We start from the raw sequence: 54,706 nt of genomic DNA on the forward strand, positions 1-54,706 counted from the left end.
ACAATCAACAAAAACGGTATTTCTGCCGTTCTGAAGAAAGCAGTAGAGCAAGGCTTCATTATGTACTAATGGCAGCCTTCCGGCTGTGTGTACTGTTATGCTTGCTGTCTTTTACGGCAGTAGCGCAACCGCATGCAGGCTCGGGAAAGCCATCTGATACTTTAGATAAAGAGTTTCACCGGCAACGGAGAGAGGTACTGCGGCAACAGCTGCCCCCTCGCTCCGTTGCCGTTCTTTTTGCCAGTCCCGTGCGCAACCGCGCCAATGACGTGGACTACTACTATCATCCCGACCCCGATTTCTACTACCTGACCGGATACAAGGAGCCGAACGCTGTGCTGTTGCTCTTTAAGAGTCCGCAGAACGTGAACGGGAAACAGGTACAGGAAGTACTGTTTGTGCAGCCCAACGATGAGATGCATGAACTGTGGAACGGCAAACGTCAAGGCGTAGAAGGGGCGGAAAAGGAGCTAGGTATAGCCACACTGGCGAACACCGACTTTGCCTCCTTCAAGCTTGACACCTCCAATCTGCAGCAGATCCTGATCAAAAGCCTGCCGCACGATGTGCGCGACGATGCTGCTGATGAAGCTGATTTGTACAGTCTGCTTAGCCAGTTCAAGACGAAGGTAAAGTACCCGAGCAAATTCAGTGCGACACGCAGTATGCTATATGGCATCGTGCGCGAGCATGGACTGGCGCAGGCCGAGGGGGTAGTGGCGTATATTCAGGAAGCCATGCAGCAAGAGCCAAGTCTGCGACAAGATCAGGCGCTGCAAGGTTATCTGCAGGCAAAAGACATGCGTGCCCGCACCAAAGCCGTAGCCGCTATACCTAAGCAGAAGCTCGATGCTTTCACGCTAGACCAAGCGCTGGACGGCATGCGGGAAGTGAAGACAGAAGCGGAAATCAGTTTGCTTCGCAAAGCGGCAAGTATGTCGGCTATCGGGCAGATTGAGGTGATGAAGGCCATGAAGCCAGGCATGTCCGAAATGGAGGTGCAGGGTATACACGAGTTTGTGTTCAAAAAATACGGTGCGCAGCATGTAGGTTACCCCAGCATAGTGGGAGCCGGCAACAATGGCTGTGTGCTGCATTATATTTCCAGTGCCAAGCCGGCTATACCTGGCAGCGAACTCGTGCTGATGGATGTGGGGGCGGAATACCTGGGCTATACTGCCGACGTAACGCGCACTATACCTGCCAACGGCAAATTCACAAAAGAGCAGCGTGCCATTTATGAACTGGTGCTCAAAGCGCAGGAGGCAGGATTTCAGCAGTGCAAGGTAGGAAACGCTTTCAATGCACCGCACCAGGCTGCCGAAGCCGTGATAGCAGACGGACTCGTTAAACTGGGCATCATTAAAAAGCGTGAAGAAGTGCAGCGTTATTTTCCGCATGGCACTTCGCACTACCTGGGGCTCGATGTGCACGACCGTGGCAGCTACGGGCCTTTTCAGGCCAACACGGTGATTACGGTGGAGCCGGGCATTTACATTCCGGAAGGAAGCCCGTGTGACAAGAAGTGGTGGGGAATCGGCGTACGCATTGAAGATGATATCCTGATCACTGATAAAGGCTGGGAGAACCTGTCGAAGCAGGCGCCCCGCACAATAGAGGAAATTGAGAAAACAATGGCCCAGCCGAGCGCATTGGACGGTTTCAAGCTTCCAGTGCTCGATTAGAGGCATTTTGAACGATGTATAAACGTGGCAGAGAGCGCAGCTAAAAAGCTTCTGCAGAAAAATTTATACTTTGTTTGTAATTAGAGATTTAAGCTTGTATATTTGCAGTCCTAAATAAAAATTTACTGTTGAGATGGCTAAAAAAGCAAAAGGTAATAGAATCCAGGTAATTATGGAGTGCACAGAGCATAAAGCGACTGGCATGCCTGGAACTTCAAGGTACATCACTACCAAAAACAGAAAGAATACTGCTGAGCGTCTAGAGCTTAAGAAGTATAACCCTGTGTTGAAAAAAGTAACTGTACATAAAGAAATTAAATAACCATGGCTAAGAAGGTAGTTGCAACCCTAAAGACCGCTACAGGTAAAGATTGGGCAAAAGTGATCAAAGCCGTTAAGTCTCCAAAAACTGGTGCTTACAGCTTTAAAGAAGAGATGGTGCCTGTTGACAAAGTACAGGAGTTCCTTAAGAAGTAATTAAGCCTACTCTACTATACATAGATAGAATACACGAAAAAGTCCCTTTGCTGGGACTTTTTTAGTATATTACCGTATCACACCGAGATAGTCTCACCCTACAAAACACGCAAATGGGAATTTTTGACTTTTTCAGCAAAGAGCAAAAGAAAGAATCGCTCGACAAAGGTCTAGAGAAAACCAAAACCAGCTTTTTCGGGCAATTGAGTAAAGCAGTCGTTGGTAAATCCACGGTAGACGTGGAGGTGCTGGACGAACTTGAGGAAATTCTGGTGCATGCGGACGTGGGGGTAGAGACGACGGTAAAGATCATCGACCGCATCGAGAAGCGTGTCGCGCGTGACAAATATGTGAGCACAAGTGAGCTCGACAGAATCCTGCGCGAAGAGATTGCCGCCTTGCTCGAAGAGAACCGTGCCGGTGATGGCGCCAACTTCGATTTGCCGGCAGGTATAAAGCCGTACGTGATCATGGTCGTGGGCGTGAACGGCGTGGGTAAAACCACCACCATCGGTAAGCTGGCCTCGCAATTCCACAAAGCCGGTAAGAAAGTCGTGCTGGGTGCCGCCGATACCTTCCGTGCCGCCGCCGTTGATCAGCTGATTATCTGGGGTGAGCGTGTAGGCGTGCCGGTAATTTCGCACGGCATGAACACGGATCCAGCCTCTGTGGCCTATGATGCCGTAAAGAAAGGGGTGGACATTGGCGCTGACGTCGTGATCATCGATACAGCGGGCCGACTGCACAACAAAGTGGGCCTGATGAACGAGTTGTCGAAGATTAAGCGTGTGATGCAGAAGATCACAGCAGACACCCCACACGAAGTGTTGCTGGTACTCGACGGCAGTACAGGCCAGAACGCCCTGATTCAGGCGCGTGAGTTCACCAAAGCCACCGACGTAACCGCACTGGCTATCACCAAATTGGACGGTACGGCTAAAGGCGGTGTGGTGATCGGTATATCGGACGAGTTTAAGATTCCGGTGAAGTACATTGGGGTAGGCGAGAAGATAGAAGACCTGCAGTTGTTCGACAAAAACCAGTTCGTAGAGTCATTCTTCTCCCGCAAATAGATTTTTGCTGTTGCCTGTATGGGAAAATTGCTGTTGATAGGGATGTCGCTGTTGCTGACCGTTTGTAACGGTACCCAAGGTACGTCAGGGCAGGAAAGCGAAGCCCAGGAAGCGCAGCAGGAATCTAAAACGCAAACAGGCCAGCAGATGCAGATCAAGCAAGGTATACAGGGGCAGATACTCTGGGAGGCGGGCAACCAAATGCCTTCCCCGGATGCTCCAACCAGCAGCGGTCGCCGCGGTGTGGAGCGCACCGTGTACATTTACGAGCTGACCAACAGTTCACAAACCACATCCAAAGACGGTGTTTTCCACACCGCCATACAAACCAAACTTATAACCCAGGTAAAAACAGACGCCAGCGGCAACTTTGCGGTTCGTCTGGAGCCCGGCAGGTATAGCCTTTTCACAAAAGAGGATGACGGACTATTCGCCAACCTTCTTGACGGCGATATGAACATCTTTCCGGTGGAGGTTAAAGAAGGTGAAGTAACGGAAGTAGAGTTTCTGGTTAACTACAACGCCTTTTATTAACGAAGCACATCATCCAGGGCATTAGCTCGGAGTTACCACAGTTAGGATCAAATCCAGTAAAGGTATAGCTCAGCTTCTATAGCTATAAAACAAATCAGCCCGCTATACAGTGGGCCGTTCTTTTATTACCTAAACATGTTGTACTTTTGCAGTTCATTTGCCCAATCGAACTAATGCGCAGCCGCAATGGTTTTGAGTAATTGGGAATTATCGCGCTAATACATAGATAAGTGAAAGTAAGAAGTTTAAAGAAAGACAAGGTAAACGTGATCACATTGGGTTGTTCTAAAAACCTGGTGGATTCGGAAGTGCTGATGGGGCAGCTGCGGGCCAATGACATGGACGTAGCGCACGAGTCTGAGAAGGATGATTCAAATATCATCATCGTGAACACCTGCGGCTTTATCGACAATGCCAAGCAGGAGTCTATTGATACCATACTGCGCTACGCTGAGGCCAAAGAAATGGGCCAGATCGACAAGCTGTACGTAACAGGTTGTCTGTCGCAGCGCTACAAGGATTCGCTGGAAGCAGAGATCCCGCAGGTAGACGCTTACTTCGGTACGCTGGAGATGCCGCAGCTTCTCAAAAAGCTGGAGGCAGACTACAAGCACGAGCTGATCGGCGAACGACTCATCACGACGCCTTCGCACTTCGCTTACTTTAAGATAGCCGAGGGCTGTAACCGTCCTTGCTCTTTCTGTGCTATCCCTTTGATGCGCGGCAAGCACGTGGACCGTCCGATTGAAGACCTGGTAAAAGAGGCGAAACGACTTGCTAGCATGGGCACAAAAGAATTGGTGCTGATAGCGCAGGATTTAACTTATTACGGCTTACAGCATTACGGTGAGCGCAAGCTGGCTGACCTGCTCCGCAACCTGTCGGATGTAGAAGGTATAGACTGGATCCGCATGCAGTATGCTTATCCGTCACAGTTCCCAATGGAGGTGTTTGACGTGATGAACGAGCGTGAGAACATCTGCAAGTACATGGACATGCCGTTGCAGCATATTTCCGACAACATGCTCAAGACCATGCGCCGCGGTATCAGCAAGCGCCGCACCATTGAGCTGGTAGACCAGATTCGTCAGCGTGTGCCGGATATTGCCCTGCGTACGACTCTTATCGCCGGGCACCCGGGTGAAACAGACAAGGATTTCCAGGAGCTGTACGATTGGGTAGAGGAAACCCGCTTCGAGCGTCTGGGCATCTTTACCTACTCACACGAAGAAAACACCCACTCCCATACCCTGGAGGACAACGTACCGGACGAGGTAAAGCAGGAGCGTGCCGATGCTATCATGGAGCTGCAGCAAGGTATATCAGTGGAACTGAACGAAGAGAAAGTAGGCAAGACTTACAAAGTGCTCTTCGACCGCAAAGAAAGCGGTTACTTCGTGGGCCGTACGCAGTACGACTCACCGGAGGTGGACAACGAAGTGCTTGTGCCAGCCGATAGCCAGTATGTGCGTCTGGGGGACTTTGCCAACGTGAAGATCACTGATGCTTCTGACTTCGACCTATACGGTGAGGTAGTGCTGTAAATTAACTGAAAATCAAAGATTGGGCGTTAAAAACCCGATACTGCTAATAACCATAATCAAAGGAAATTCCTTGCGTGCTACGGCCCACAGGGAATTTCCTTTTTTGTTTATAGCCCGGAATTATGTATTATGGTATTCAGAAACCTAAATATAGTTCAAGGAGCAGTTTTAGACGCTGCAAAGCCTTTCCTACCTGTATGCGGCACATCAAATTACTCACTACTGATTCCCTTACACTCGAGTATAATGCGGTAGAAGATTACATTGCAGCTACCTGGCATGGGGCCTTTACCAGCGAGGTCATCAAGCAGGGATATGAGCAGATTCTGTTTTTCCTGCAGAAAGAACGCTGCCACAAACTACTTGACAACCACTACGACGTGCAGGGGCTGTGGGTAGAACTGACTGATTGGCTAGCCTTTGACTGGCACCCACGAGCCGGGCAGGCTGGTTTGCGATACCATGCCGCTGTTTATTCGCAAGATTACTTCAGTCGTCTCTCCACTGACAGAGCCATCCAGATGGTGCGGGATGGTATTGCGAATGGATTTGAAACGACCGAAAATGCGGAGGGCTGGCTCAACTCACTCTAATTTATTTCAGCACATACTTGACTCACTCTAATTTATTTCAGCACATACTTGCTTAGCACTTTGTAAGCCTCATTCACATTGTCGCCTTTGCGGAATTCCTGCTTGATAGTGGGCGATGCTTCACCTGTCAGCCAGATCTTCAGCTCGGCATCGAAGTCGAGCATGCCGGCGCTCTCTTTTGAGAACATCTTGATGCTGGCATAAGGCACACTTTGGTATTCAATTTTAGAACCCGTTATACCTTGCTTATTCACTACGATCAGCCGCTTGTTCGTGAACACCAGCATGTCACGGATCAGGCGGAAAGCCTTTTCAATTTGCTCATCATCGAGCAGGATGGGCTGAAATTCTTTTGTGAGTTTTTCAACAGGCACTGCCGAGGCATGACCCATTAATCCGTTCAATAATCCCATATCGTTTGATTTTTAGCTAAGTATACGGACTTTATACCTTTAGTTTGTCTACTAAAGCCCTCGCATTGAAAGCTTTTGGAGCGAGGGCAGTGGGTGCCTAAATTCTGATTCCGTCCGCCTATACCTGTTTTCTATCGTATCAGCTATATATCGAAAATAAAAAACACGTACTTTGTGGCGCAACATAGGTGAACGTGTTTTGTTATACCCTCCAGGTATAGCTATACAGCGTAAAGCCACAAAACAGAGCAGATGGAAGTAACTGATATGAAAATCACCAAAGTAGACTATGCCGCTACTGGCGCTTTCTCCCAGACGATAGCCGATTACCTGTCACAAAGCGAAAAGCTAAAGACGTTCTATCACCGCTTTCCGACGCTGGAGGCTTTTGGCGAACAGATCAAGGAGAAGCAGTTTTCGGAAGCCCAGCGCCACACCTTGCATCAGGCGCTGCAGGAGCAGTATGGTTCTTTATCAGATATCCACCCAGCTGTACAGCAAAACCTGGAGCTGTTGCAGCAGCCCAATACCTATACCGTGACCACAGGGCACCAGCTCAACATCTTCACGGGGCCACTCTACTTCGTGTATAAGATCGTAACGGCTATCAACACTTGTCGCCAGTTGCAGGCAGCTTACCCGGATTACAACTTTGTGCCGGTATACTGGATGGCCACCGAAGACCATGACTTCGCGGAGATCAACCACTTCAACCTATTTGGCAAGCGCTATACCTGGGAGTCGGAGCAGAAAGGTGCCGTGGGTCGATTTGCAACAACCGGACTTGACAAGGTGCTGGAAGAATTGCCGGAGGCTTTCCCGATTTTTGAGGACGCTTACCGCAACAGTAAGACACTGGCCGACGCAACCCTTGCCATCACCCATGCGCTGTTTGGCGAGTATGGTTTGGTGAGCATCGACGGCGACCACAAAGAGCTGAAGAAGGCGCTTATACCTGTAGTAGAGAAAGAGCTGACCGAGCAGCTGTCGAACAAGCTGGTAGAGGAGACGAACGCACAGTTGGAGCAGCTAGGCTACAAACCGCAGGTGTTTTCACGTGAGATCAACCTGTTTTACCTGCAGGACGGCATGCGCGAGCGCATCGTGCAGGAAGGCGACAGGTATAAGGTACTTAATACCGAGATTAGCTTTTCCCAAGAAGAAATCCTGCAGGAGGCACAGCAACACCCGGAACGTTTTAGCCCGAATGTGATACTTCGTCCGCTCTTCGAAGAGATGGTGCTGCCGAACCTGGCCTACATTGGCGGTGGAGCAGAGGTGGCATACTGGTTCCAGCTTTGTAAAGTGTTTGAAGCACACCAGGTAACCTTCCCGATCATCATGCTGCGAAACTCGGCTCTGTACATCAGCAAGCCGAACGCCAACCGCATGCATAAACTGGGGCTTGATCCGCTCGACTTGTTCCAGGATTATCAGGAGCTGAAGAAGAAGCTCTCGTCGCAGCTGCACGAAGAGGAGATTAACCTGGAAACGCAGCGTGAGGCTGTAGCCAAAGCGTTTAAACAAGTAGAAGCGCTGGCCGAGGGGATTGATCCGACCTTAGTAAGAGCAGTAGCGGCTGAACAGCAGAAAGCGCACAATTCATTGCAAATGCTCGAGAAGAAGCTGTCCAAAGCGCGTGACAGCAAGCACGAGCAAACCTTCAAACAACTTGAAAACCTGAAGGACAAACTCTTCCCGAACGGCAGCTTGCAGGAACGCCAAGACAACCTGCTCTCATACCAGACCAACCACCCGAACTTTATACCTGCACTGGTAGAGGCTTTTGACCCGCTGGAATTTAAATTCACAATACTGGAGGAAGAATAATGCACAAAGCCGAGCTGCGCAAAACCATGCTACAACGTCGCCGTGCCCTGTCCGTCGACGAGGTTGCTGTGCGGAGCCAGCGTATAGCTGACTTGTTTTTCCAGCACTTTCCTCTTCAGGCAGGGCAGATCGTACACGTATTCTTGCCGATTATCAAAAACAATGAGGTAAACACCTGGCCCATTATTGAGCGGTTGCGGCTGGAGTGTCCTGAGGTGCGCGTAGTTGTGCCCGTAACGGATGCCGAACAGCATACGCTTTCACACCATCAGCTAACGGAAGAGTCGGTGCTGGTAGAAAATGCCTGGGGTATACCTGAGCCGCAGGATGCCGAGATTGTCCACGCCCATGAAGTAGATTTAGTGCTGATCCCTTTGCTGGCTTTCGATAAGCAAGGCCATCGCGTAGGGTATGGCAAGGGCTTCTACGACCGTTTCCTGGCTGACTGCCGACCAGATGTTGTGAAGGTAGGGCTGTCGCTGGAGCCGCCTGTAGAGCGTATAGCCGACCCAAATGTATATGATGTACCACTCGACTTTGCCATAACACCCGACGGGGTGTGGCCGGAAACATTAGCGTTGCATAGTTAGTTTGCAGTGCTACCTAAGCTTGGTTGGTGTCAACTGAGATCAGGACGTTACATAAGCCTCAAACAAAAAGCCCCGCTGCATCACTGCAGCGGGGCTTTTTGTTTGAGGCTCTTAAGAGCCTTATTTCTTTTTGCCATTTACCACTTGGCGAAGCTGAGCTACAGGGCCGAATTCAGCCTGCTCAATTGTCTTGCCACCCAGGTAAATCTTGCGCAGCTGCACTTCAACAGGTGCCATGGTGCGGGTCATGTCTGAGCTCACCACTTTTGTGTAAAAATCACGGGCTTCTACTACTGCGCCGCGTTCAAACTGGTGTCTGGATTCGTTCTTGTTCACTGGCAGGCCAGGTATAACCTGGTAAGTCGTACAAACTACTTCGTACTTCGCCTGGAAAGGCTTCACCACTTTCTGTAATAATTTCTTCATTTTGCTTCCTGTTGATTTGCTTTCATTGCTCTAAGACAATGCAAAATAAGACTTAATTCCAGAAATAAAACAATTTTTGAAGTATAACAATTAAAAAAAATGGTGAGCGGTTTATGCAAGTGCTTGAATTATACTTTATTGAGATAAAACTTTGTTGTAATTCCTTAATAAGGAGACACTTGTGATAAATCAAAGTTTAAGTAAATGAGATTCTATACCTGTGCAGGCATTTAAATTTTACATTTAGGGTAGCTTGTAACTCCTTGATATGCTATTTGTTAGATTGCTCTAGCTTGTCAGGCGTTACTTCTGTTTTATTAAGCAAGCGCTCTATATCCGGTGTTATCTTCTCGGGTTTGGTGATAGGAGCATAGCGTTTCACCGGGTTTCCGTTGGCATCAATCAGAAATTTAGTGAAGTTCCATTTCACACGGCTGCCCAGCAGTCCTCCAAGCTCTGACTTCAGGTACTGGAATACCGGATGGGTATTACGACCGTTCACGTCCACTTTCTCCATCATGGGGAAGCTCACGCCATAGTTCACCAGACAACCCTGTTCAATCTCTTCTTTTCCTCCCGGCTCCTGATTGCCGAACTGGTTGCAGGGGAAGCCCACCACCACCAGGCCATCGTCCTTATACTTCCTATAAAGCTCCTCCAGACCTTCGTATTGGGGCGTAAAACCGCAGTTACTGGCAGTGTTCACCACCAGCACGACTTTGCCTTTGAAGTTCTCCATATTGACTTCTTTGCCCTGCAAAGAGGTCGCTGACAGGTTATAGAAGGGGCTATTTTGATTTGACATGCTCATCATTATTCGTTTTAAGTATTTGCTATACCTCAACCGAAAATAAGCGAAAAGGTTTTACTCCACCGGTTTGATGCCGCGTGTCATTTCACGCTTGCCCAGAGGGCCTGGGAGTGCCTCTACTTCGTAACCAGCTGCTTTCAGGCTTCGCTTAAAGGAGCCCTTTGCGCAGTAAGTAACCAACACACCACCGGGGCGGGTAGCCTGGAATAACTTATCAAACATCTTGTCAGACCAGAGTTCAGGCTGCTTCTCGGGAGCGAAGGCGTCGAAATAGATCAGGTCGTAATAAGCACGCGGTGGCACAAACTCTTCCAGCGTTTCGTGGATTTTCTGCAGCGTAAAGTAAGGGATTACGTCAACCGGCTCATTCCAGGGAGCTTTGTGAAGTTCCAGAAATGCATCGTGCAGCTCAGGATTCAGAATCACTTTGTCAAACTGCAGTTGCTCTACCACCTTCATTTCCAGCGGAAACTTCTCCAGTGTGTCGTATTGTATGAAAGCCTTCTGAGCCAGCGCGATGGGGTAAGTGAGGATGGCGTTGAGGCCGGTGCCAAAACCTACCTCCAGAATCTTGATGTCTTTGCGGAGATTGAGCACATGCTCCAGGCCGTGCTTAATGAAGACATGCTGCGACTCCTGCAAAGCGCCATGCACCGAGTGGTAGTGCTCGTTCAGTTCGGGCACGTACAAGGTGTTGGAGCCGTCTTTGGTCTGCCTGATTTCGAGATGCATGATTATTTGTTTACTTTACAAATGTAAGCAATGGCGAATGATTAATGAATAATTAATAGTGAGGAATGAATAATCATTAATGAGTAATGGATAATGAAGAGTGAATAATAATGAATGAATAATGAGTAATGGATAATGATGAATGAATAGAGAAGTTTAAACTACATCTCTTAAACTCTCAAACTTCCCAACTCTTAAACTCAAATAACTTTTTACCTTTTTAACTTTTTACCTTTTTAACTCAAAACATGCCCCGCATCAAAGTAGCTATACCTGAACATGTGTCCTTCGAGGCAACTATACCTGTGCGCATTACTGATCTCAACTATGGCGCTCATCTGGGCAACGATGCCCTGCTCTCTATCCTGCATGAGGCACGCCTGCAATTGCTCAGGCACTTCGGCTATACTGAGCTCGATATGGGTGGTGCCAGCCTGATCATGGCCGATGTTGCCATCGAGTACAAGGGCGAGGGCTTCTATGGTGATGTGCTGACGCTGCGGCTGTCCTTTGACGATGTGCACAAGTATGGCTTCGACATCACCTACCACGTGCTCAACCAAAACGGCAAGGAAGTGGCCCGCGCCAAGACCGGCATGCTCTGCTTTAACTACCAAGAACGAAAATTAATGGCACTGCCTGATGAAGTAAAAGCCCGGATTGAAACTAAAGCCTAAGTATTTTTGTAATTTTGTGGTATGAATTTGATTGCAGATATACCCGTTTTAAATAAGAAAGACATCCGTAAGCTGTCGCTCGACGACTTAAAGGCATGGCTGGTGGAGCAGGGCGAGAAAGCGTTCCGTGCCAAGCAGGTCTATGAGTGGATCTGGAAGCACTCTGCCCAGTCCTTCGAGGAGATGAACAACGTGAGCCTGGCCCTGCGCGAAAAGCTGGACCAGCACTTCGCCATTAACGCGGTGCAGGTAGCCACCAAGCAGCTCAGCAACGACGGTACCATCAAATCTGCTTTCAAACTGCATGACAGTAACATCGTGGAGGGTGTGCTTATACCGCACGAAGAGCGCAAAACCGCCTGTGTGAGTAGCCAGGTAGGGTGCTCGCTTACATGCAAGTTCTGCGCCACCGGCTACATGGACCGTGTGCGTAACCTCGATGCCGCCGAGATATACGATCAGGTAGTGCGCATCAATGAGCAGAGCATGCAACAGTATGGTCAGCCGCTTACCAACATCGTGTACATGGGTATGGGCGAGCCGATGCTCAACTATGCCAATGTGATGAAGAGCATTGAACGTATCACAGCGCACGACGGCCTGGGTATGGCTGCACGCCGCATCACGGTGAGCACGGCAGGTATAGCCAAGATGATCAAGAAAATGGCGGATGATGGTGTGAAAGCTAATCTGGCCCTGTCGCTGCACGCCGCCAACGACGAGAAGCGCAACCAAATCATGCCGATCAACGAGACCAATTCACTGGAGGCACTGACCGATGCTCTGAAGCACTTCCATGAAGTGACAGGCCGCAAGGTGACGTACGAGTACATCGTGTTCCAGAACTTCAACGACACCCTACAGGATGCCGAAGAACTGTATCGTTTCTCCAAAGTGATACCTTGCAAGATCAACCTGATCGAGTATAACCCGATTGAGAACGCCGACTACAAAAATACGGATGAAGAGCGCTGGCAGAACTTCATCTACTACCTCGCCGACCGTGGGGTGCAGGTGAACGTGCGCCGCAGCCGTGGCAAAGACATCGATGCTGCCTGCGGCCAGCTCGCCGTAAAAGAGAAACAGCCTGCTGCTTAAGTTTAGGCTAATGATAAAGCAAAATGCCCCTGCTATACCTGTAGCAGGGGCATTTTGCTTTACTTGGGTTTATGTCAGCTGGCTTTGTTGAACCTGCCTTCCGGCCTTGGTCTGCCGCTGGATATGTCGTGCGGGTTATTGGTGATCTCCTGCTCTCTGAACAGCACCGCATGCTCCTTGGGCCTTATCTCCTGGCCAAACTCAGCGGCATACTGCTGGGTGAACTCCGCCCCGAACAGCACGATCAGCGACGAGTAGTAGATCCATACTAAAATTACGATAATGGAGCCGGCAGCCCCATAGGCTGAGCCCGGGTCGCTGGTGCTGATGAACCAGCTGATCAGGAATTTGCCAATAGTGAACAGCAGTGCCGTGATCAAAGCGCCTACCCACACATCTTTCCATTTGATAAAGGCATCGGGCAGGTACTTGAAAATAAGTGAAAACAGGGCCGTTATAATGGCAACCGACAGAATAAAGTCCATGGCCTTGATGAGGAAATACAGCACATCAGGCGAGATAAATTGCAGGTAGCTGTCGAAGATCTCGCGGAGATAGTCGCTGAGGATGGAAATCACTGCACTAAGCAATAGCGACACTAGCATCAGCAGGGCGATGCTTAGCACGATGCCAAACGAGAACAGGCGCACCTTCAGCATCTTCACGATGCCGTTTGTCGGCTTCGGTTTCACGTTCCATACCCTATTCAGCGACTCCTGCAACGTAGCAAAAAACGTAGTGGATGCGAAGATCAGCGTGCCTATACCTATCCAGAACGCTATACCGCCTCCTTCGCTCAAAGCCGCATTCTGTACGATGGTCTCAATGGAATCAGCTGCACTGGGACCTATCGCCCCTGAAATCTGGCTGGAAAGTTCACCTGAAACGGCCTTCTCGCCAAGGAAGTACCCGGCGGCCTGTATGATGATGACCAGCAGGGGAGGGATTGAGAAAATGGCATTGAAGGCCAGTGCCGCAGCCAACATAAGAGAACCGTTGTCCAGAAACCCACTAAAGGTATTCTTTGCAAGAGGGAATATAATGCCTGTTAAAGATTTTGTCATATCGCGTGTCTGTATCAGAATAGCTTTTTGATACGACAGCGGGAAATGTTAGGTTGGAAATGCTAAAGCTTATCAATGGTGGCGGTAAGGCTGCCTCTGGCATTGACAACAGCTTGTATACCTGAAGGGCTCAGGTAAATATTCTCAAGCGCCAATTCGCTGACGGCCCCACGCAGCAATACCGATTCGTGCAATCGACCTGACTGGTTCAGTGTCTGCTGCAACATGTTGCGCACATCAGTTAGTTGACTTTGCACTGGTATGTTCACCTGACTTTGAATCATCTCCTTGAACTTGTTCTTGGCCAGCCAATTAGCCGTGTTCAATAGCATGTCTCTGGTGTCGAGGTCATAATCCACGTCACGCAGCCTGATAGAGGCAGTTTGGGCATCATAGTAAGGTGTGCCGCGCAGGTATAGCTTGCCGACTAGTTTCTTAGTAAAGAGGCCTGCCTTGGTTTTGCCGTCCACGTCCAGCATCAGCACAAGCTGCTCGCCACTTGGGGTGATGGCGGCGTCCTTAACAGTCAGCTGGCTTTTGCCCTCGTCGAAGGTATAGGTTTGGTTAGCCACTTGCTGCTGCATCAGGCTGCTGGCATGGGCATAAGGCACGGTAGCAGTCAGACCGATCTGGATGTCGTCGCTCATGCGGCTGTCGATGATCAGGCGAGGCAGGTTCTTGTTTACCTTTGTTTGCGGCTTGCCGTCAGTGCTCACCTGTATAAAAGAGCTGATGCCGATGCGGGTATGCAAACTGCCGTTATGAGCGTATAGAGGAGCCATACGCACCTCCTGTGGATTCACGGTGAGCCAGGCATTGAGGTTGTCGTCCAGCTTCACAGGTTGCTGCAGCTGCACCCAGGTGTCGGCCACGTACTGGCGCAGGTTCAGGCGACTCTGTATTTCTTTGTCCAGCTGGCGGGCGATGGTGTTCATCTGCTGCTTCATGGCGGGCTCTATAAAGCGGGCCAAGCCGATCTTAAGCGGACCCAGGTTGATGTAAGGCTTGGTGTCGCCCCACTCAAAATTGCCGCTCGTGATGGTATTTACTTTGTAGTCATCGGTGAGGCCAAAGCGACTCTCGGTGCGCACGACCATGTCGAAAGAAGTGGCTTCAGTCTTGCTGAATGAGGGACAGGCTTTGCAGGGTTCCCACTGCCAGCGGCCCTTGGCGTATACCTGCAATGGCACACTGAAGTAGAGCTTGTCCTTATCGGCCCGGATGGTCATGCGGCCCTTTTTGAGCACGGTGACCATCAGGTTGTCATCGTCCAGGTTGTCGTCTTTGTAAAGGGCACCCTGTATTTCCTCGTTGATCTTGTCTTCAATAGCAGCCAACGGAATGGAAACAGGTATACTGACAGAGGAGAGCTTCGGCTTATAAACAGGCGCATTTGACACGGTAGCTGCTGGGGCAGTAGTGTTCAGGCGAGCAGTACTGGAGCATGCCTGAAACGCAAGCAGGCTGCTGAGTACAAACAAAATAAAAACAAGCTGTAGGGTAGTGAGTCGGAACACGCGGTATAGCCTTCTAAATTATGGCGCAAGTTAAGGGCATTTGTCCATTGTCCGTGCTCTACCCGATGTGTTATTATCTGGTTTCCTGACTAGCTGGTTGTAAAAGCCGGGACAGCATAGCGCGAATGCCTTCTTCGGTGTCAACAATGCCGCACTCCTGAATTGTTCCTTTTAGGTAAGAAGCGAAAAATGGCGTGCCCGTGAGCTTCACTTCCTGACTGGACACTGGATTCTCGCTGGCACTCATGCGCGCAAACGTGATGTTATGGTATTGTGGTTCAGTAGAGAATTTGCGAAAAGAAGGGGAAAGCTCTTTGCATACCGGGCAGGCCGGGTCAGTGAATTTTACGATTACTCTTTCTTTCTCAAATATCAGCTGCCTTAGCTTATCGTCATTTATATCAGTTACAGTCATGGTCTAGTGTTTTGGGTCGTCGCATACCTGCCAGGTCCTGCGACTGTGCTTCTGTAACTTATAGACGTTTTGTGCAAAATATAGGTTAACTGCTGAATAAGAAAACAGCCGCCAACAAGATGCTGGCGGCTGATTGTATAAGTGTAGCTAATCTTTAATCTTTATTAAAATACAAAACCTACCCGGAGACCTCCACTGGCAAAAGGAGAGAAGTGAATGGAGTGGTAACCTTCTATTTCCTGCGAAGAGTTAGGTAAATCTCTTTTGAAGGTAGTTTCAATGTCATTGTATTTATTGTAGCGCACCCCTGCACCAACTTCGAACCCCATGTAAAACCGTGGCGCAAAATAATAATCGACACCTGCCAGGCCGTTTAAGCCAATGTTGAAATTGGCTCTATCCGCTGAACTGTTATAGGCTGTCGATCCCTTTACAGATAAATGATCCGTTTCATACTTCGATGTTCTGAAACCAATTGGTAACTCGACTCCGATATAAGGTGAAAGCCTGTTAGTACCACCAAAGTGCCTTTCTATACCTGGTGCCAGGCTAATTCCGAAAGTAGAATTATAGGTTTCAGCGTCCATTTTGCTATAGGTATAGTCTATACTGGTGCCTAGACGCAGGGCCTTATGTTCGGCAGTAAACTTACGGACACGCAGCTGACCACCGTTCAGGAATGTGCCATATTCCAAATTGACACTCACTTCAATGGTAATGTCGCCGGCAGTAGGTTTGTAAGTTTTGTTTTTAGGCTGGGCCATCTCTGCAGTCTGCGCCTGCGCTGTGAAGGCTGCGGCCAGGCAGCAGGAAAGGGCTAGTAGTTTTAGTTTCATATAGATGGTTTGGATAAGTATATATAGACAAAATCAAATATTATGCCGTTTTGAATAGTTTAAGGTATAAGTATGAATTAAAATTGTTTTTCTGAGAGCTGGTGCTGTTTAAGTGTCAGATAAATAGCGTGTTATTGGCTAAATAAAAAAGCGGGTGATGCTTTCGCACCACCCGCTTTCGCTTGTATACTATAAGATTGAAGGACTAAAGTATACCGTTATAGTAGCTTCAGTTCTGCAAATGTCAATGTCCCAATACTTATACCTAAGCCAGTGTCTGCTCTTCTTTCATCTTCTTCAGATTGAGCAGCATATCCTCCGTCATGGCATCAAGGTCATAGGCAGGCTTCCAACCCCAATCCTGCTGAGCGGCACTGTCGTCAATGCTCTGTGGCCACGAGTCGGCGATTTGCTGACGGTAGTCGGGCTTGTAAGTGATCTTGAAGTCAGGGATAAACTTCTGGATAGATTCGGTGATCTCTTTCGGAGAGAAGCTCATGGCGCTCAGGTTGTAAGAGTCGCGGATCTTTACTTGCTCAGCCGGTGCGTGCATCAGGTCCAACGTGGACTTAAGCGCGTCTGGCATGTACATCATCGGCAGGTAAGTATTCTCGCTCAGGAAGCACTCGTATGTTTCGCCCTCCAAGGCTTTGTGGTAGATATCCACAGCATAGTCAGTAGTGCCGCCGCCTGGCAGGGCCTTGTAGCCGATCAGGCCAGGGTAACGAAGACTGCGCACGTCTAGTCCGTATTTCTGGAAATAGTATTCACACCAGCGCTCGCCTGCTTGCTTGCTTACGCCATACACCGTGTTCGGGTCCATGATGGTGTGCTGCGGTGTGTTCTGGCGCGGCGTGTTCGGGCCGAATACGGCTATAGAGCTTGGCCAGTATACCTTCTGCACCTTGTGCTCCAGCGACAGGTCCAGCACATTGAACAGGCCTTCCATGTTCAGCTTCCAGGCAAACTTTGGGTTCTTTTCTCCCGTGGCAGACAGCACCGCTGCCAAGTGGTAGATCTGCTTGAATTTATATTTGGAGGCCAGTTCGGCCAGTACGTTTGTGTCCAGTACATCCACCTTCTCAAATGGGCCTGAGTCGCGGAGGTCAGCCTGCTTAGGAGCCGCGATATCGGCTGCCACTACATTAGAACCGCCATACATGTTGCGGAGCTCCAGGGTGAGTTCAGAGCCAAGTTGTCCGCAGGCGCCAATCACCAATACCGTGTCACTTGTGTTTGCCATAGTCAGAATAAATTAGTTGCACAAAGTAACCGATTTCAGGCCAATCCTGAAAATATAAGCGCAAGAATCCCAAGGGGCCTGAAATAGAAAACGCCTGCCAAAGGCAAGCGCTTCATGCTCACTAAATTAATCTTAACCTAATACTTTCACCACGAACCAAAGGTATAGCGGCTAATCGGGTACTGAAATAGCTGCCGACAGATTTAATGATTAAGTAATGCAATGGTAAAATAGAAATAATGCCAGCCTGTTTCAGGAGTGCGATTTTCTTATATTTGTTGAGCAAAAGGCCTCTGCAGTGAGTGTGGCAGGCCTATAAAGCGAATATTAAACACGATTCAGGCCTGTTTCCGTACCTTTGCAGGTATAGCACACGGTCAGCGCACTATGACGTTTGAAGAGTACCTCATAAAAAAGCGAATAAACAAGCAAGCCTTTGCGGCAGAAGACCCGGCCCGGTTCCAGGCTTGGGAGAGCATGTATGCGCAAATGCACCCCAACAGCTTTTATGTGGCCGTGAAAATGGTGCTCAACAACGTACGACTGCGCTACCACTTGCGGGAGGAAGACGTGCCCAAGCCAGCTCCCACAGCTGCTCCGCGGCCAGCTGCCCGACGAGCCGCTGCTCCTGCTCCGAAGCCTGAAGCCGAAAGCCCAGCAGCTATACCTGATGTTCCACAGGAAACAATTGAGGAAAAGCCAGTTATGCCTGCTGCAGCGCCTAAGCCAAGGCCTGTGGTGCGCCGACCTGCCGCTTTGCAAACACCAACAACCGAAGACCAGTCAGCTTCCGAAAAGCCAGCTGAAGAAACAATGCCTACAGCTCCGAAGGCCAGGCCAGTTATTAAGCGTCCGGTTATACCTAAGCCAGCTGCCGAAGCGTCTACCGACAATCCTGCAGATGTGCCTGCACCGCAGGAGCCAGCCGTGCCACGAGCCAGACCAGTGATTAAGCGTCCGGCAGCTCTTTCAAAACCAGAAGAACAGACTGGCAGCGAAGAGCAGAATGCCACAGCTATACCTGAGCCGACCGCTACTTCAGAGGCATCAGCTGAACCTGCTAAGCCAGCCCGACCAAGGCCGGTGATCAAACGACCTGTCGCTCTGCAGAAGCCTTCACAAGGTGAGGAGCAAGCTACTCCGGAAAAGCCCGCCGAAGGTATAGCACCGGCAAGCGAAGCAGCCGCAGAAGCCCCAAAGCCAGCACGGCCAAGACCGGTCATCAAAAGGCCGGCAGCCTTGCAAAAACCTGCGGAGCAACAGCAGTCTAATGCAGGTAAAGAAGACCAGCCAACTGCTGCACAAGCAGCGTCAACAGGTATAGAAAACCCGGCTCAATCAGCCTCCGCCGATACACCAAAGCCATCAAGGCCACGGCCTGTTATTAAGCGTCCAGCTGCTTTGAGCAAAGCAGTAGCTCCGGAAGCGAAACTAGAAGAGGCTAAAAGTGCCGAGAGTAGCGTTGCTATACCTGACGCTGGTGCAGATGTATCTTCAGAGGTTAAATCACCAGAACAGGCACCTGTAGCAGGAACGCCGGCTACACCAGATAAAGGAGCTGAACAGCCAGAGGATAAGTCAGCTGAGAACACATCGGGAGTTGAGCCTGATGCTGCACCGCCAGCTAAGCCGCCTCGTCCGCGTCCGATCATCAAAAGACCAACACCGCCAGCAGTTGCACCGGGCACGGAGCTGAAAACAGAAGAACAGCAGGAGGGAGGAGGTTCAACGGCAAAGGAAAAACCGGAGGCAACGACAACAGAGGAGCAGCCTATACCCGAACCTCAGCCGGAAAAGTCAAAGCCACCACGCCCACGGCCAGTTATCCGCCGTCCACCGCCTAAAACAGAAGAATAATTGGAGTCAGGTCTATACCTGAACAAACAGCATAAATCAAGTAACAGCCTAACGAAGATAACCCATGTACGAAACGTTAAAACCAGATTTGGAAAAACAGCTTGCCGAGATCAAGGAAGCTGGTTTGTATAAGCAGGAGCGTATCATCACCACTCCGCAGGGAGCTGATATCGATACCACGCAGATGCAGCACGTGCTGAACTTCTGCGCCAACAACTACCTGGGCCTGTCGGCTCACCCGAAAGTGATTGAGGCAGCCAAACACGCCATTGACACCCACGGTTATGGTATGAGCTCCGTGCGCTTCATCTGCGGCACGCAGGATATCCACAAAGAGCTGGAGCAAAAGCTGTCTGAGTTCCTGGGCACTGAGGACACGATCCTATATGCAGCCGCCTTTGACGCCAATGGCGGTGTGTTCGAGCCTTTGTTTGATGCTGAGTCAGCGATCATTTCGGATGCGCTGAACCATGCTTCCATCATCGACGGTATCCGTCTGTGCAAAGCCCAGCGATTCCGCTACGAGCACAACAACATGGAAGACCTGGAGGCCAAGCTGCAGGAAGCCGTGAATGCCGGCACCAAGCACCGCATCATCGTGACAGACGGGGCCTTCTCCATGGATGGCACAGTGGCGCAACTCGACAAGATCGTGGATCTGGCTGATAAGTACCAGGCTGTGCTGATGGTAGACGATTCGCACTCTACCGGCTTTATGGGCAAGACTGGTCGCGGAACGCACGAGTACCACAACGTGATGGATAAAGTAGATATCATCACCGGTACGCTAGGCAAAGCGCTGGGCGGTGCCATGGGTGGTTTCACATCTGGCAAGAAAGAGATCATTGACATGCTGCGTCAGCGTTCACGTCCATACCTGTTCTCTAACTCACTGGCCCCCTCTATAGTGGGTGCCTCCATCGCTGTGCTCGACATGCTGAGCTCTACCACTGAGCTCCGCGACAAGCTGGAGTGGAACACCAAGTTTTTCCGTGAGCAGATCACAGCCGCTGGTTTTGACATCAAGCCGGGTGACCACCCGATCGTGCCGGTTATGCTGTATGACGCGCCGCTGGCGCAGGAGTTCGCTGCCCGCATGCTCGACAAAGGCATCTACGTGATCGGATTCTACTACCCGGTTGTTCCAAAAGGGCAAGCCCGTATCCGTGTGCAGCTGTCTGCCGTGCACGACCGCGTACACATCGACAAGTGCATTGCCGCTTTCGCCGAGGTAGGCCGCGAATTGGGTGTGATCAAGTAAGATTGCAAATCCATCAAGGTATAGAAACAGCCGCTTCCGTTAGGGGAGTGGCTGTTTTTTTTATTACCTTGTCATTATCAAGGTCCACATTCCTGCTATATCTATGAACAACGTCAAAATAAAGGCTGGTCAGTTGCTGCTCGGTACCGTGCTGGCCTGGTTGGTGATATCCTTTCTGGCCTACGCCACGGCAGGTATACGGGGCGAGGTAAACCTGACCGGTACACTGCTTCAAATCACCTTTTACTTCTCTATTTTACTTTCGGCAGAGGCCTACCTGAGCATGATGCTCAACCCACAGTGGGTGCGTGTCAATCTGGGTATGGTGCTGCTGCTTTGTGCACCGGCATTAGCTTATTTAACCTGGTTTGTCAGCCAGATCATTTTTGGATAAGCCTGTTTCTTCTCTTTCTCAACACTAAACCTAATCTATGCTGTTCTGTTTTATCGGAAACGAACCTTTCTTCAGTTCTATCTTTCTGCTGGTGGTTGCCTATTATACACTGGTAGTGCTCTCACTGCTGCACCTGATCTTCAAAACAGATTATAACCTGACCGAGCGCCTGCTTTGGATGGTTGTGCTGTGGGTAGTGCCTGTTTTTGGCCTGCTGGCCTACTGGGTGTTCTGGAAAAGAAGAGGAAAAGCATAAACACAAAAAAGCCTCCGCTTGGCGGAGGCCCTTTTCCATAGTTCTAAGTATAGTTTCTTTAAGTACGCTTTGGCTATTCTTGTTCTTTAGAAGCATCCTGGCCTTGCTCATCAAGGGTGATCGTGCCAGTCTGGCCTTCTTTGTTTGTCAGGGCGATTTCGTAAACAACTTTTGCGTTCGCGTCACCTTCAGCTGGTTTCACTTTGTAGATATCGCCTACAGTCCACTCTTTGTAAGCTTCGTGATCCAATACCGCCTTTACAGGGGCTGGAAGCTGATCTTTGGTAACTTTTTCTCTATTGTCGTTCTGAGTTTGCGTTTGGGCTTGCTCAGCAGCCTGTGTAGCTTGTGCGTTCGCATCGATAGATGTAAATCCAAGTAAGGCAATGGCAGCTGCTAAAAAAGTTGCTTTTTTCATGTTATGTTAGTTTAGTTCGATTAACATTTGTTTCGCATAGCCCTATTGGCATAACCGTGCCAGAACCACTTAAACTATATAAGTTACTGTTTGTCAATCAGTTGTGTATTTTGGGTGGATTTTGCAAACTGTGGAAGAGCACAGGGTGATGGGGAAATTTTTCCACACTTTGTGGTGAGCACCCATCATTTAACTCTGGCTGCAGGTATGCAACAGGTATAGCTTCTGAGTCCATGGCAACAAAAAAAGCCAGCCCCCAAGGGCTGGCTTTGCTATCGTTATAGGCTTATACCTTAGGCTGCGCTTACCGACTTCTCTGCGGGAGCTGGAACAGCGGCTGGCTTCTGGTCTGTGTCGAACAGGAACTGGTTGAGCTTCACACGCAGGTCGGCAGAGGAAAGGTTGCGGTATACCTCGGCATTGCGTACCAGCGCGATCTGGCCTGTTTCTTCGGATACGACCAGTACTACACTGTCGGTGACTTCCGTAAGGCCGATGGCAGCGCGGTGGCGAAGACCCATGGAGGCGGGTATCTCGTTGTTCTCTGTTACAGGCAAAATGCAGCGGGCCGCTTTGATGCGATTGCCTGAAATGATCACAGCGCCATCGTGCAGCGGACTCGTCTTGTTAAAGATCGACATCAGCAGTCGCTTCGAGATCACGGCATCGATCAGGTCGCCGGACTCAGCGTAATATTTCAATTCGGAGCTTTTGGCAAATACGATCAGCGCACCCGTGTTTTTAGCGGCCAAGGATTTAGAGGCTTCAATAAAGGGGGTGAGGCTGAGCTTCTCCACCTGGTCGCGCCGCCATGGGAATCCACGGAAAAGGCGGTCGTTGTTGAAGGCAGTGGTTTTACCGATCAGCAAAAGGAAGCGCCGGATCTCGGGCTGGAATACAATAATGGCTGCGAGTACACCCACTCCCATAAACTGGCCGAGGATGATGCTGAGGAGCTCCATGCCTGCGGCCCTTACCACCAGGTATAGCAGGTATACGGAGAGCAGGCCCAGGAAAATCTTAAGCGCCACACTACCAGTCAGAAGTTTATAGAGCTGGTAAAGCAATACCGTGACGAGCAGGATGTCAAGCACATCGAGCAGCTCAATTTCCAAAAAGCCTACTGTAAATAAAGGAATCAATGCGTTACTTTCGTGTATAGTTGGATAGTCTGTTTTGTTTCTTTTACGTCGTGCACCCGCAAAATGTCGGCACCTTTTCCTAACGCGATGGTATTGAGTGCTATTGTGCCGGCCAGTGCTTCGGATTGGTCGATGCCCAGGTACTTGTAAGTCATGGACTTGCGGGATACTCCCACTAATAACGGTAGCTCAAGTACACGTAGTTCCTCAAGTCGGTGCATTAGCTCAAAGTTCTGATCCACAGTCTTGGCAAAACCAAAGCCCGGGTCCAGTATGATGTCGTTCACACCGAGGCTTTTCAACTGTGCCACCTTGGCCTGCAGCTCGTCGATCACGTCGAGTACCAGGTCGTTATAGTCCGTCAGGCTGTTCATAGTCTGCGGCGTGCCGCGCATGTGCATCAGGATGTAAGGCACCTGCAGTCGCGCCACGGTTTCGAACATGGCCTCGTCAAGGTTGCCGCCCGAAATATCGTTGATGATGGAAGCACCCGCCTTTACACTGGCCTCAGCTACTTCGGCCCGGAAGGTATCCACTGAAATCACAGCTCCCGGGAAAGCTTGCATGATGGCCTCAATGGCAGGTATAACTCTATCCAGTTCTTCGGCTGTTGAAACATCCGCAGCGCCCGGCCGGGAAGAGTAACCTCCCAGGTCAAGAATGTCAGCACCGTCTTCCAGCATGCTTTTGGCTCGTTGAACAACTTCATCGGGAGAGCTCAGGCGGCTGCCTGCATAGAAAGAGTCAGGCGTAACATTGAGGATGCCCATGACCAGCGGCGTATCCAGCGAAAGGATTTTTCCGCGGCAGTTAAGTGTACTTTTCTTTCGAAAAAACTTATCTTTCGATTCCAATGTTGGCGTATCTGTCAATCGTTTAAAATTAAAGCTAAAAAGTTGATTAGTCAAACACTCCAGGAATATAATCAGGTAGTAAACCGCTGCAAAGATACCTTCGTCAAGAAGACCAAAGATTACGGCACCGCATGGCGCGTGCTGCGCCTGCCGTCCATAACCGACCAGATTTTTATAAAGGCGCAGCGCATCCGCTCCATACAGGAGAAGGGCAAGCAAATGGTGGAGGACGACATCCGTGACGAGTTTGTGGGCATCATTAACTACTGCGTGATTGCCCTGATGCAGCTTGGTTTACAGGACAGCGACGAATTGACGCTGTCGGCAGAAGAGGTGGAGCGTATGTACACCGAGCACATTGAAGAGAACATCAAACTGCTCAATGCCAAAAACCACGACTACGGCGAGGCATGGCGCGACATGCGCGTGAGCTCCATCACGGATATTATTCTGATGAAGCTCTACCGCACCAAGCAGATCGAAGACAACGAAGGACAGACCCTGATCTCGGAAGGCGTGGAAGCCAACTACCGCGACATGATCAATTACGCTGTATTCGCGCTGATTAAGTCTGGCTTTGCGGAGACGGTGAAATAAGTATAGATAAAAGGATGTCATCTCGACAACAGGAGAGATCTGATAAGGCATGGTTGCGTCAGATTTCTCTGAGCTACGCTCGCCCTCTTCGACTCATGTCTCGGGCATGTTCGAAATGACAGAACCCTTTGATAGAAGGTATCAGGTAGAATAGGTAATCCGGTTCTTGTGATTTCCCAAACTCTTAACTCTCAAACTAAAATGCGCTACATCACCAAATTCTTCTGGCTCTTTGTAGGAGTCCTGTTCATCTTCTCAGGACTGATCAAGATCAACGACCCGGTGGGGACGGCCATTAAACTGGAAGAGTACTTTGAAGTATTCGCCCACGATATTTCGCCCGTGTTTCTGTCGCTGGTACCAGCGGCGCTGTTTCTGTCCATCTTCCTGAGTGCGGCCGAGATCGTGCTGGGCGTGGCGCTGCTTATCCGCTGGAAGCTCAAAGAGGTACTGTGGCTGCTGCTGGCCATGATCGTGTTCTTCACCTTCCTGACCTTCTACTCGGCATACTTCAACAAAGTGACCGATTGCGGCTGTTTCGGTGATGCCATCAAGCTCACACCTTGGGAGTCGTTCACCAAAGACATTGTATTGCTGGTAATGATCGTTTGGCTGCTTCTTTATAAACGCTACCTGCAGCCAATCGTGCAGCCCAAAGTGGGAGCAGCCGTAACAGCGCTTACCGCCCTGATTTCGGTTGGCATTGGCTGGTACGCTTATGAGCACCTGCCTTATGTCGATTTCCGCGCTTATAAAATAGGCAATAACATTCCGGCCCTAATGAAGCCTTCGGCACCGTTGCGTTACAAATATGTGATGGTGAAAGATGGAGAAGAGCAGGAGTTTGAGGAGTACCCGATGGATGAAGCCTATACCTTCAAGGAGATGGTAGCGGTGAATCCGGAGGATGGTCCGAAGATCACCGACTTTAACGTGTGGAACGATCAGGGAGATTTCACACAGGAAATCCTGAGCGGCAACAAGCTGCTGGTGATCGTGCACAATGTAGAGAAAGCTAACCGCAGTAACATCGAGCAGATAAGCAAGCTGGTGCAGGAAGCCGAGCAGCAGGGTATAACGCCTGTAGTCATCACTTCATCCGGTCGACAGGAGTTTGAGGCCTTCCGCCACGAGGTGGGTCTGGCCGCTCCGTACTTCTTCGGCGACGGCACCGTGCTCAAAACCATGATGCGTGCTAATCCCGGCACCATGCTGCTGCAGGACGGCACCGTAAAAGGCATGTGGCACCACAACGACACACCAGATGTGTCGGAACTGGTGAGTCTGCTGTAAAAGCGCTATACCTTAGCTTTGAGCACGCAACGCATTTTCCTGATCGGTATGATGGGGGCTGGCAAGACCACGCTGGGCCGTGAGCTGGCTGAGCGGCTGGGCTATGCCTTCGTGGACCTCGACGAGTACCTTGAGCAAAGGGAAGGCTGCAGTATTGCGCAGCTGTTTGCCGCAGGAGGGCAGGAGGGCTTTCGACTGAAGGAACGGCAGGCGCTGGAGTCGGTGGTGCAGGAATTTGAGCAAGCGGTGGTAGCTACTGGCGGCGGCGCACCCTGCTTCTTCGACAACATGGCATTTATCAACCAGCATGGCACGAGCATTTTTCTGGACGTGCCGGCTGAAGAACTCACGCAACGACTGCTTTTAACAAACTTGAGTCAGCGTCCCTTGCTGGCTCAGAAAAGCGAAGAAGAGCTAAAGGATTTCATAGTCAAAACATTAGCTGAACGTCTGGTATTCTACAAGCAGGCTAAGTATACGGTATCGGGAAAAAGGTATAACATTGGACGGTTAGAATCGTTAGTTAAACCATAACAGAAACTCCTCGTTTCCGCTTATGTATTGCAGCGGATAAATACATACGGGATACCTAATATTTAACTAATTTTGCGGTAAAAATCCGTTTTTAGCAAAATCTGACTATGAAACCCAATCACAAAGGACAAGCCCAGATATTCCAGAATCCTGTGCTGGAAAGACTGACACGTACACACATTGCACTGCCTATTTCTATTTTTATTGTCATTGCCATCGGGCTGATTTACTATGGCATCACGTATAGCTTTATCAATGTGCTGGAGGCGGTCGGCTTCTTCCTGCTGGGCTGGCTTATCTTCTCACTGATCGAATACTGCGCGCACCGCTTCGTGTTTCACATGGATACCGATACGCCGATGAAGGAGCGCATTCAGTATACCTTTCACGGCAATCACCACGAGTATCCGAAAGACAAAGAGCGCCTGGCTATGCCGCCGATTGTTAGCTTGTTTATCGCCTCTTTCTTTTTCTTTGTGTTCAAGCTGATCTTCGGGCAATTTGTATTCGGTGTAGTGGCCGGGCTGCTGTTTGGTTATGCGCTATACCTGTTCGTGCATTATGCCGTGCACGCATACGCACCGCCTAAGAACTTCCTGAAGCAGCTTTGGATTCACCACAGTATTCACCACTACAAAGACCCGAACGTGGCTTACGGTGTATCTTCTCCGCTCTGGGACTACATACTGGGCACCATGCCGAAACGCACTAACTCAAAATAGAGCAGTTCATCAAAATCAAAAAGGGAGCCGATTGGCTCCCTTTTCTTTTGTTAGGTATTGCGTTTATCGTCTGAATCTGCTGAACAGCCAGCCTACCAGGGCCACAATCAGAACGATGATGATGAGCGCGGTCCACATACCGGCTTTGAAGATGTCTCCTATCAATTCGCAACTACTCATGGTAACTGCCATCAGGACGAAAAGGACGGGGAGGTATAGTCTTATATTTTTCATAGTCTTATTTTGTTTAGGTTATAGCGCAGCACCTAACACTCTTATAGAGAGTGCGGTTGCGGTTAATATGACGAAATTGTCATATATATCAGATACTTGCTTTTTAAGGAAAAGGTTGGCTTATGAGGAGTGAGGCACTGTGGAAGCTGCTAGCTGCATCTTAACCTAAGGCACCCCATATGAGTAAACACATGAAAATGTTTTCATATTTATAATGTGTCAATTCCTTAATGCTGGATTTCTATAATTTCATTAAGCGGTTTGCGGCGGCGGTCCTGATTATTCTTATCGCTTACCTTTTAATAAGTCAAGGTTACTTTTTCCTGCTAGTGTTTTCAGGTATTCTGCTTGCCGTGCTCTTCAGTGGCATGGCGGAGTGGATTGTCCAAAAAACGGGAATGAAGCGATGGGTGGCGCTACTGCTGTCAGTGCTGCTTTTCTTCGGTCTGATCGTAGGGGCCTTCTGGTTGTTGGCGCCCACTATAGCAGAGCAGGTCGGCGAGATGCGGGAAACCTTGCCTAAGTCCATTGAGCAGCTGAGAAACTGGCTGGGTGAGCGAGGCTGGGGAGAGCGGGTTGCAGAGAAGCTACCTGAAAACGTTGAAGGTGCTCTTTCGAAACAAGAGAATCTTTTCTCGCAGGTTACCGGCGCATTTTATACGACACTCGGATTCCTGGCCGATCTTGTAATAGTCGTCATCACTGCCTTGTTTCTGGCTGCTAGTCCGACTCTCTATACACATGGGCTGGTGAAGCTGTTTCCAGTCCATAAGCGGACACGCATACTGGAGGTGTTGGATAAGTGCTACAGCACCCTACGGGGATGGCTGGTGGCTATGCTGCTGGCTATGTCTATGATTGGTATCAGTACTGCCATTGGCTATAGTCTGATCGGGTTGCCCCTGGCATTCGCTTTGGCCTTCATCGCTTTTCTTTTCGCGTTTGTGCCCAACATCGGTCCATGGCTGGCGGGGGTACCTGCTGTGCTCGTCGGTCTGATGGAAGGAGGGCAGATGGCGCTATACGTGATTCTGATCTATGGCGGTATTCAGATGGTGGAAAGTTATGTGCTGACTCCCATCATTTTCAAGAAGACAGTAGACCTGCCACCGGCCCTGCTACTGTTCTTTCAGGTGTTGCTTGGTTTGCTGCTGGGAGCGTTAGGGCTGCTATTAGCCGCCCCGATACTAGCCGTGCTAATGGTGATCGTGCAGGAGTTGTATGTGAAGGACGTGCTAGAGGCAGAGGTTAAAGAGAAATAAAAAAAGCCACTTGACGATTTTACTCGTAAGTGGCTTTTTCTTTAAGCTCCCCCTCCTGGGCTCGAACCAGGGACCCCCTGATTAACAGTCAGGTGCTCTAACCAACTGAGCTAAGGAGGAATCTTATTTATGTTCAGTGACGGCCTCTACCGTCGAATGATGGTGCAATATTACGGCGCCTAAGCTTACTACGCAAGTACTGGGCTAAAAAATATTTCGAGTAAGTTGTAAATGGTTGTGAATCAATCCGAAAAATTTAATTAAAAATAGAGAGCAGCGAGCCATTCAGTGCGGTGCGGTATTGCCGGAGGCCATACACAGCGGGACCTGCACTCACACCTCCCTGAAAATTGAACTGGGATCCGCAGCAAGTGTCCACAATAAACAGGTTGGACTGGTCTGCCTCCACCTGGCCGCAAGGTGCGCTCGCAGTAGGGTCATAAGGACAGGCTCGCTCAAAAGCCAGGTATAGGTTCGCATGCTGCCGGATCACAATGATGCCTTTGTAACCGGAGTTCAGGTATACATAGCCTCCATCCTGGCGCAGGCGCGTGTACAGCTGGCTGTTTACATTGATCTGCTCGCTTACAGGTACGTTGGGTATACCCGGGCCTGGGTTATCGCTGCCGCAAGAGGCAAGCATCAGCAACGCCAGCAGGCAAAGGAGCTTACTGGTAATCGTAGAAGCCTTTGCCAGACTTGCGGCCATGGTGGCCGGCATCCACTTTCTGCTGCTGTATGCGGCTCGGTCTGAATTTCGGATCATAATGGAAAGCCTCAAACATGGAGGAGGTAACAGAGTAATTAGTGTCTACGCCGATCAGGTCCATCAGTTCAAAGGGGCCCATCTTAAAGCCGCTGGCCTGCATAAGCCGGTCTATACCTTTGGCATCGGCCACACCTTCTTCGAGCAGCTTGAGCCCCTCGACATAAAAGTGGCGCGCCACCCGGTTCACAATAAAACCAGGAGCATCTTTTGCCATGACAGGCTTCTTCTCCAGCTTCAGGGCAAGCTGCTTGATCGTTTCAGCCACTTCCGGCGAGGTAGCGGCTCCTGAGATCACTTCCACCAGCTTCATAATGTGAGCCGGGTTAAAGAAGTGCATGCCCACTACCCGCTCCGGGTGCGGTATACCTGCTGCGATGCGGGTAATAGGTATAGACGAGGTGTTGGAGGCAAAGATCGTATCAGGCGTGTTCACGGCATCCAGATCTTTGAAAATGCTCTGCTTCACTTCCAGCCGCTCTACCACAGCCTCAATGATAACGTCGCAGCTCAGCTGCAGCGTATCGCCGGTATAAGACAAATTCTCCAGCGCCGCCTGTTTGTCAGCTTCGGTCAGCTTGCCGCGTTCTATACCTTTGTCGAGGTTTTTAACGGTAGTCGCTTCGGCTTTCTTGAGCACCTGCGCATTGATGTCGAAGAGGATGGTCTTATAACCGGCCTGCGCACAGATCTGCGCAATGCCTTGCCCCATCGTGCCGGCACCTACTATACCTATCGTTTTGATGTTCTCAAATTTCATAGCCTTGGTTGTCTGTTAAAAAAGAATGGGTGAATGCTTTGCTATACTTAAAGAAACAAAACATTCACCCATTCGCTCAATCACTCATTCAGAATTAAATCACTCCCTTGAACTGACGCAGGAAGCGTACGTCGTTTTCGGTGAACAGGCGCAGGTCTTTGATCTGGTAGCGGAGCATGGTGATGCGCTCGATACCCATACCGAAAGCAAAGCCAGAGTATACCTCCGGATCGATGCCGCAGTTGCTAAGCACGTTCGGATCAACCATGCCGGCACCGCCGATCTCAACCCAACCCGATTGTTTACAGATATTACAGCCCTCTCCTTTGCAGATCAGACAGGAGATATCGATCTCGGCGCTCGGCTCCGTGAACGGGAAGAACGACGGGCGGAAACGGATCTTGGTGTCCTGTCCGAACATCTCCTTCGCGAAGTAATACAAGGTCTCTTTCAGGTCTTTGAAGCTCACGCCTTTGTTTACGTACAGACCCTCCACTTGCTGGAACACCATGTGCGCACGGGCTGAAATGGCTTCGTTGCGGTATACGCGGCCCGGCATGATGCTACGCAGCGGCGGCTGGTTGTTCTCCATCAGGCGCACCTGCACGTTGGAGGTATGGGTACGCAACAGTTTGTCACGGTCCTCGCTCAGGAAGAACGTGTCTTGCATCTCACGGGCCGGATGGTTCTCCGGGAAGTTCAGGGCGGTGAAGTTGTGCCAGTCATCCTCAATCTCCGGGCCATCGGCCACGTTGAAGCCGATGCGCTCAAATATGCGCACGATCTCGGCGCGCACCAGCGAAAGCGGATGGCGGGTGCCCAGTGTGTTAGGTATAGGAGGTAGCGTAAAGTCAAAAGCGTTCTCAGCTTCAGCGCCTGCCGAAGCATTGGCTAACTGCTCCTGCGCCTCATCAAAACGGGCCTGGGCGCGGTTTTTGAGTTGGTTTAGCTCCTGGCCTACCTGCCGACGCTGCTCGGGTGCCACGGATTTGAGGTCGTCAAAAAGGGCGGCTATAGCGCCTTTGCGGCCAATGTAAGCGATTCTGAATTGCTCCAACTCGGCTGCGCTACCAAGCTGCGCGGCCTCTATCTCTTGTGCTACTCTCTGTATATTCTCAACCATAGTATGCAAAGATAATAATTTGCGAAATGTGAAAGGCAAAATAAGGCGCTTTGCTATACCTTGCCATTCGGTGAATAAAACCTAACTTGGTTTACCGACGCCAACCGGCCGTTTACCGACTTCTGTCCGGGGGTAACCTAATAGCCATTGAACTGAGCAAGGGCATCTTATACCTTTGGTACAGATCTTAAAACTAAGCGAAATAAAACCATGAAAAATCAAGAATACAATAGAGGCGGTTCCGGCAAAATGGCCGGCGTTTTTCTCCTGATGGTAGGTGTGCTTTTGCTCACTGCCAAAATGGGCATTTTCTTTCTCCCAAGCTGGGTATTTTCCTGGCCAATGTTCCTGATTGCGCTGGGCCTGTTTCTGGGCTTTAAGCATTCCTTCCAGAAACCAAGCTGGCTGGTGCTGATCGTGATCGGTGGCGTGTTTCTGCTTGACAGGCACTTCTTTCTCGATATCAACCTGAAGCTGTACTTCTGGCCTATCCTGATCATAGGTCTGGGGCTGTGGCTGATCATGAAGCCAAAGAAGCGCAACCCTTGGGAAAACCAGGTGGGCCCTGGCCCCGAGCCAAGACCAGAGGAAACCCCCGGCTACTATACCGACCCTGTGAACGGTGCCTATCCTGGTGGCTATACCGACTATACCGGCAACGAAGCTTATACCTCCAGCGGATATGACGGCAACCAGGGTTATACGGCAGGAGGGCCTGAAGATCAACTTGACAGTGTGGCGATACTCGGAGGCATAAAAAAAAACATCGTCTCTAAGAACTTCAAGGGCGGCGAAGTAGTGAGCGTGTTCGGAGGCACGGAGCTGAACCTGATGCAGGCCGACATACAACACCCGATCGTGCTGGAGGCGACCCAGATCTTTGGGGGAACCACGCTCATCGTACCGCCACACTGGCAAATCAAGTCCGACGAAATGGTGGCCATCCTGGGCGGCATCGACGACAAGCGACCTGCCATGCCACAGGGCTACGACCCCAATAAGGTGCTCATCCTGAAAGGCACCACCCTCTTTGGCGGACTCAACATCAAGAGTTACTAATGGAAGGGGTCGCATCGCAGGTACGGCTCATGCTGCTCTATCTGGGCTGGGCCCTGCTTTGGTCGGTGGTGCTGGTATTGGTGCTCTGGCAAACTGGCTTTGCCTTTAAACTGATACTGGCAGATGCCCTGCTGATGAATGTGTTACTGGCTGTGGGTGGATTTGCTGTAGGTACAGGCCTACGGTTCTATCAGCCGAGCATTCGTCAGGGAGCATTTCTGCTGGGCTGGAGTTTGGGTTTGGCAGGTATATGCACCTTGCTGTTTGACTTTATAATGGGTCAGATGCTGCCAGAAGCTACCACATACCTGGCTTTTGTCGACAAAACCTTGCCGATGCGCATCGCATTTAGCTGGCTGATGCTCTTGCTAATGCTCCTCCTAACCTGGCTGTGGTTCTATACCCGTCAGCTGCAGGAGGCTGAGAAGCGCAAAGCCGCCACCGAGAAGCTGGCCCGCGAAGCCGAACTCTATAACCTGCGCCAGCAACTGCAGCCACATTTTCTGTTCAATAGCCTCAACTCCATCAGTGCTCTGGTAGTGAGTCGGCCGGAGCAGGCCCGCAGCATGGTACAACAGCTGTCAGACTTCTTGCGCGGCACCTTGCGCAAGGACAACAACCAGCTGGTGCCCCTGGCAGAAGAGCTAAAGCAATTGCAGCTATACCTGGACATTGAGAAAGTGCGCTTCGGGCATAGGTTGCAGGTAGAAGTAGAGGCTACCGAGGATAGCCAAGGTATGAAGCTGCCTGCCCTTTTGCTGCAGCCCGTAGTGGAAAACGCCATCAAGTTCGGACTCTACGACACGGTGGGGGAGACGGCTATCAAGGTAAAGGCTACTACCGCAGATGGCTACCTGACCATCATCACCCAGAACCCCTATGACCCGGCCACGAGCCAGCCCCGCAAAGGCACCGGCTTCGGGCTCGACTCCATTCAGCGCAGGCTATACCTGCTCTACGCCCGGCAGGACTTGCTGCGCACCTCTCAACAAGACCATCAGTTTACAACCACCATCAAGATACCCCAACACTATGAAAAAATGCCTGATAATAGATGACGAACCGCTGGCCCGCAGCATGGTGGCCGAGTACCTGCAAGCCTACCCTGAGCTGGAGGTGGTGCAGGAGTGCGGCGACGGCTTCGAGGGTGTGAAAGCCATCATGCAGCACCAGCCCGACCTGATCTTTCTTGACATCCAGATGCCTAAGATCAATGGCTTCGAGATGCTAGAGCTGGTGGAACAAGCCCCCGGCGTCATCTTCACCACCGCCTTTGACGAGTATGCCATCAAGGCCTTTGAGACCAATGCCGTGGACTACCTGCTCAAGCCCTTCAGCAAGGAACGCTTCGATGCCGCTATACGCAAATGGCTGCAAAGCCAGGCAGCAGCACAGGCTATACCTGCTTCAAGTGCGCTGGAGGAGGCTACTGGCAAGCAACCTGAAGAACAGCATCGCATTGTAGTAAGAGCCGGCAACAACATCCGCATCATACCGGTGGCCGATGTGCTATACCTGGAGGCCTATGACGACTATGTGAAAATCCATACCCGCGACGGTGTTTTCCTTAAGAAAAAGACGATGGGCTATTACGAAAAAGCGCTTGATCCGAAGCAGTTTGTGCGGGCACACCGCTCTTATATCATGGCCCTGTCGCAGCTTACCCGCATCGAGCCCTTCGAGAAGGATAGCCACGTGGCCCTGCTACGTAACGGCGAGCGTATTCCCCTGAGTAAGAGTGGCTATGCCCGACTGCGGGCAGTACTGGGTATATAGTCACCTTTGTACATGCCTATACTTGTATTTATCTGATCGAGAATGTGTTTTTGGCTGTTTGGAGTCAAAAAAGCAGTGTCTGAATCAGCATTTGCCCTATTCGTCTAAATAGTTTTTCTCAAACCGAAAAAGCTATCACATTTGTCTCGCTCAAAGCTGTTTTGAGCTTGCCCGGAAAGTCTGAACACTTACTAAATAATTCTGTTAAACACTTGTGGAAACTTTTGGGATAAAAAACGTTTCCGTAGTTTTGCCTCGGAATTATGAAAATGGAAACGACAGTACAGCCATCGGTTAAAGATAAGATTGCGACAGAGACATTTAAGCTTTTCTGTCGCCGTGGCATCAAAGGGTCCTCTATGGATGATATTGCGCAGCACCTTTCTATGTCCAAAAAAACCATTTACAAGTGGTTCAGCAACAAAGACGAGATTGTGTACTGGGCTATCAACTCATACCTGAGCTCGGTGGATGCGGACTGTGAGCGATGCAAGCAGGAGGCACCCAATGCCATCGAAGAACTTTTTTCGATCATGAAGACCACCCGCCAAGTCTTCGCCAGCATTCACCCCGGCATCTTCTTCGATCTGCAGAAGTACCACGCCAACGCCTGGCAAAAGTGGCAGGAATATAAGAACCATGACTTCCTTCACCGGATAAAAGATAACCTCAGGCGCGGCATTTCTGAAGGCTTGTTCCGGCAGGACCTGGACGTGGAGGTAATCGCCCGCCTGCGACTCGCCCAGATCGAGGTGCCTTTTGACGAAGCCCTTTTCCCCCGCTTCCAATTTGAGCTGCTGCATGTGCAAACGGCCAGCCTCGAGTACTTCATGCTCGGGATCGCCACGCTCAAGGGGCACAAGATGATCAATGACTACAAGCAAATCACAGAAGAAGAATAACTGACTACAACTCTCCGATTATGAAAAAAAACATTAGCCTGTTACTGGCACTATTCGTCTTGCTAAGCCCGGTCAAGGTGCTGGCGCAGGCATCGCCGCAGGCTTTCAGTCTGCAACAGAGTATCGATTATGCCCTGCAGAACCGCGCGAGCCTGAAAATGGCCCGCAACCAGCAGGACATCGACAAAGCCAAAGTAGGGGAGATACGGGCAATGGGCTTGCCGCAGATCGACGCCGCCGCCGACCTGGGCAAAAACGTGATTCAGCAGAAGAGCTTCCTGCCAGCCGAGTTCTTTCAGGATCCCGATAACCCAAACGCACCGGAGCCAGGCACTTTTGTGCCGGTAGTGTTTACGCCACAGTATACTGGCAACGCTGCCATCACGGCCAGCCAGCTGCTGTTCGACGGCTCATACCTGATCGGTTTGAAAGCTGCCAAGACTTATACCGAGCTGTCGCGCAAAACGACGGAGCAGAACGAAATAGATGTAGTAGAGCAGGTGACCAAAGCTTATTACAGTGTGCTGGTGAGCCGGGAGCGCATGGAGCTTCTCAACCAGAACCTCTACCGCCTGGACACGCTCCTGAAGCAGACGCAAGTGATGTTTGAGCAGGGCGTAGCTGAAAAGCTGGACGTGGACCGCCTTCGTGTGACCTACAACAACCTGAAAGTAGAAAAACAGAAGACTGAGCGCTTGCTTACATTAGGGGAGGACCTGCTTAAGTTCCAGATGGGGATGCCCCAGAAAGAACAGCTGCTGTTAACTGACAGTCTGAGCGAAGTGCAGGTTGATATGGCCAAGACCAATCGAAACGGTTTCAATTATAGCAATCGCATCGAGTACTCTGTCCTGGAGACGCAGCGTGACCTCGCCATGCTAAACCTGCGCAATATTCGCTCTGGTTACCTACCCAAGCTATACCTGAACGGCCGCTACGGCTATGTGGCTGCCAACAATGACTTCAGCGAAATTACCCGCAGCCGTAACTGGTTCGACTTCGCCTACGTGGGCCTGGGCCTGCAGGTGCCGATCTTCGATGGTCTGCGCAAGCACTACCAAATTCAACAGTCTCGCTTAACACTCGAAAACGCCAAATTGGGGTTTGAAAGTCTGGAGCAAGGTATAGACCTGGAGTTGGAGCAGGCCTCCACCGACCTGACCAACTCCCTGGACGTGCTGGCATCGCAGCGCGAGAACCTGGAACTGGCCGAGGAGATTGCCCGTGTGGCCAAGATCAAGTTTCAGGAGGGTGTAGGCTCTAACTTGGAAGTAGTGACCGCCGAAACCGACCTGCGCCAGGCACAGACCAATTACTACGCCGCCATGTACGATGCCCTGATCGCTAAAGTGAATCTTGACAAAGCCACTGGCACCCTGCTTATAAAATAAAACACTTGAAAAAAGACTAACACACGACTTATCATGAAGAAGATATTTGGAGTTTCATCGCTGGCCCTGTTCCTAAGCCTGGCCGCCTGCAACCAGGGCAGCGACAAAGAGGCGCAACTGGCAGAACTGAAGAAACAGCAAACGGAGCTGCAGGAGCAGATTGCACAGCTGGAAGCGGAGCTAAAGACAGAAGGCAAGGGCGGACCAGTTGAGAGAAAGACTGTGCCGGTAACTGTAGCGCAGGTGCAGCAGGACACATTCCGTCACTACCTGGAGGTGCAGGGCCGTGCAGACTTTGATCAGAACGTGCTGGTAAGCGCAAAAGTACCGGGTGTGCTCACAAGCGTGCGGGTAAAGCGCGGTGACAAGGTAACAAAGGGGCAGACCATGGCCACCATCGACGCGCAGGTGCTGGAGCAGAACATAGCCGAGGTGCGTACCCGCCTGGAACTGGCCAACGTGGCCTATGAACGTCAGAAAAACCTCTGGGATCAGAAAATTGGCACTGAGATGCAGTTTCTGACCGCCAAAAATAACAAGGAAGCCCTGGAGCGCAGCCTGGCTACGCTCCAGCAGCAGCGTGACCAATATAATGTGAAAGCTCCGGTGAGCGGTGTGGTAGACAACGTGATTCCGAATGCCGGAGAGGCCGTGGCGCCGGGCGTGGGTATCATCCGGGTGGTCAACACCAATGGCTCTAAGATTGTGGCGGAGGTGTCAGAAGCTTACCTGACCAAGATCAGCAAAGGCGACGAAGCCCTGATACGTTTCCCGGACCTGAACCAGGAGATTAGCGCTACAGTGGATGTGGTCAGCAGCTTCATCAACCCGAGCAGCCGCACCTTTATGATCGAGCTCCGGCCGAAAAACGTGGACGTAGAGCTGCGTCCGAACCTGGTGGCCGTGGTGCGCATACAGGACTATCGCAAAGAAGACGCTATCATTATACCTGTTAACCTGGTACAGCGCGACGAAAAGTCGCAGTACGTGTACGTAGCCCAGAAACAAGGCGAACGCTACGTGGCTACCCGCAAAGAGGTGGAGACGGGCGTGAACTACCAGGGGCAGGTAGAGGTGCTGAATGGACTGACAGCGCAAGACTACATCATTACAGCAGGATACCAGAGTGTGAACGAAGGGCAGCCAGTTGTCTTCAACCAGGAGCGTCTTGCGCAGCAATAATCTTTTAAGCAGCAGACTATGAAATATTTCAAGCCGACCAATTGGTCCATTGATAATAGGACGAGTATATACATCATTACCCTCATCATCTCGGTGTGGGGTATCTTCTCGTACATTACGCTCCAGAAAGAGAATTTCCCCGACATTGTGATTCCGACCGTGTTTGTGGGCACGGTATACCCAGGCACGTCGCCGGCAGATATCGAGAACCTGGTGACGCGGCCAATCGAAAAGCAGCTCAAGGCTATTTCGGGAGTGAAGAAGGTGACGTCCAATTCTATTCAGGACTTCTCAATGATCACAGTAGAGTTCAATACCGACGTGGATGTGGTAGAAGCGAAGCAACTGGTGAAGGACGCTGTGGACAAGTCCCGCACCGACCTGCCGACCGACCTCGACCAAGACCCAAACGTGCAGGAGGTGAACTTCTCTGAGTTCCCGATCATGTACCTCAATGTGTCCGGCAACTACAGCCTCGACCGCCTCAAAAAATATGCTGAAGACATACAGGATCGCATCGAAGCGCAGCCTGAGATCACCCGCGTGGACATGGTGGGCGCTCTTGACAAGGAGGTGCAGGTAAACGTGGACCTCTACAAAATGCAGGTGGCGCAAGTAACTTTTGCTGACATCAAACGGGCCATTTCTTCTGAAAACGTTACTGTGTCAGGTGGCAATATCTCGGTAGGCGAGATGAAGCGCTCCGTGCGTGTGGTAGGCCAGTACACCGACCCCAATAAGATCGGGGATATCGTGGTAAAGTCACTGTCCGGCGCTAATATCCAGCTGAAAGAAATTGCGGAGGTAAAAGAAGGTTTTGAAGAGCAGGAGAGCTTTGCCCGCTTGGACAATTCGCCCGTAATTACGCTCAACGTGATCAAGCGAAGCGGCGAGAACCTGATACAGGCATCTGACAATATCCACGAAATGGTGGAGGAGATGCAGGCTACCGTGCTCCCGGCTGACCTAAAGGTGACCATCACTGGTGACCAGTCCACGATGACGCGCCATACCCTGAACGACCTGATCAACACGATCATCATTGGCTTCGTGCTGGTGACCTTGATCCTGATGTTCTTCATGGGCACGACCAACGCCATTTTTGTGGGCTTGTCAGTTCCAATTTCGATGTTCATCGCCTTTATGCTGATGCCGGTGCTGGGCTTTTCGCTCAACATGATCGTGCTCTTCTCGTTCCTGCTGGCCCTGGGTATTGTGGTGGACGATGCTATCGTGGTAATCGAGAACACGCACCGCATTTTGCACCAGTCCAATCTGGGCATCATTAAATCAGCTAAACTGGCTGCCGGCGAGGTGTTTATACCTGTATTGGCCGGTACCCTTACCACAGTGGCTCCATTCCTGCCGCTGGCTTTCTGGCCAGGCATTGTAGGTAAGTTCATGTTCTTCCTGCCGATCACGCTTATCGTCACACTGATGGCGTCGTTGCTGGTAGCCTTTATCATTAACCCAGTGTTTGCGGTTTCTTTCATGAAGAGGGAGCACGAGCAGGAGGCTGATATTGCACCGCGTGCACGTCGCAACTTCTGGTTACTGATAGGTGGTGCTGCACTGGTGGCCATCGTGGGTTACATGGCTGGCTGGTATGGCACGGCCAACCTGATCATGCTGGTCGTAGTATTGGTGCTGCTGAACCGCTTTGTCTTCCGTCGCATGATCCACGGTTTCCAGAACAATGTACTGCCGCGCTTCATGCGGGGCTACGAGCGCCTGCTGCGCTGGATGCTGATGGGCAGACGGCCAGTGTGGATGTTTCTGAGTATGTTTGTGCTACTTATTTTCTCTTTTTTTCTGACAGCAGTACGAGCACCTAAAGTAGTATTCTTCCCGGATTCAGATCCGAACTTCGTCTATACCTATATCAGCATGCCGGTCGGTACGGATCAGCTTGTGACTGACTCGGTTACACGTGAGGTAGAGAAGCGCATCTATCGGGTGATTGGTACCGAAAACAGCGACGTGGAATCGGTTATTTCCAATGTGGCCATCGGTGCTGGTGACCAAAATGACCGCAGCGTGACCGCACAATCTCACTTAGGAAAGGTTACCGTAGCCTTTGTTGAGTATCAATACCGAACCGGCGAGCGCAGCACGCAGGAGTACATGAACGAAATACGTGAAGCGGTGCGCGGTATACCGGGTACCAACATCACGGTAGACAAAGAGCAGAACGGTCCGCCAGTGGGCAAGCCGATCAGTATCGAAATAGCCGGAGAGGACTTTGAAGGCCTGGTGGCGCTGTCGAAGCAGGTGCAGACTTACATTGATCAGCAGCAGATTGGTGGTATAGAAGAACTCCGCAGCGACCTGGAAGACAGCAAGCCGGAGATCATCATCAACATCGACAGGGAGCGTGCCAACCGCGAAGGCATCAGCACCGGGCAGATCGGTATGGAGCTGCGCACGGCCATTTTCGGCGACGAGGCCTCTAAGTTCAAGCTGGACGAAGAGGAGTACCCGATACAAGTGCGCTATGCAGAGCCTTACCGCGAGAACATTGATGCCTTGCTGGACATGCGCATCACGTACCGCGACATGAACAGCGGGCAGGTACGCCAGATCCCGCTATCGTCACTGGCGAGTATTGAGTACGGTACCTCATACGGAGGTATCAAGCGCAAAAACCTGAAACGGGTGGTAACGCTGGAGTCGAACGTGCTGGATGGGTATAACGCCAACGAAGTGGTGCAAAGCATCGGTAGCTCACTGCAGAACTTCCAGACGCCGGAGGGCTTTGAGATCAGCATGGGCGGACAGCAGGAGGAGCAGGAGGAAACAGCCAACTTCCTGATGATTGCCCTGGTGGCGGCCTTCCTGATCATCTTCCTGGTGCTGGTGACGCAGTTCAACTCCATCTCGAAGCCGTTCATCATCCTGTCAGAGGTGCTCTTCAGCATCATCGGCGTGTTGCTGGGCTTCTCCATTTTTGGGATGGACGTGTCGGTGGTAATGACCGGTGTAGGTATAGTGGCCCTGGCAGGTATCGTGGTGAAAAACGGTATCCTGATCGTGGAGTTCACCGACATGCTGATAGAAGAAGGACGCGACCTGAAAGAAGCGATCGTGGAAGCAGGCAAGACCCGTCTGAACCCGGTGCTGCTGACTGCGACTGCGACTATACTAGGCTTGATACCCTTGGCGTTAGGTATAAACCTGAACTTCTATACCCTGTTCACGGAGTTCAAAGCGAACTTCTTTATGGGGGGCGACAGTGCCGCCTTCTGGGGACCGCTGGCCTGGACGATCATCTTTGGCCTGGGATTTGCGACTATCATCACACTCCTGATCGTGCCGGTGATGTACTTGCTCAATGAGAAGCTGAGAGCAAAGGTAAAAGGGGAGAGAAAGCCGGCAGGAGGCGTGAAAATTATACCTCAGGACGAAACAGAGGTACCTGTAAATGGAAAAGTAGTTAGAGAATACACCCTATAAATACATGATTGCAACAACAGACAAGACTATTGAGCGAGAGGTAATCCGCATCATTAGCAAAACCAAGGAGATTAGACCTGCCCGTTTGCAGGCAAATGCCCGTCTGGAAAAAGATTTCGGCTTTGATACGGTGGATGTAGTGGATATCATCCTGGAGTTGGAGAAAAATTTCCAGATCACCATTCCGGATGAAGTTCCGATCAACACGGTGGGCGACTTTGTGGACTTTGTAGCATCACATGCGATGCAGAAAGCCAGCTGATCGAATTTGTAAATGGTATAAAGAGAAGCGGCCGGGGTGCAAACCCCAGCCGCTTTTTATTTGGTAAAACAACAGCCTTGAAAGTGGAACCAGGTTCCTGTGTGGCCGTCGTTATGTGTATGTTTTCAGAAAATAATGCGTGTAGTAAGCGTTCTGTCGATAGGCAATACTTGATTAGTAGATAGAGATGCGGTAAGCTTTCAGTTTCTGGTCGAGGGCCTTTGAGTTAGGACATACCTTGTCGAGCAGTGCCCAGAAACCCGGACCATGATTTTTTTCGATGGTGTGCGCCAGCTCGTGCAGGATCACGTAATCGCAAAGTGAGTCAGGCAGGCGCATCAGGTGCAGGTTGAGGTTGATGTTGTTGGTATGCGAGCAGCTTCCCCAGCGTGACTTGGCGTTTTTGATAAATACATTCTGATAATCGAAGCCAAACTTGTCGGCGAAGAACCTGACACGTTCCGGCAGATACGCTTTGGCCTCTTTGCGGTAGGCCTCCTCAATCGACTTGCGGATAAACTTTTGCACTTCGTTGTCGCGCACGTCTTTGTAAGCCGGGTAGAACACGTTGATGTAACCGTTCTCGATCACGCAGCGCATAGTATACTGGGCATGCGTGAGCAGGCGCAGGGTATGGCAGCGGGTCTTGAAGTCGGTGTTGCCATCGTACATGGTCACACGGGCCTCCTGCTGCTTCATGCGGGCCTGGTGCTCTTTTATCCAATCGCTCTTGGTATAAATAAGCTGCTCGGCTTTTTCGAAGCTGATGTGCGGAGGAACGGCTACACGCACCCCTTTGATAGGGCGCACACTGATGCTAAGACGCTTGGCTTTATCGCTGCGTTCGATCAGAACCTTCCCAATGCCGTCGATGTGAAGATTAACAGAAGTAAGTCGTAGAAATGATGAAGACACCTTGGCTAAAAAGTTAAAAATACACAATCATCAGTCCAAATATAGAAAATTAATTCCTGAAGAAACTAATAGATAAGCGGCTTTTTTCTAAATTTTTTCAGATTTCTGTATTTGAATAGTACTATATTGTGTAGCCGTTATGTATTTTTTTAAGCTGTGTTATGCAGTTATTTAACCTACTGTTACACCCTCGCAGGAGGCACCAAGGGCATAAAAAAAGCCGCCTTAAAAGGCAGCTTTTCATGTGTTTTTTCTGTGACGCAGGCTAGCGGATATTGCCGCCCTCCGGAATGTCGTCGTGCGGGTTTTTGGCTACGCGGCTGCTGTCGGTGGTAGAGGCACGCACAATGGGCTCGTGATGGCCTGGTTCCTCGGAGCCGTGCCCCTGCGAAGTGTGGGCTGGACTCTCGTGCTGCACCTCCGTTGAGTCAGCAGCCTGGTCGCTGTACTTTGGCGTGCCAAAGGAGCTGTCAGCGTGGTGCGGCTCCATGGTGTGCACCGACTGCTGTCGGGCCTGGCGATCCTCGTCCCACTCCTTGAATTTGTCAAGCTCCGACTTGATGCTGGTCATAAACCAGGCCAGCAGGGTAGCATCGTCCAAAAGACCGATCACTGGTATGAAGTCGGGTATCAGGTCGATTGGCATCAGAAAGTACAGGATAACGGCCACACCACCTACCAATGTTGTATTCGGGATGCCTTTGTACTCTCCATTCACCGCCGATCTGATCATGTGCGAGAGGACCTGGAAGCTTTCCCATACCTCACCCGCAATTGTTCCCAGGCTTTTCTTTGCCGTGGCTTTCTTGAAGGCATCATTTAAAAGCCTGATAACCTGCGAAGGGTGCTCCAGATACTTCTCTGCCTTCTTGAGTATGTTCTTAAAAAGCTGGCTCTGGGAAATGGTTTTCCCGTCCGGGCTCTGCTGTTGCTGATTCTGAGTGTTCTGATCTGTCATAAGGTATGTGTGATTTTGTATAGCACCTGCTTCGGCTGTTTGTCAAATCGGGCGCAAGTTGCTCAACTCCGAACAACCTTCCTATACCTTGCTACAAGTAATTTTGTTATACACCGCAAACGAAAAAACGGGCGCTGGTATAGCCGCCCGTCCTCAAAATCTATGATACAAGGTATGGTGTTAGTCAACCCGGCCAGCAGCGTAGTAGTAGTTGCGGTAATAAGGCTCCTTAAGGGAGCTGATCATCACGCCACCGCTTGTGGCGGAGTGCACAAACTTGTTGTCTTTGAGATAGATGCCCACATGAAAGATCGGCTGTCTGGGACTGCGACGGAAAAAGACAAGATCGCCGGTGCGTACACTGTCTTTGCGGATGCGGGTCACGTCGTCGAACATGGAGCGGGAGCTGCGGCTCAGGTCTATGCCGTACACGTCGCTGTAGATGCGTGTCACAAAGCCTGAGCAGTCGGTTCCTCTTTTGGAGCTGCTGCCATAGCTGTAAGGAGTGCCCAGCCACTTGGATACGGTCTCGAGCAGGTCCTTGTCTTCGCTGTAGTCGAGCTTGAGGCCCAGTCTGCGGGAGTAGCGGTGGTAAAAGGCCGAATCCACGGGTTCGCTCAGGTGGGACGGCACCTGTAGTTGCAGTGCCTTCGCGATGTCCTCCCCAGTCTGGATCGGGTATAGCATGAGGCTGGCCGTTTCTGTTTCAGCCGGTGTCGACTCAGGCTTTTTTACTTCGTAGAAGAAAGAAAGAGCGATGGATACAAGGGCCAGTACGCTCAGTATGATTGTTTTTGTCATAGGGTTTAGCATGTTTAGCTCTGCCGCAGCAGCAAACTTTGTCACCTTATGGTTGTAGAGTGGTATAGGTCTAGTATTGCATTTTATACCCTGCAACCTGTTCGCCAAAATTAAAATGGCGAACCAGGGAGCAAAAGTAAGTACAATTTTCTAGACTGGCAATATGGTAAATAGCTGATGTTCACAGGAGAAAGGCATGCTATTCACTTTTTATTCAGCGCTGTTTACCCGTATGATAGCCTGGACGCATAACCTAAATGACCTGTTGTGTCAGGTATAAGCTTACAAAAATGAAGTACAAAATTGTTGAGAATTCCCCCTTTGCCCGCATCGCCCGCCTGGTGCTCAAGAGCAGCAATGTGGCTATGGTATTGGGCCAAACGATCCACCTGAGCGGCGTGAAGCGGGACTCTTTTCTGCTTGACAAAGGCTGGGTGGCACATGAGCTTTGTCATATCCGGCAGTTTCAGGAGCATGGTTACCTGCGTTTCCTGTGGCTATACCTGCGCGAGTCCATGCGTGTGGGCTACTATAACAACAAGTATGAAGTAGAGGCCCGCATTGCCGGCCTGAAAGGTGAAATAGATCTGCCTGTAGCCCAAAAAGCAGACAGCTCAATCAAACCGACTGAGCTGCCATTGCCTATTGATATCAGAAAGGAAAGCTGAAACTATGCCTCACGCCACTTGATGGTGCAGCCGATCGCTTTGGTGTTAGGCTGGCTCACGGCTTTGCCTGCTACCAGCTCGTCAAGTGCCTCCTCGGCATATTTCTTCTGCACTTTCGCTGGTTCACGCGAGTTGTCGTCTATCGTGCCAATGTAGGCTACCTTAAAAGTGCCGTCTTGCTGCTTCTGCACCACATACAGGTGCGGTGTGCGGGTAGCACCATAGGCTTTGGTGATTTCCTGCGTTTCGTCATACACGTACGGGAACGGGAAGTTCTTCTCCCTGGCACGCACCTGCATGTCTTTGTAAGAGTCCTTTGGTGATACCTTCACATCGTTCGGGTTGATGGCAATGATCGGGTAGCCTTTTGGTGCATACTTGTTGTGCAGCTCAATCAGGCGGTCTTCATAAGCCACCGAGTAAGGGCAGGTGTTGCAAGTGAACGTGACAATGAAGCCCTTGGCATCCTTGTAATCGCTCATGGAGACCATTTTGCCGTCCACGTTCTTCAGTTTGAAGTCGCGGGCTGTGTCGCCTACCTGGTAGCCGGAGTTGTTAGAGGCAGGTATAGCTGCCATCAGCACGCCCACCAACAGCAGGCACGCCATGTAAAGAAGCGGTACTCGGTTATTCTTCATAGTAATAGGTTATGGTTTATACTTGTTGATCAGTTCCTGTAACTCCTCTTGTGAGATCTCGCGCTCTACGAATTCATACTGCTTGCGCTTGTTGTTGAAGAACATGGTGGCAGGTATGGCGCCTGACCACTTCGGCTCGATGCGGTCGATCCAGGTGTTGCCGTCTGGCTCGTCGAGCAGGTATAGCCGCGACTGGAGCTTACGCTTCTGCACAAAAGGCATCACCCGCTTCTCTTTGTCCTGCACGGCATCCATGCTCACCAGGATCACCCGCACCGGCTGGTCTTTGTACTTGGCGTGGGCAGCTTCGAAATAAGGCATCTCTTTAATGCAGGGCTTGCACCAGGTAGCCCAAAAATTCACCACGTACAGAGTGTCGTGCGGCGACTGGCGTAGCTCCTGCAGCTGGTCAAACTTGATGGTCGTGACCTCCTGAGCCTGCGCTGCCGTGCTGACGAACAGGCCCAAGGCCATTGCCAGCATAAATTGCTTCAGATGTTTCATCATGGAACTATAACGAAATATACAGCAGGGCTATTGCTGCTTGCTGCCTTCTAACAATTTGCTCTCTAAATCGTTTTGAATAAACTATACGAATGTTAAACTATAAAAACCAACTTAGAATGGCTAATAATCTGGAAGGAAAAAAGATAGCAATAGTAGTAACCGATGGATTTGAGCAGGTGGAGCTTACCGAGCCCAAAAAAGCTTTGGAAGAAGCCGGTGCGCAGACTCATATAATAGCCCTGAAAGAGGGAGAAGTGAAAGGCTGGGACCATACGGACTGGGGCGATAAATTCAAAGTGGACAAAACCATCGACAGCGTTAACGCCGACGACTATAATGGGCTGCTGCTGCCTGGTGGGGTGATGAGTCCTGACAAACTGCGCGCCAATGACAAGGTGGTGAGCTTTGTGAGCAAGTTCATGGAGAGCGGCAAGCCCGTAGCCGCCATCTGCCACGGCCCCTGGACGTTGATCGAGACCGGCAAGTTGCAGGGCAAGAAAATGACAAGCTACCATACCTTGAAGACTGACCTAAAAAACGCCGGAGCTGAGTGGGTGGATCAGGAAGTGGTAGTAGACAATGGCCTGGTGACAAGCCGTAATCCCGATGATATACCTGCCTTTAACAAGAAGATTATTGAGGAATTCGCCGAAGGCCGTCACGAGCCGCGTTAAGCAAGCACCGAGGAATATGAAAAAGCCGCTGCGCTATACCCAGACAGGGATAGCGCAGCGGCTTTTTTTAGGTTTATAAATTAGTTTTGGATAAGAGACAGTAACTGCTCAGCCCGGCCTTCCAGCAATACAGCCAGCGTGATATCGAGCACCAGTAAAAACAGGCCCTGCAGCGTGATAGACTGCCCATAACCCAGGTACTGCTCTGCTTTTGGTGAACTCAGTGATCGTTCTTTTAGGTAAGCTGCCAGCATCAGAAACGCAAAGTCCAGGCCGATGCTCAGGTATAGCAGCTTAAGCGTCCAGTAGTGGAAAGCAACCGTTTCAGATAGTGATCGGACACTAGAGTCAACTGAGAGGATAAAATAGAGTGATCCGCCTGCAATGATCATGTTGACGATGTTCCAGTAGATGTTCATCTGGAAAAAGTAACGTTTGTTGCGCGAAGACTTAGTTAGTTTGATACTGCTGATCAGTATGTTGATAAGTGCCCAGACACCCAGTGCCAGCATGCCGAATTTCAGCGTCTCTGCCTGTTTCAAATTAAATGCCGCTATGGCGCTGCCCTGGGCGTTGGCCGTGAGACAGAGTAGCAAAAGAGGCAACAGGCAAAGGTATTTTCTCATAATATGTTCACAAATGGTTTGTGTAGGAACGTATTACGGGTGAGTTTAGCATAGCTGAGCGGTAATAAATGTCGGAACAGTACAATTGCTGTAACGCAACTAGGGGTGTAAGTGTTTGCTAGCTAGTTTATTGCCTACGAGCCACTATGTCAAGTCCAATATTGACGGATGGGTAAATCGTCCTGTTTCCGAGCGACTGGTCTGAGCCGTAGGTGAGGCGCCAGTGGGTGCGGTCAATGTTGAAATTAGCTTTGGCGCGCAGCACAGAGTCTTCCAGCTCAATAAGGGCAGGAAAGCTGATGCTCTTGGTGATGCCTGTAATGGTAAGGTTGCCTGTCACTTTGTGATTCGGGTTTTTGATGCGCAGTTGTTTTGTGTTGTCGGGAACAGCAGGGGCGTCCTGGCGCTCCGTGCTGTCATAAGGTACAATGGAGGTGATCACAAAGGAGGCAATGGGATGCTGTTGCACGTCAAAAAAGTCTTCGGAGCGCAGGTGCTTTGTCAGTTTTTTGTTTCCTGCCTCGTCAATCGACTTGTCATCCGAGCGCACATTGGTCATGTCGAAGACTGCCTTGCCGCCATGGGGCTTGCCATCATGCAGTGTGATCGTGCCTTCTCTGATTGGTATGAGGCCGTTGTGGCGGCCCGTCACTTTAGCACCTATCCAGGTAACGGTGCTTTTGGTTGTGTCCAGCTGAAATATCTGGTCGGGCATGCCGGGGCTGAGAGCCCTAACGGCAGCGCCCACTTCTGCTTCATCGGTTTTTACGGTAGTGTCGCAGGCCATGCCAGCAAATGCCAGCAAGGCCCAAAGTAGGGTATAGAGCGGTCGTAGTCTGTGCGTGTTCATAAGTGTAATCGCTGTGCCCGCTGGCACAGGGGTGGTTTTCAGCATTATAAAATACGGCATACAATGACAAAGGGCTGAAAACAACAGGCTGCATACCTGCGCCTAAAACAAAACAGGGGCCTGCTGCCAGGCCCCTGTGTCGAGGAGATCAGAGGTGAGTATTGCCTTAAAAGCCAAGGCCCAGGTATACCTGGAATACGCCGTGCTTTATATCCTGATTTATCTTCTGCCCCTGGTTGTTTTCTTTACGCAGGTCCTCCAGCCCCAGGTTATAGCGAGCTCCCAGCCTGAAAATGCTCAGACGGGCTTCAGCTCCGGCTGCTATGCCATAGGCAAAGGTGTTAAGCGGCTCTATGTTCACTTCCGTGTCCTCTTCTTTAGCTGACATCAGGATGCCCACCTGCGGACCAAAATGTATGCTTACATTTTCGGTGATGTTGAATACCGCCAGAATAGGTACTTCTAGGTAATCGAAGCGGAAGGTGGAGTCGTTTCGCTCAATGCCTTTGCGGGAGTATAGTGCCTCAGGCTGTATAGAAAAGGTATTGCCAAGTGAAAACTGGGTATAGACACCGGCATGGAAAGTTGTAAGGCCACTAAAGTTGCCCAGCACGTCTTTGTCGCTGCCGCGGAGGGTGGCGAAGTTCACACCGCCTTTTATACCAAAGCCTGAGTTGGTGCCGGTGCCGCTGAACAGGTTGTGATTCTGCTGTCCTGCCGATGGTCCGTAATCGGTTTGAGCATAGGCACCTATTGAGAACAGGAAAGCAAGTAGGAGTAGTATAGATTTTTTCATCGTCTTGTCTGGTTGGTTTCTATTAAAGTTTACGATAGCCTATGCTAAAGTGTGACTTTTATATGTGAATTGCTATATATCGTTATATAAGTTACAAAGGTTGCATTGTCCTTGCGCACAGATTATTAGGTATAGCTTTTGTGCTGATAATATTTAGTCGGAAGCGCTCTCTTTTTGGACTGCTCCGTGTGAAGCCATGCCCGTAGTGTCTGTCAGATAGGTGTCCGCGGTGATGAAATTTACCTGAAATTAACAGGGAGTTAACAGTAAATGGTGGATAATTCACCGTAATCAACATAGTTATCCACATTTATCCACATCCTGAATGCGCATTTGTGGGCAATTATATAGGGTTTCATGAATTTATGCACCTGTGTGCATAGGGTGTTTTACATAATGTTGTGAGAGGATAATTGCACTGAAAATCAGGTGTAAACGGCTTGTGCAGGTGCTGTAAAAGTAGGTCTAGAACGGGGCTTGGTCGGCAGACTAAAGGGTGTGTCAGGGAAAGAAAATGGAACGGTGGATAAACTAGTGGCGGTGTATAAATGTTAATTTTGCACTATGCTAAAAATTGCCTGGTCCGAAATATTCGCACACTCCCTGCCCGAAGGCCACCGCTTTCCGATGGCCAAATATGATCTGCTGCCCGAGCAGCTGCTCTATGAAGGCACCATTACGCAAGACAATCTCTTCGCTCCCGAACCGCTACAGGAACAATATATCCTCGACACCCACGACGCCACCTATTGGCAGCGCCTGCGCGACTTGGAGCTAAGTCCGTCAGAGATTCGAAAAACAGGTTTTCCGCTTTCGGAGCAGCTGGTAGAGCGTGAGGTGGTGATTATGAACGGTACGCTGCAGGCATCGCTGTTTGCGCTGGAGTTTGGCATCGGCATGAACATAGCAGGCGGCACACACCATGCTTTTACTGACAGGGGCGAGGGCTTCTGTCTGCTCAACGATATCGCCATTGCGGCCAATCACCTGCTTAAATACAAGGGGATAAAGAAAGTGCTCGTGGTGGATCTGGACGTGCACCAGGGCAACGGCACGGCACAGATTTTCAGGAACGAGCCGCGGGTGTTCACCTTCAGCATGCACGGTGGGCATAATTATCCCTTTCACAAAGAGCAGTCGGACCTGGATGTGCCGTTGGCGGAGGGCACAGATGATAAAACCTATTTGAAATTGCTGGGAGAGCACCTGCCACGGCTGCTGGACGAGCAGGAACCCGACTTTGCGTTTTTTCAGTCAGGGGTGGACGTGCTGGCGACTGACAAGCTTGGGAAGCTGGGCATGAGCATAGCCGGCTGTAAAGAGCGCGACCGCATGGTGCTGGAGGCCTGCGCACGGCACCGCATACCTGTCACGGTAAGCATGGGCGGTGGCTACTCCAAACAGATCGCGCACATCGTAGAGGCGCACGCCAACACCTTCCGGCTGGCGCAGCAGCTCTTTTTCTAAACCTAGGGCCTGGACTTCAGCTTATCATCTTCGCTCTTGCCTTTTGCTCCGGGCAGTATCAGCTTGAGCACAATATAAATGATCGGGGCCAGTACGAGCACCAGGATCACAAACAGAACAGCCTTGAGCACCTTCACAAAAATAGAGATGATCAGGGCTGAGATAATGATGGACACCACAAAGAGAATCCAGAAATTAAGCGTGCTTTTGTTCATGTCAAAAGGGTTAAGTGAGCGATTCAGCTATACCTGTTGCGGGCGTGTCGCAGCACCAGGTAAATAGCCGGTTGCAGCGTGGCAATTAATGCCAGTGCCAGCCACACATTTGTGACAAACTCGCGGGACCAGGCGAAGTAGAACGCCGCGGCAGCCACCAGTACCGAAAGCAGGTATGGCATGTTGATCCGTCGCATCATAAGGGAGTTGATTGGTATACCTTGTTAAGGTACTAATTGTTAGGCTTTTTTCAAAAGCAATTGCCAGCGAAATGCCCACATCCAGCGCAGGCTATACCTGTCTATACCTGCTTCCTGCACCAGCGTTTGTAGTTCCTCTCTTCGGAAAGCCCGCCAGACGGAGAGTGGTGCGTCATTTTTGACAAGGTAGGAATCAGAGAAAAAATGTGTGAGCAACCTGATGGAATGATAGGCTAGCCAGTGTCGGTGCAGGTCGTTGACGATAACGGCTATACCTGCCTGCCGATGCAGCTGCCGGAACATGCGCACCAACTGATCATCGGTGAAGTGGTGGCAGAAGAGGCTGCACACGATAATATCATACTGCTGATGTTGAAAGCGCTCTGAAAATACATCGTGCTGCTCCAGCTCTATTTCGGGAAAGCCGCCACAGCGCTGACGGGCATACTGCACCATAAAATCATTGGCGTCTATACCTGTGAGCTGCAGCGGAATGTTCTTGCGGCGGGCCCACTTGGCAATATGTCGCAGCGTGTCGCCGCCGCCGCAGCCGATATCAGCCAGCCGGAGAGGAGGACCTGTGTATCCAGCCAGTAACTGCTCCAGCGCATCGAGCACCACCTTATACCCGCCCAGCCAGGTGTTGATCACCTCCAGTTCTTCGAGGTTGCGACGCAGCTCGTCACCGGACAGGCTGAGGTCGTCCATCAGTTCGGCTTGGTTAGACCTTTGCTTCAGCATAGTGCACCTTCAGTAGCATCGATTCCAATGTGAGGCCGGGACCAAAGGCAAAGCTTAGCACCGGCTCATCTTTTTCCTGAGTGGTCAGGCTCGCCATCAATTCCTTCAACACAAACAGCACCGTGGCCGACGACATGTTGCCAAACTCGTGCAGCACCCGGTAGGCAAAGCGGTTGTCATTGCGTGTCATGCCGAGTTCCTGTTCTATCACTTCGAGGATGCGCCGCCCACCGGGGTGTATGGCAAACAGCTTGATCTCCGAAACCGTGGTGCGGAGGCCTTGCAGCAAACGTTCTGTGAGTTGCTTGATGCCGTTTTTGATCAGATCGGGTACGTAAGAGGAGAGGGTCATCTCAAAACCCGTGTCGCCAATGTGCCAGGCCATCTCACGTTTGCCGGCAGGCGCCAGGTCGCAGTGGAAAGACTGCAGCTCGAGGCTCACCTCCCGACAAGGCTGCCCCTGCATAAGTACTGCCGCCGCGCCGTCGCCAAACAGTGCATTCGATACGAGGTGGTCCTGTTCCTGATTTTTCTGGAAGTGGATGGTACAGATTTCGGTGCACACCAGCATCACCCGGGCACTTGGGTCAGCTTTGCAGATGGCGTCAGCCAGTTTGATGGCATTGAAAGCCGCATAGCAGCCCATAAAATTGACAGCCGTTCGCTGCACACAGGAGTTCAGTTCGAGCCGCTCCACAAGCTCAATATCAAGGCCGGGTGCGTACATGCCCGTGCAGCTCACGGTGATCAGGTGGGTCAGGCTCTGCAGTGTCGTATCGCTGACCTGGTCCAGGCAGTTGCGCACCGCCTGCTCTGACAGGTCGAGGGCGTGCTTGCGGTATACCTCCATGCGCTGCTGCACCGTGGGGAAGGGCTCGAGGTCATGCGTGTTGGGGAAGAAGGTATAGTCGCCGTTCTGTCGGGTGAAGTCTTCGAGCACGCTGTAACGTTGGCTTATACCTGACACGCGGTAGAGGGCTTTGAGCTTGCGGCTTCCTTGCTCATCGAGCTGGTGGGCCGCTGCCATAAAATCGACCACCTGCATCTGAGGGATTTTGTGTGGCGGGTTAGCCGTGCCGATACCGCATATATAGCTTTTCATAAGCTGGTGTGTGTGCTAAGAATTTGTTTCAAGGCAATTGGAATGCTATACCTGGGCTTGCCCGTCTGTCATAGGTATAGCAGCAACAGGTAAGCAAACACTATGTTTGTGCTTCTCCCTAAAAAGACGCAGCCACAGGTTTGGATAAGTACGAAAGCGACCGGTTTAAGATGTATAGGATTAGAAAGGCTGTCCGTGGGTTTGGCGCATGATCAGGCATACCGCTGCGGGCAGGTGGCGTAGCGTGCCTACTGCCAACTCTGAAAGCAGCGGGTTTCCAAACAACCGCTGCACGGCACGCCCTACCTGCAGACGCTGTGCAAACTGCTCTCTCCAAGCCAGGGTATAGCCTGCTTCCAGTGCTTGTCGGTTACGCCCATTCTGAAAGTAGTGCATGGTCTGCTCCGCCGCCAGTTTGCCTGCATGGATGGCCATGGCCATGCCGTTGCCGCAAAGCGGTGTGATCATGCCAGCCGCGTCGCCGCACATCAGCATGTGGTGCTCCACACAGGTCTTGTTGGCAAAGGATATCTCGTTTATCACTTCGGGCTTCTCATATAGGAACTCGGCTTCATCAAAAATGCGGCGCAGGTGTGGGTTCTGATACAGGATGGCTTGCTCCATGGCAGGTATAGACCCGTGGCGACGCAGGTTCTCGCGGGTAGTCAGGTAGCAGAAACAGTAGCGGCCGTCTTCGATGGCTGAGATGCCTGCATAGCCGTCACTGAAATTGTGGAGCGCGATCAGGTCATTGGGCATGTCAAGCCGCACGTGATACTTCACCCCGATGTAGGGAGAGCGCCTGTTAAAGTAGGAGCGGTGGAGCTGGCGGTCGAGGGCACTGCGCTTACCGTAAGCGCCAAGTACGACTTCTGCACTGAGGGTATCACCGTCCGAGAGTTTAAGTGTAAATCGGTTATCCGTGAACTGCACGTCCTGCACCGCCGTCTGCAGCCTCACCTGCACCCCTTTGGCCAGTGCTACCTGATACAGGAAGTGATCGAGGGTATAGCGGCTGATACCAAACCCGCCCAGGTCGAGTGGTGACTCCAGCGTGGCCCCTTTGGGAGAGGTGAGCATAAAGCGGGAGATAGAGGCCGGTTGGAGCGCCACCGGGTCAGCTCCGATACTGCGCAGATAGGGGAGTACTTCGTTCGAGACATACTCTCCGCATACCTTATGCAAGGGGTAGGACTTTTTTTCGATGAGCGTCACAGAAAGCCCCCGCCCGGCCAGTGCAATTGCACTGGTCAACCCGGCAAGGCCCCCTCCGATAACTGCTATCTGCATAATTGATAGGCTTTATGTTTTAAGTCCAAAATTACTTTCCACTATTTAGTGAAAGCATCCGATCCGGTATGTAAAATACAAGAACAAATTATCTCTCTAGACGTTAACAATATGGAACAACTTTTGTATATACTTAGAAGGACAAGATCTTAATTTTCAATATGAAGCAAATTATACTTACTCTCTTTTTCTGTATGGCAGTTTTACTGGCACAGGCCCAAGTACGGGAGCCGGCTCCAGGACAAACTGAAACAAAGAATAAGAGCTTAGAGCAACAGGAAAAAGAGGTTGCCATATACCCTAACCCCAACAACGGGGTTTTTACGATTTCGTTTGCCCAGCTGGATGCCCGGCAGGTGGAGTTGCGTATTCTGAATGTGATCGGCAATGAAGTGTATCAGGAAGTGATCAGCCGTCCGGACATTCAGACAACCAAAACCGTAGACCTGACCCGGCTTGCCAAAGGGTTGTACTATGTGAAAATAGAAGCTGAAGGCTACAGTTCTGTCAGAAGGGTTGTAGTCAAATAAGGAAACATACATTTACAACGAAGGCCGCTCTGCTTGCAGAGCGGCCTTCGTTGTTTTAGGATGAAAGGGTTTACTCCGGCAGGATGGCCTTTGATACAAAGCCGGTATAAGCGGCAGTGTCGCGGTGCACACGCGCCTTTACAAACATGGCATCGGTAGTGTCGAGCACCTGGATGAGCTGTGTGGTATCAAAGTGCAGCAGGCTATTGGCCTGAAAGCTGGCTGTTTTGTACACCTCCCCACCGATCAGAGGTCTGGTGGCGTATAGCACGTCCGCAGGGAGCCCTCCGGTCTCGCTGGCTACGGTAGCTTCAGAGTCGTCCGCTTCCATACTCCGCTGTTCGCTGTTGCAGGCCGTAAGGCTGACAAAGATAGCCAGCATGCAGGCAGTTAAAGTTGTTTTCATGGTGTTAGAGAGTGGCTTCAGCTCTAATATAGGGAATAAAATATGAAATCGGAAATATAGCGCCTTTGCGAAGTAGCTCAGACTCTTTCTATTAAGTGGAGCCAGCAGGGGTTAGTTCCCCAAATACACTGAAAAATAACTCTTACATTGGTGGCCCTGTCAGGAATCGAACCTGAATCTAGAGTTTAGGAAACTCCTATTCTATCCATTGAACTACAGGGCCAGGTAATCCGGAATAAGCTTCCGGGCAGCCTGCACAAATTTAG

At 50.8% G+C, this 54,706-nt stretch carries 63 protein-coding genes and 2 tRNA genes (1 of these 65 only partly in view); 33 read left to right on the forward strand and 32 right to left on the reverse strand.

The genetic code is table 11. From position 1 onward, the window contains the following. The 8 genes from rpmB to Q1A54_RS00810 all read left to right on the forward strand — a co-directional run. Positions 1–69, forward strand: the 3' portion of a protein-coding gene (gene rpmB, locus Q1A54_RS00775) for a 50S ribosomal protein L28 (RefSeq protein ID WP_007652245.1). 171 nt of this gene lie to the left of the window's left edge; 69 of the gene's 240 nt are visible here — the last part of the coding sequence; its start codon lies beyond the left edge, outside the window; the stop codon is at positions 67–69. A 32-nt stretch (positions 70–101) separates the two neighbouring features. Next, positions 102–1,685: an aminopeptidase P family protein gene (locus tag Q1A54_RS00780; protein ID WP_299984306.1), complete on the forward strand. Its 1,584-nt coding sequence runs from the start codon at positions 102–104 to the stop codon at positions 1,683–1,685. Positions 1,686–1,818: 133 nt separating this feature from the next. Next, positions 1,819–2,007 (forward strand): 50S ribosomal protein L33, encoded by a 189-nt coding sequence (gene rpmG, locus Q1A54_RS00785; protein ID WP_007652246.1) that lies wholly within the window; start codon positions 1,819–1,821, stop codon positions 2,005–2,007. Between the two features lie 2 nt (positions 2,008–2,009). Beyond that, positions 2,010–2,162 carry a DUF4295 domain-containing protein gene (locus tag Q1A54_RS00790; protein ID WP_007652248.1) on the forward strand — a complete coding sequence of 51 codons (153 nt, stop codon included), beginning with the start codon at positions 2,010–2,012 and terminating at the stop codon, positions 2,160–2,162. A 113-nt stretch (positions 2,163–2,275) separates the two neighbouring features. Beyond that, on the forward strand, positions 2,276–3,235 hold the full coding sequence (ftsY, locus tag Q1A54_RS00795; RefSeq protein ID WP_299984308.1) for a signal recognition particle-docking protein FtsY: 960 nt from the start codon (positions 2,276–2,278) through the stop codon (positions 3,233–3,235). Positions 3,236–3,253: 18 nt separating this feature from the next. Beyond that, positions 3,254–3,769: a carboxypeptidase regulatory-like domain-containing protein gene (locus tag Q1A54_RS00800; RefSeq protein ID WP_299984310.1), complete on the forward strand. Its 516-nt coding sequence runs from the start codon at positions 3,254–3,256 to the stop codon at positions 3,767–3,769. Positions 3,770–3,999: 230 nt separating this feature from the next. After that, a complete protein-coding gene (gene rimO, locus Q1A54_RS00805; RefSeq protein WP_196119084.1) occupies positions 4,000–5,313 on the forward strand; it encodes a 30S ribosomal protein S12 methylthiotransferase RimO in 1,314 nt (437 codons plus the stop codon). Positions 5,314–5,510: 197 nt separating this feature from the next. Further along, positions 5,511–5,906 (forward strand): hypothetical protein, encoded by a 396-nt coding sequence (locus Q1A54_RS00810; RefSeq protein WP_299984312.1) that lies wholly within the window; start codon positions 5,511–5,513, stop codon positions 5,904–5,906. Between the two features lie 32 nt (positions 5,907–5,938). On the opposite strand, the gene Q1A54_RS00815 is transcribed toward Q1A54_RS00810, so the two are convergent. Beyond that, positions 5,939–6,319: a PH domain-containing protein gene (locus Q1A54_RS00815; protein WP_299984314.1), complete on the reverse strand. Its 381-nt coding sequence runs from the start codon at positions 6,317–6,319 to the stop codon at positions 5,939–5,941. A gap of 252 nt (positions 6,320–6,571) precedes the next feature. On the opposite strand from Q1A54_RS00815, the gene bshC reads away from it, so the two are divergent. Further along, positions 6,572–8,149 carry a bacillithiol biosynthesis cysteine-adding enzyme BshC gene (bshC, locus tag Q1A54_RS00820; RefSeq protein WP_299984316.1) on the forward strand — a complete coding sequence of 526 codons (1,578 nt, stop codon included), beginning with the start codon at positions 6,572–6,574 and terminating at the stop codon, positions 8,147–8,149. After that, entirely contained in the window at positions 8,149–8,739 is a 591-nt protein-coding gene (locus Q1A54_RS00825) for a 5-formyltetrahydrofolate cyclo-ligase (protein WP_299984318.1), read from the forward strand. The genes bshC and Q1A54_RS00825 overlap by 1 nt, the downstream gene beginning before the upstream one ends. A 120-nt stretch (positions 8,740–8,859) precedes the next feature. Here Q1A54_RS00825 and Q1A54_RS00830 read toward each other — a convergent pair whose 3' ends face one another. The 3 genes from Q1A54_RS00830 to mnmD form a co-directional block, all read right to left on the reverse strand. After that, complete coding sequence (locus Q1A54_RS00830) at positions 8,860–9,165, reverse strand: hypothetical protein (protein ID WP_007652269.1); 306 nt, start codon at positions 9,163–9,165, stop codon at positions 8,860–8,862. Positions 9,166–9,436: 271 nt separating this feature from the next. Beyond that, positions 9,437–9,976 carry a glutathione peroxidase gene (locus Q1A54_RS00835; RefSeq protein WP_299985436.1) on the reverse strand — a complete coding sequence of 180 codons (540 nt, stop codon included), beginning with the start codon at positions 9,974–9,976 and terminating at the stop codon, positions 9,437–9,439. 54 nt (positions 9,977–10,030) lie between these two features. Then, the gene (gene mnmD, locus Q1A54_RS00840) at positions 10,031–10,708 is read right to left on the reverse strand and encodes a tRNA (5-methylaminomethyl-2-thiouridine)(34)-methyltransferase MnmD (protein WP_299984320.1); all 678 of its coding nucleotides are present in this window, start codon (positions 10,706–10,708) and stop codon (positions 10,031–10,033) included. A 248-nt stretch (positions 10,709–10,956) separates the two neighbouring features. Between mnmD and Q1A54_RS00845 the strand changes: the two genes are divergently transcribed. Together Q1A54_RS00845 and rlmN are read left to right on the forward strand one after the other, a co-directional pair. Continuing rightward, a complete protein-coding gene (locus tag Q1A54_RS00845; protein WP_299984322.1) occupies positions 10,957–11,385 on the forward strand; it encodes a thioesterase family protein in 429 nt (142 codons plus the stop codon). Positions 11,386–11,406: 21 nt separating this feature from the next. Then, complete coding sequence (gene rlmN / locus Q1A54_RS00850) at positions 11,407–12,483, forward strand: 23S rRNA (adenine(2503)-C(2))-methyltransferase RlmN (protein WP_196119059.1); 1,077 nt, start codon at positions 11,407–11,409, stop codon at positions 12,481–12,483. Positions 12,484–12,557: 74 nt separating this feature from the next. Here rlmN and Q1A54_RS00855 read toward each other — a convergent pair whose 3' ends face one another. The 5 genes from Q1A54_RS00855 to Q1A54_RS00875 all read right to left on the reverse strand — a co-directional run bounded on the left by Q1A54_RS00855 (position 12,558) and on the right by Q1A54_RS00875 (position 17,558). Then, a complete protein-coding gene (locus Q1A54_RS00855; RefSeq protein WP_299984325.1) occupies positions 12,558–13,547 on the reverse strand; it encodes a YihY/virulence factor BrkB family protein in 990 nt (329 codons plus the stop codon). Positions 13,548–13,609: 62 nt separating this feature from the next. Then, positions 13,610–15,028, reverse strand: coding sequence for a DUF4403 family protein (locus Q1A54_RS00860; protein ID WP_299984327.1), 1,419 nt, complete (start codon positions 15,026–15,028; stop codon positions 13,610–13,612). A 109-nt stretch (positions 15,029–15,137) separates the two neighbouring features. Continuing rightward, positions 15,138–15,479 (reverse strand): thioredoxin domain-containing protein, encoded by a 342-nt coding sequence (locus tag Q1A54_RS00865; RefSeq protein WP_299984329.1) that lies wholly within the window; start codon positions 15,477–15,479, stop codon positions 15,138–15,140. Positions 15,480–15,643: 164 nt separating this feature from the next. Next, positions 15,644–16,315, reverse strand: a complete 672-nt coding sequence (locus Q1A54_RS00870) for a BT1926 family outer membrane beta-barrel protein (RefSeq protein WP_299984331.1) — start codon at positions 16,313–16,315, stop codon at positions 15,644–15,646. Between the two features lie 265 nt (positions 16,316–16,580). Continuing rightward, positions 16,581–17,558, reverse strand: a complete 978-nt coding sequence (locus Q1A54_RS00875; protein WP_299984333.1) for an NAD-dependent epimerase/dehydratase family protein — start codon at positions 17,556–17,558, stop codon at positions 16,581–16,583. Between the two features lie 387 nt (positions 17,559–17,945). On the opposite strand from Q1A54_RS00875, the gene Q1A54_RS00880 reads away from it, so the two are divergent. The 4 genes from Q1A54_RS00880 (at position 17,946) to Q1A54_RS00895 (ending at position 21,326) form a co-directional block, all read left to right on the forward strand. Continuing rightward, positions 17,946–19,415: a hypothetical protein gene (locus Q1A54_RS00880; protein WP_299984335.1), complete on the forward strand. Its 1,470-nt coding sequence runs from the start codon at positions 17,946–17,948 to the stop codon at positions 19,413–19,415. 64 nt (positions 19,416–19,479) lie between these two features. Beyond that, positions 19,480–20,676: a glycine C-acetyltransferase gene (gene kbl / locus Q1A54_RS00885; RefSeq protein ID WP_299984336.1), complete on the forward strand. Its 1,197-nt coding sequence runs from the start codon at positions 19,480–19,482 to the stop codon at positions 20,674–20,676. Between the two features lie 103 nt (positions 20,677–20,779). Beyond that, positions 20,780–21,070 carry a hypothetical protein gene (locus Q1A54_RS00890; RefSeq protein WP_299984338.1) on the forward strand — a complete coding sequence of 97 codons (291 nt, stop codon included), beginning with the start codon at positions 20,780–20,782 and terminating at the stop codon, positions 21,068–21,070. A gap of 37 nt (positions 21,071–21,107) precedes the next feature. Continuing rightward, positions 21,108–21,326 carry a PLDc N-terminal domain-containing protein gene (locus Q1A54_RS00895; RefSeq protein ID WP_299984340.1) on the forward strand — a complete coding sequence of 73 codons (219 nt, stop codon included), beginning with the start codon at positions 21,108–21,110 and terminating at the stop codon, positions 21,324–21,326. Positions 21,327–21,399: 73 nt separating this feature from the next. Here the strand turns inward: Q1A54_RS00895 and Q1A54_RS00900 are convergent, their stop codons facing one another. The 3 genes from Q1A54_RS00900 to folP form a co-directional block, all read right to left on the reverse strand. Then, the gene (locus tag Q1A54_RS00900) at positions 21,400–21,744 is read right to left on the reverse strand and encodes a hypothetical protein (protein WP_007652294.1); all 345 of its coding nucleotides are present in this window, start codon (positions 21,742–21,744) and stop codon (positions 21,400–21,402) included. A gap of 293 nt (positions 21,745–22,037) precedes the next feature. Then, complete coding sequence (gene cdaA / locus Q1A54_RS00905) at positions 22,038–22,886, reverse strand: diadenylate cyclase CdaA (RefSeq protein ID WP_196119036.1); 849 nt, start codon at positions 22,884–22,886, stop codon at positions 22,038–22,040. Further along, positions 22,883–23,740, reverse strand: a complete 858-nt coding sequence (gene folP, locus Q1A54_RS00910) for a dihydropteroate synthase (protein ID WP_299985439.1) — start codon at positions 23,738–23,740, stop codon at positions 22,883–22,885. The genes cdaA and folP overlap by 4 nt, the downstream gene beginning before the upstream one ends. Positions 23,741–23,782: 42 nt before the next feature. Between folP and Q1A54_RS00915 the strand changes: the two genes are divergently transcribed. From Q1A54_RS00915 to Q1A54_RS00930, 4 genes are all read left to right on the forward strand, one after another. Next, entirely contained in the window at positions 23,783–24,337 is a 555-nt protein-coding gene (locus Q1A54_RS00915) for a DUF1599 domain-containing protein (protein WP_299984344.1), read from the forward strand. A 201-nt stretch (positions 24,338–24,538) separates the two neighbouring features. Then, a complete protein-coding gene (locus Q1A54_RS00920; protein ID WP_299984346.1) occupies positions 24,539–25,630 on the forward strand; it encodes a BT_3928 family protein in 1,092 nt (363 codons plus the stop codon). Positions 25,631–25,648: 18 nt separating this feature from the next. Further along, complete coding sequence (locus tag Q1A54_RS00925) at positions 25,649–26,164, forward strand: shikimate kinase (protein WP_299984348.1); 516 nt, start codon at positions 25,649–25,651, stop codon at positions 26,162–26,164. 107 nt (positions 26,165–26,271) lie between these two features. Next, positions 26,272–26,886: a sterol desaturase family protein gene (locus Q1A54_RS00930; protein WP_299984372.1), complete on the forward strand. Its 615-nt coding sequence runs from the start codon at positions 26,272–26,274 to the stop codon at positions 26,884–26,886. A gap of 63 nt (positions 26,887–26,949) precedes the next feature. Here Q1A54_RS00930 and Q1A54_RS00935 read toward each other — a convergent pair whose 3' ends face one another. Then, positions 26,950–27,120 carry a hypothetical protein gene (locus tag Q1A54_RS00935; protein WP_007652305.1) on the reverse strand — a complete coding sequence of 57 codons (171 nt, stop codon included), beginning with the start codon at positions 27,118–27,120 and terminating at the stop codon, positions 26,950–26,952. Between the two features lie 230 nt (positions 27,121–27,350). Between Q1A54_RS00935 and Q1A54_RS00940 the strand changes: the two genes are divergently transcribed. Beyond that, positions 27,351–28,382 carry an AI-2E family transporter gene (locus tag Q1A54_RS00940; RefSeq protein WP_299984375.1) on the forward strand — a complete coding sequence of 344 codons (1,032 nt, stop codon included), beginning with the start codon at positions 27,351–27,353 and terminating at the stop codon, positions 28,380–28,382. Between the two features lie 46 nt (positions 28,383–28,428). On the opposite strand, the gene Q1A54_RS00945 is transcribed toward Q1A54_RS00940, so the two are convergent. From Q1A54_RS00945 to pheS, 4 genes are all read right to left on the reverse strand, one after another. Then, positions 28,429–28,502: transfer RNA gene (locus Q1A54_RS00945), tRNA-Asn, on the reverse strand. Between the two features lie 136 nt (positions 28,503–28,638). Continuing rightward, positions 28,639–29,103 (reverse strand): hypothetical protein, encoded by a 465-nt coding sequence (locus Q1A54_RS00950; protein WP_230392198.1) that lies wholly within the window; start codon positions 29,101–29,103, stop codon positions 28,639–28,641. Beyond that, positions 29,051–29,908 (reverse strand): 3-hydroxyacyl-CoA dehydrogenase NAD-binding domain-containing protein, encoded by an 858-nt coding sequence (locus Q1A54_RS00955; protein WP_299984378.1) that lies wholly within the window; start codon positions 29,906–29,908, stop codon positions 29,051–29,053. The genes Q1A54_RS00950 and Q1A54_RS00955 overlap by 53 nt, the downstream gene beginning before the upstream one ends. 94 nt (positions 29,909–30,002) lie before the next feature. Further along, positions 30,003–31,031: a phenylalanine--tRNA ligase subunit alpha gene (gene pheS / locus Q1A54_RS00960; RefSeq protein ID WP_299984380.1), complete on the reverse strand. Its 1,029-nt coding sequence runs from the start codon at positions 31,029–31,031 to the stop codon at positions 30,003–30,005. A gap of 210 nt (positions 31,032–31,241) precedes the next feature. Between pheS and Q1A54_RS00965 the strand changes: the two genes are divergently transcribed. From Q1A54_RS00965 to Q1A54_RS01000, 8 genes are all read left to right on the forward strand, one after another. After that, positions 31,242–32,090 carry a DUF5668 domain-containing protein gene (locus Q1A54_RS00965; protein ID WP_196119024.1) on the forward strand — a complete coding sequence of 283 codons (849 nt, stop codon included), beginning with the start codon at positions 31,242–31,244 and terminating at the stop codon, positions 32,088–32,090. After that, a complete protein-coding gene (locus Q1A54_RS00970; RefSeq protein ID WP_299984383.1) occupies positions 32,090–33,148 on the forward strand; it encodes a histidine kinase in 1,059 nt (352 codons plus the stop codon). Before Q1A54_RS00965 ends, Q1A54_RS00970 begins: the two co-directional genes overlap by 1 nt. Next, entirely contained in the window at positions 33,123–33,866 is a 744-nt protein-coding gene (locus Q1A54_RS00975) for a response regulator (RefSeq protein WP_299984385.1), read from the forward strand. Before Q1A54_RS00970 ends, Q1A54_RS00975 begins: the two co-directional genes overlap by 26 nt. A gap of 269 nt (positions 33,867–34,135) precedes the next feature. Then, on the forward strand, positions 34,136–34,768 hold the full coding sequence (locus tag Q1A54_RS00980; protein ID WP_299984387.1) for a TetR/AcrR family transcriptional regulator: 633 nt from the start codon (positions 34,136–34,138) through the stop codon (positions 34,766–34,768). Positions 34,769–34,788: 20 nt separating this feature from the next. Next, positions 34,789–36,159 (forward strand): TolC family protein, encoded by a 1,371-nt coding sequence (locus tag Q1A54_RS00985; protein WP_299984389.1) that lies wholly within the window; start codon positions 34,789–34,791, stop codon positions 36,157–36,159. 33 nt (positions 36,160–36,192) lie between these two features. Beyond that, positions 36,193–37,341 (forward strand): efflux RND transporter periplasmic adaptor subunit, encoded by a 1,149-nt coding sequence (locus Q1A54_RS00990; protein WP_299984391.1) that lies wholly within the window; start codon positions 36,193–36,195, stop codon positions 37,339–37,341. A gap of 18 nt (positions 37,342–37,359) precedes the next feature. Further along, positions 37,360–40,794, forward strand: a complete 3,435-nt coding sequence (locus Q1A54_RS00995; protein ID WP_299984393.1) for an efflux RND transporter permease subunit — start codon at positions 37,360–37,362, stop codon at positions 40,792–40,794. A 4-nt stretch (positions 40,795–40,798) separates the two neighbouring features. After that, positions 40,799–41,056: a phosphopantetheine-binding protein gene (locus Q1A54_RS01000; RefSeq protein WP_007652315.1), complete on the forward strand. Its 258-nt coding sequence runs from the start codon at positions 40,799–40,801 to the stop codon at positions 41,054–41,056. Positions 41,057–41,230: 174 nt separating this feature from the next. Here the strand turns inward: Q1A54_RS01000 and Q1A54_RS01005 are convergent, their stop codons facing one another. The 3 genes from Q1A54_RS01005 to Q1A54_RS01015 all read right to left on the reverse strand — a co-directional run bounded on the left by Q1A54_RS01005 (position 41,231) and on the right by Q1A54_RS01015 (position 43,730). After that, complete coding sequence (locus Q1A54_RS01005) at positions 41,231–41,971, reverse strand: SprT family zinc-dependent metalloprotease (RefSeq protein ID WP_299984396.1); 741 nt, start codon at positions 41,969–41,971, stop codon at positions 41,231–41,233. A 265-nt stretch (positions 41,972–42,236) separates the two neighbouring features. Beyond that, positions 42,237–42,929: a YkvA family protein gene (locus Q1A54_RS01010; RefSeq protein WP_196119008.1), complete on the reverse strand. Its 693-nt coding sequence runs from the start codon at positions 42,927–42,929 to the stop codon at positions 42,237–42,239. 180 nt (positions 42,930–43,109) lie between these two features. Further along, positions 43,110–43,730, reverse strand: coding sequence for an NlpC/P60 family protein (locus Q1A54_RS01015; protein ID WP_299984399.1), 621 nt, complete (start codon positions 43,728–43,730; stop codon positions 43,110–43,112). Positions 43,731–44,020: 290 nt separating this feature from the next. Here Q1A54_RS01015 and Q1A54_RS01020 point away from each other — a divergent pair, with 290 nt between their 5' ends. After that, complete coding sequence (locus tag Q1A54_RS01020; protein ID WP_299984401.1) at positions 44,021–44,398, forward strand: hypothetical protein; 378 nt, start codon at positions 44,021–44,023, stop codon at positions 44,396–44,398. A 2-nt stretch (positions 44,399–44,400) separates the two neighbouring features. Here Q1A54_RS01020 and Q1A54_RS01025 read toward each other — a convergent pair whose 3' ends face one another. Then, the gene (locus Q1A54_RS01025) at positions 44,401–45,036 is read right to left on the reverse strand and encodes a thioredoxin family protein (RefSeq protein WP_299984403.1); all 636 of its coding nucleotides are present in this window, start codon (positions 45,034–45,036) and stop codon (positions 44,401–44,403) included. Between the two features lie 9 nt (positions 45,037–45,045). After that, complete coding sequence (locus Q1A54_RS01030) at positions 45,046–45,543, reverse strand: TlpA disulfide reductase family protein (RefSeq protein ID WP_299984405.1); 498 nt, start codon at positions 45,541–45,543, stop codon at positions 45,046–45,048. Positions 45,544–45,659: 116 nt separating this feature from the next. Here Q1A54_RS01030 and Q1A54_RS01035 point away from each other — a divergent pair, with 116 nt between their 5' ends. Continuing rightward, positions 45,660–46,217: a type 1 glutamine amidotransferase domain-containing protein gene (locus tag Q1A54_RS01035; RefSeq protein WP_299984407.1), complete on the forward strand. Its 558-nt coding sequence runs from the start codon at positions 45,660–45,662 to the stop codon at positions 46,215–46,217. 80 nt (positions 46,218–46,297) lie between these two features. On the opposite strand, the gene Q1A54_RS01040 is transcribed toward Q1A54_RS01035, so the two are convergent. The 3 genes from Q1A54_RS01040 to Q1A54_RS01050 all read right to left on the reverse strand — a co-directional run bounded on the left by Q1A54_RS01040 (position 46,298) and on the right by Q1A54_RS01050 (position 48,489). Next, the gene (locus tag Q1A54_RS01040) at positions 46,298–46,843 is read right to left on the reverse strand and encodes a hypothetical protein (protein ID WP_299984409.1); all 546 of its coding nucleotides are present in this window, start codon (positions 46,841–46,843) and stop codon (positions 46,298–46,300) included. Between the two features lie 127 nt (positions 46,844–46,970). Next, entirely contained in the window at positions 46,971–47,693 is a 723-nt protein-coding gene (locus Q1A54_RS01045; protein WP_299984411.1) for a YceI family protein, read from the reverse strand. Between the two features lie 166 nt (positions 47,694–47,859). Further along, on the reverse strand, positions 47,860–48,489 hold the full coding sequence (locus Q1A54_RS01050; RefSeq protein ID WP_196118996.1) for a porin family protein: 630 nt from the start codon (positions 48,487–48,489) through the stop codon (positions 47,860–47,862). Between the two features lie 564 nt (positions 48,490–49,053). Here Q1A54_RS01050 and Q1A54_RS01055 point away from each other — a divergent pair. After that, on the forward strand, positions 49,054–49,956 hold the full coding sequence (locus Q1A54_RS01055) for a histone deacetylase (protein WP_299984414.1): 903 nt from the start codon (positions 49,054–49,056) through the stop codon (positions 49,954–49,956). Between the two features lie 2 nt (positions 49,957–49,958). Here Q1A54_RS01055 and Q1A54_RS01060 read toward each other — a convergent pair whose 3' ends face one another. From Q1A54_RS01060 to Q1A54_RS01080, 5 genes are all read right to left on the reverse strand, one after another. Beyond that, positions 49,959–50,171 (reverse strand): hypothetical protein, encoded by a 213-nt coding sequence (locus Q1A54_RS01060; protein WP_076421093.1) that lies wholly within the window; start codon positions 50,169–50,171, stop codon positions 49,959–49,961. A gap of 23 nt (positions 50,172–50,194) precedes the next feature. Next, complete coding sequence (locus tag Q1A54_RS01065; RefSeq protein WP_299984417.1) at positions 50,195–50,371, reverse strand: hypothetical protein; 177 nt, start codon at positions 50,369–50,371, stop codon at positions 50,195–50,197. A 39-nt stretch (positions 50,372–50,410) separates the two neighbouring features. Continuing rightward, positions 50,411–51,112, reverse strand: coding sequence for a methyltransferase domain-containing protein (locus Q1A54_RS01070; RefSeq protein ID WP_299984419.1), 702 nt, complete (start codon positions 51,110–51,112; stop codon positions 50,411–50,413). Next, positions 51,093–52,214 carry a type III polyketide synthase gene (locus Q1A54_RS01075; RefSeq protein ID WP_299984421.1) on the reverse strand — a complete coding sequence of 374 codons (1,122 nt, stop codon included), beginning with the start codon at positions 52,212–52,214 and terminating at the stop codon, positions 51,093–51,095. The genes Q1A54_RS01070 and Q1A54_RS01075 overlap by 20 nt, the downstream gene beginning before the upstream one ends. 180 nt (positions 52,215–52,394) lie before the next feature. After that, on the reverse strand, positions 52,395–53,504 hold the full coding sequence (locus tag Q1A54_RS01080) for an NAD(P)/FAD-dependent oxidoreductase (protein WP_299984423.1): 1,110 nt from the start codon (positions 53,502–53,504) through the stop codon (positions 52,395–52,397). Positions 53,505–53,698: 194 nt separating this feature from the next. Here Q1A54_RS01080 and Q1A54_RS01085 point away from each other — a divergent pair, with 194 nt between their 5' ends. Further along, positions 53,699–54,034, forward strand: a complete 336-nt coding sequence (locus tag Q1A54_RS01085) for a T9SS type A sorting domain-containing protein (protein WP_007660506.1) — start codon at positions 53,699–53,701, stop codon at positions 54,032–54,034. 70 nt (positions 54,035–54,104) lie between these two features. On the opposite strand, the gene Q1A54_RS01090 is transcribed toward Q1A54_RS01085, so the two are convergent. Together Q1A54_RS01090 and Q1A54_RS01095 are read right to left on the reverse strand one after the other, a co-directional pair. Next, a complete protein-coding gene (locus Q1A54_RS01090; RefSeq protein ID WP_196118984.1) occupies positions 54,105–54,440 on the reverse strand; it encodes a hypothetical protein in 336 nt (111 codons plus the stop codon). A 148-nt stretch (positions 54,441–54,588) separates the two neighbouring features. Beyond that, positions 54,589–54,663, reverse strand: a tRNA-Arg gene (locus tag Q1A54_RS01095). Between the last annotated feature and the right edge of the window lie 43 nt (positions 54,664–54,706).

Source organism: uncultured Pontibacter sp., from assembly GCF_947502515.1.
Taxonomy (GTDB): domain Bacteria; phylum Bacteroidota; class Bacteroidia; order Cytophagales; family Hymenobacteraceae; genus Pontibacter.

Coding starts and splice junctions, on each gene's coding strand:
- rpmG (WP_007652246.1), top strand. CDS start 1,819: ATGGCTAAAAAAGCAAAAGGTAATAGAATCCAGGTAATTATGGAGTGC.
- Q1A54_RS00790 (WP_007652248.1), top strand. CDS start 2,010: ATGGCTAAGAAGGTAGTTGCAACCCTAAAGACCGCTACAGGTAAAGAT.
- ftsY (WP_299984308.1), top strand. CDS start 2,276: ATGGGAATTTTTGACTTTTTCAGCAAAGAGCAAAAGAAAGAATCGCTC.
- Q1A54_RS00800 (WP_299984310.1), top strand. CDS start 3,254: ATGGGAAAATTGCTGTTGATAGGGATGTCGCTGTTGCTGACCGTTTGT.
- Q1A54_RS00810 (WP_299984312.1), top strand. CDS start 5,511: ATGCGGCACATCAAATTACTCACTACTGATTCCCTTACACTCGAGTAT.
- Q1A54_RS00815 (WP_299984314.1), bottom strand. CDS start 6,319: ATGGGATTATTGAACGGATTAATGGGTCATGCCTCGGCAGTGCCTGTT.
- bshC (WP_299984316.1), top strand. CDS start 6,572: ATGGAAGTAACTGATATGAAAATCACCAAAGTAGACTATGCCGCTACT.
- Q1A54_RS00825 (WP_299984318.1), top strand. CDS start 8,149: ATGCACAAAGCCGAGCTGCGCAAAACCATGCTACAACGTCGCCGTGCC.
- Q1A54_RS00830 (WP_007652269.1), bottom strand. CDS start 9,165: ATGAAGAAATTATTACAGAAAGTGGTGAAGCCTTTCCAGGCGAAGTAC.
- Q1A54_RS00835 (WP_299985436.1), bottom strand. CDS start 9,976: ATGAGCATGTCAAATCAAAATAGCCCCTTCTATAACCTGTCAGCGACC.
- mnmD (WP_299984320.1), bottom strand. CDS start 10,708: ATGCATCTCGAAATCAGGCAGACCAAAGACGGCTCCAACACCTTGTAC.
- Q1A54_RS00845 (WP_299984322.1), top strand. CDS start 10,957: ATGCCCCGCATCAAAGTAGCTATACCTGAACATGTGTCCTTCGAGGCA.
- rlmN (WP_196119059.1), top strand. CDS start 11,407: ATGAATTTGATTGCAGATATACCCGTTTTAAATAAGAAAGACATCCGT.
- Q1A54_RS00855 (WP_299984325.1), bottom strand. CDS start 13,547: ATGACAAAATCTTTAACAGGCATTATATTCCCTCTTGCAAAGAATACC.
- Q1A54_RS00865 (WP_299984329.1), bottom strand. CDS start 15,479: ATGACTGTAACTGATATAAATGACGATAAGCTAAGGCAGCTGATATTT.
- Q1A54_RS00870 (WP_299984331.1), bottom strand. CDS start 16,315: ATGAAACTAAAACTACTAGCCCTTTCCTGCTGCCTGGCCGCAGCCTTC.
- Q1A54_RS00875 (WP_299984333.1), bottom strand. CDS start 17,558: ATGGCAAACACAAGTGACACGGTATTGGTGATTGGCGCCTGCGGACAA.
- Q1A54_RS00880 (WP_299984335.1), top strand. CDS start 17,946: ATGACGTTTGAAGAGTACCTCATAAAAAAGCGAATAAACAAGCAAGCC.
- kbl (WP_299984336.1), top strand. CDS start 19,480: ATGTACGAAACGTTAAAACCAGATTTGGAAAAACAGCTTGCCGAGATC.
- Q1A54_RS00890 (WP_299984338.1), top strand. CDS start 20,780: ATGAACAACGTCAAAATAAAGGCTGGTCAGTTGCTGCTCGGTACCGTG.
- Q1A54_RS00895 (WP_299984340.1), top strand. CDS start 21,108: ATGCTGTTCTGTTTTATCGGAAACGAACCTTTCTTCAGTTCTATCTTT.
- Q1A54_RS00900 (WP_007652294.1), bottom strand. CDS start 21,744: ATGAAAAAAGCAACTTTTTTAGCAGCTGCCATTGCCTTACTTGGATTT.
- Q1A54_RS00920 (WP_299984346.1), top strand. CDS start 24,539: ATGCGCTACATCACCAAATTCTTCTGGCTCTTTGTAGGAGTCCTGTTC.
- Q1A54_RS00930 (WP_299984372.1), top strand. CDS start 26,272: ATGAAACCCAATCACAAAGGACAAGCCCAGATATTCCAGAATCCTGTG.
- Q1A54_RS00935 (WP_007652305.1), bottom strand. CDS start 27,120: ATGAAAAATATAAGACTATACCTCCCCGTCCTTTTCGTCCTGATGGCA.
- Q1A54_RS00940 (WP_299984375.1), top strand. CDS start 27,351: ATGCTGGATTTCTATAATTTCATTAAGCGGTTTGCGGCGGCGGTCCTG.
- Q1A54_RS00950 (WP_230392198.1), bottom strand. CDS start 29,103: ATGCCGGCCACCATGGCCGCAAGTCTGGCAAAGGCTTCTACGATTACC.
- Q1A54_RS00955 (WP_299984378.1), bottom strand. CDS start 29,908: ATGAAATTTGAGAACATCAAAACGATAGGTATAGTAGGTGCCGGCACG.
- pheS (WP_299984380.1), bottom strand. CDS start 31,031: ATGGTTGAGAATATACAGAGAGTAGCACAAGAGATAGAGGCCGCGCAG.
- Q1A54_RS00965 (WP_196119024.1), top strand. CDS start 31,242: ATGAAAAATCAAGAATACAATAGAGGCGGTTCCGGCAAAATGGCCGGC.
- Q1A54_RS00970 (WP_299984383.1), top strand. CDS start 32,090: ATGGAAGGGGTCGCATCGCAGGTACGGCTCATGCTGCTCTATCTGGGC.
- Q1A54_RS00975 (WP_299984385.1), top strand. CDS start 33,123: ATGAAAAAATGCCTGATAATAGATGACGAACCGCTGGCCCGCAGCATG.
- Q1A54_RS00980 (WP_299984387.1), top strand. CDS start 34,136: ATGGAAACGACAGTACAGCCATCGGTTAAAGATAAGATTGCGACAGAG.
- Q1A54_RS00985 (WP_299984389.1), top strand. CDS start 34,789: ATGAAAAAAAACATTAGCCTGTTACTGGCACTATTCGTCTTGCTAAGC.
- Q1A54_RS00990 (WP_299984391.1), top strand. CDS start 36,193: ATGAAGAAGATATTTGGAGTTTCATCGCTGGCCCTGTTCCTAAGCCTG.
- Q1A54_RS00995 (WP_299984393.1), top strand. CDS start 37,360: ATGAAATATTTCAAGCCGACCAATTGGTCCATTGATAATAGGACGAGT.
- Q1A54_RS01000 (WP_007652315.1), top strand. CDS start 40,799: ATGATTGCAACAACAGACAAGACTATTGAGCGAGAGGTAATCCGCATC.
- Q1A54_RS01010 (WP_196119008.1), bottom strand. CDS start 42,929: ATGACAGATCAGAACACTCAGAATCAGCAACAGCAGAGCCCGGACGGG.
- Q1A54_RS01015 (WP_299984399.1), bottom strand. CDS start 43,730: ATGACAAAAACAATCATACTGAGCGTACTGGCCCTTGTATCCATCGCT.
- Q1A54_RS01020 (WP_299984401.1), top strand. CDS start 44,021: ATGAAGTACAAAATTGTTGAGAATTCCCCCTTTGCCCGCATCGCCCGC.
- Q1A54_RS01025 (WP_299984403.1), bottom strand. CDS start 45,036: ATGAAGAATAACCGAGTACCGCTTCTTTACATGGCGTGCCTGCTGTTG.
- Q1A54_RS01030 (WP_299984405.1), bottom strand. CDS start 45,543: ATGATGAAACATCTGAAGCAATTTATGCTGGCAATGGCCTTGGGCCTG.
- Q1A54_RS01035 (WP_299984407.1), top strand. CDS start 45,660: ATGGCTAATAATCTGGAAGGAAAAAAGATAGCAATAGTAGTAACCGAT.
- Q1A54_RS01040 (WP_299984409.1), bottom strand. CDS start 46,843: ATGAGAAAATACCTTTGCCTGTTGCCTCTTTTGCTACTCTGTCTCACG.
- Q1A54_RS01045 (WP_299984411.1), bottom strand. CDS start 47,693: ATGAACACGCACAGACTACGACCGCTCTATACCCTACTTTGGGCCTTG.
- Q1A54_RS01050 (WP_196118996.1), bottom strand. CDS start 48,489: ATGAAAAAATCTATACTACTCCTACTTGCTTTCCTGTTCTCAATAGGT.
- Q1A54_RS01055 (WP_299984414.1), top strand. CDS start 49,054: ATGCTAAAAATTGCCTGGTCCGAAATATTCGCACACTCCCTGCCCGAA.
- Q1A54_RS01060 (WP_076421093.1), bottom strand. CDS start 50,171: ATGAACAAAAGCACGCTTAATTTCTGGATTCTCTTTGTGGTGTCCATC.
- Q1A54_RS01065 (WP_299984417.1), bottom strand. CDS start 50,371: ATGATGCGACGGATCAACATGCCATACCTGCTTTCGGTACTGGTGGCT.
- Q1A54_RS01070 (WP_299984419.1), bottom strand. CDS start 51,112: ATGCTGAAGCAAAGGTCTAACCAAGCCGAACTGATGGACGACCTCAGC.
- Q1A54_RS01075 (WP_299984421.1), bottom strand. CDS start 52,214: ATGAAAAGCTATATATGCGGTATCGGCACGGCTAACCCGCCACACAAA.
- Q1A54_RS01080 (WP_299984423.1), bottom strand. CDS start 53,504: ATGCAGATAGCAGTTATCGGAGGGGGCCTTGCCGGGTTGACCAGTGCA.
- Q1A54_RS01085 (WP_007660506.1), top strand. CDS start 53,699: ATGGCAGTTTTACTGGCACAGGCCCAAGTACGGGAGCCGGCTCCAGGA.
- Q1A54_RS01090 (WP_196118984.1), bottom strand. CDS start 54,440: ATGAAAACAACTTTAACTGCCTGCATGCTGGCTATCTTTGTCAGCCTT.